Below are 57,671 nucleotides of genomic sequence, written 5' to 3'. Positions count from 1 at the left end.
CTGTGCGGCCCGCTGATCCACGCGATCGGTGAGGCCTTCATTCCGGACCTGGGCGGCTGCAAGATCGGCGACCGCCCGATTGACTACCACCTGAACGTCCTGCGTCAGTTCGGGGCCGTCGTCGAAAAGCGCCCGGGCGGCATCCACATTTCCGCGCCCAAGGGACTTCAGGGGGCCAAGATCTCCCTGCCGTACCCGTCGGTGGGAGCCACCGAACAGGTCCTTCTCAGCGCCACCCGTGCCGAAGGCATCACGGAGCTCTCCGGTGCCGCCACGGAGCCGGAAATCATCGACCTCATTGCCGTGCTGCAGAAGATGGGCGCCATCATCAGCGTCCAGACGGACCGCACCATCCGGATCGAAGGCGTGAAGGACCTGGGCGGCTACAACCACCGCGCCCTCTCGGACCGCAACGAGTCCGCATCCTGGGCTTCAGCTGCGCTTGTGACACGCGGAGACATTTTTGTCGAGGGTGCATCCCAGCGCGACATGATGACCTTCCTGAACACCTACCGCAAGGTCGGCGGCGGCATGGACATCGGCGAGGACGGCATCCGTTTCTACCACCGCGGCGGCAAGCTGAACCCCCTCGTCCTGGAAACGGACGTGCACCCGGGATTCATGACCGACTGGCAGCAGCCGCTCGTTGTAGCCCTGACCCAGGCCGAGGGTGTGTCAATCGTCCACGAAACCGTCTACGAGAACCGTTTCGGCTTCACTGACGCCCTCCTTCGGATGGGTGCCAACATCCAGGTGCACCGGGAATGCCTCGGCAGCGTGCCGTGCCGCTTCGGCCAGCGCAACTTCCTGCACTCGGCCGTCATCTCGGGCCCCACGCAGCTCAAGGGCACCGACATCGACGTCCCGGACCTCCGGGGCGGCTTCAGCCATCTCATCGCAGCACTGGCCGCCACCGGCACGTCCCGGGTGACCGGAATCGACATCATCAACCGCGGCTACGAGCGCTTCACCGAGAAGCTCGCCGGCCTGGGCGCCGATTTCGACATCACCTCAGCCAAGTAACGGGGTCCCAGTGAAGGAAACGGCCAAGAGCCGCATCACCTTTGTCATCGTCGCCGGGATCGTCAGGCCCGTGATGAACCTGCTCATGAACAAGAAGTGGGAAGGGCTGGAAAAGCTCCCGGCGGGCGGCTTCATCGCTGCCCCTAACCACTGCACCGAGATCGACCCGCTGGTCATCGGCCACATGCTCTATAACCAGAAGCGGATGCCGCACTTCCTCGCCAAGGGCGGTCTCTTCAAGGTGCCGGTCGTCGGGGCCGTGCTGCACGCCACCAAGCAGATCCCGGTGGAACGCTCGACGGCGGGGGCCAACCGTTCGTTGAACGTCGCCAAGGAAGTGGTGGCCGAAGGCGGGGCAATCATCATCTACCCCGAAGGCACCCTGACCCGGGACCCGGACCTCTGGCCGATGAAGGGCCACACAGGCGCCGCCCGGATGGCACTGGAAAGCGGAATTCCGGTTGTTCCCATGGCCCACTGGGGAGCCCACCAGGTCTTCCCCCGCTATGCCAAGCGCTTCCACGTGTTCCCCCGCCGGACGTCCCGCGTCATCGTGGGCGATCCCGTGGACCTCAGTGCTTTTGAGGGCCTTCCGCTGGACAAGGCCACGCTGACGGCGGCCACCGCCGTCATCATGGACGCCATCACCGGGCTGCTCGCTACGCTGCGTTCCGAGCAGCCGCCCGCCGTACGGTGGGACCCGGCCGCCCACAACCAGAGCAAACACGGACGCAACATCGAACGGGACGGCAAATGACCCAGGAACAGGCTGCAGCGGGCTCAGCGAAATCGGTCGCCGTCCTCGGAGCCGGCTCCTGGGGCACCACTTTTGCCAAGATCCTCGCGGACGCCGCCACGGCATCCGGCGTGCAGCGGAGCATCCGGCTCTGGGGCCGCCGCAGCGAAGTCGTGGAGCAGATCAACACCCGGCACCGCAACCCGCAGTACCTCAAGGAGATTGACCTCCCGCCCAGCATCACCGCATCGACCGACGTCGCGGACGTCCTTTCCGGCGCGGACCTTGTGGTCCTGGCCGTTCCCGCCCAGTCCCTGCGGCTGCAGCTTCGCGGGTGGCGGCACCTGATCTCGCCGGACGCCCTGGTGGTCTCCCTGATGAAGGGGCTGGAGCTGAGTTCAGACGCCCGCATGAGCGAAGTCATCTGTGAGGAACTGGGCATCAAGGCGGACCGCGTTGCCGTGGTTTCCGGGCCGAACCTGGCCATGGAAATTGCCAGGGAGGAGCCCACCGCGTCGGTCGTGGCCTGCTCGGACGCCCAGGTGGCGTCGTGGATCGCCCGCAGCTGCACCGCACCATACTTCCGCCCCTACACCACCTCCGACGTCGTCGGCGTTGAAATCGGCGGCATCGTCAAGAATGTCATCGCCTTGGCCGTAGGCATCTGCGAAGGCAAGCAAATGGGTGACAACACTAAGGCTTCGGTCATCACCCGCGGCCTTGCGGAGACGTCGAGGCTGGCGCTCGCTCTCGGCGGCGAGTCACAGACCATGGCCGGCCTCGCCGGCCTGGGGGATTTGGTGGCAACCTGCTCCTCGCCGCTGTCACGGAACCACACCGCCGGACGCCTCCTCGGCAAAGGCCTGACGCTGGAACAGGTGGCCGCGGAAATGACCCAAACGGCCGAAGGGATCAAATCGGGCCAGGCCGTGCATGAACTTGCCGGAAAACTCGGCGTCGAAATGCCCATCACTGCGGCAGTCGTTGCCGTCCTGGCCGGAAAATTGTCCGTTGACGAACTGGGACCGCTGTTGCTGGCCCGGGACCTTAAATCCGAAGGCGATTACTGACTGTGTCGGAAGAACAATTGAACAAGAACACCGGTGGCGGCCGCACCAAACCACGCGTTGCCGTTTTGTTTGGGGGCCGTTCGAGTGAGCACGCCGTCAGCTGTGTGACCGCTGCCGGCGTTCTCGGGGCCATCGACTACGACAAGTACGATGTCATCCCCATCGGCATTGCCAAGACCGGTCAGTGGGTCCTTGCTCCGGGGGATACCCGGCAGTGGTCCCTTTCGGCGTCCTCGCTCCCCGAAGTGGCGCCGTCGGCCCGGACGGTCACACTCGCCGAAATCGGCGGCGAACACCAGCTGATCGTCGCCTCCCCGAACGAAGTCCCGCAGGAACTCGGCTCCGTGGACGTGGTCTTCCCGCTACTCCATGGCCCGTTCGGCGAGGACGGCACCATCCAGGGATTGCTGGAGCTCTCGGACACCCGCTACGTGGGTGCAGGTGTCCTGGCCTCCGCGGTTGGTATGGACAAGCACTACATGAAGGTCGTCTTCGAAGCCGCCGGCCTGCAGGTGGGTCCGTACATTGCCGTGACGGACCGTCAGTGGGTCACGGACCCCGAATCCGTCCGCAAGCGCGTTGACCTGCTCGGTTACCCCGTGTTCGTCAAGCCTGCCAGGGCGGGATCCTCCATGGGCATCTCCAAGGTGGACTCCCTGGAGGGCCTGGATGCGGCCATCGAGGCTGCCCGTGAGCACGACCTCAAACTCGTGATCGAAGCCGGAATCGTGGGCCGCGAAATCGAGTGCGCCGTCCTCGAAGGGCGCGGCACCGAAGGCCCGCGGACGTCAATGCCGGGCGAGATCGCAGTGGCACCGGGTGAGCACGAGTTCTATGACTTCAATGCCAAATACGTGGAGGACGACGCCGCCTCGCTGAGCTGCCCGGCCGACATCCCCGACGAAGCAATCGCCCGTGTCCGCGAGCTGGCCGCCGCGGCGTTCGATGCTGTGGGGGCGGAAGGGCTGAGCAGGGTCGACTTCTTCTACACGCCCGACGGTGAGCTGATCATCAACGAGATCAACACCATGCCCGGCTTCACGCCCAAGAGCATGTACCCGCAGATGTGGGCTGCCTCGGGACTGAGCTATGCGGAGCTTATCGACGAACTCATCTACCTGGCCCTGAACCGGAAGACTGGGCTGCGCTAACCGCTGTTGCCGCTGGGCAACTGCCGCTCCGGCTACTGCCCGGTGGGCAGGTTCTGCAGCTCTTCCTGGCCCACGCAGTTCCGGTTGGCCTTGATCTTCCTGGCAGCGGCGGACAGTTCCGCCAGCACGGTCGCGGAACTGATCTGGTCCGGATCCATGAGGATCTCCGTGGCCGGTTCACGGCCGAACGTGGTCAGCGTCCACACGGGGTCGCCTTCCTTGATGACCCAGTCGATGCCGTTGACGCTGACGCAGCGGTCGGTGGTGGGGCCGGGCACGTTGACCCCGCAGCGCAGGATGACCTTGGATGGGTCGCCCCAGGCGGCGGTTGCCTGGCTATTGGTCTTCCGCAGCCCGGCATCACCCATGGTGTCCGGAAGGGCAACCATCATGGGGGCACAGGCCGGGTTGGCCGCGTCCTTGGCCGGTGACACGTCCACCGTCGGGGCGCACGCACTGAGGGCCAGCACCACGGCCGCCGCCGTTGCCGGGAGGCGAAGCGAACTGATGGTAACCGGGGTGCGGAGGGGGTGCATGATTTAAGCCTATCCCGCCCCGGCATGCCTGACGGACGCCGCCGGATGTCGGTCCCTGACTGTAGCGTAGAGCTGTGCCTGAAACTCACCTCACCGTCGCCGGACTCTCCGAGTCCGAACTCCTAGCCAAGATCTTCCCGCGCCTCAACAACGGGCCCGGGCAGGGCACCGCGCTCCTGCTTGGACCCGGGGATGACGCCGCCATTGTGGCCGCCCCGGACGGGCGGACGGTTGTCAGCATTGACACCCAGGTGCAGGACCAGGATTTCCGGCTGGAATGGCGCAACGGATACCGGACCACCGGCTTCGACGTCGGCTGGAAAGCCGCGGCCCAGAACCTCAGCGACATCAACGCCATGGGCGCACGGTCCACATCCATGGTGGTGAGCCTGACCCTGCCGCCGGAGACGGCGGTCGCCTGGGTGGAGGATTTCGCCGACGGTCTCTCGCACGCCATCCGGGACCTGGGCGCTGCCGGATGTTCCGTTGCCGGCGGGGACCTCGGCCGCGGGCGGGAACTCGCTGTCACCGTGGCCATCCTGGGGACGCTGGACGGCAAGGAAGCCGTCCTGCGCTCGGGCGCCCGCCCGGGTCACATCGTTGCGCTTGCCGGAACGGTGGGGCATGCGGCGGCCGGCCTTGCCCTGCTTGAGTCCGGGCCAAGCGTTGAGCTGCTGACGCCGGAGCAGCGGATCATCATGGACAGGCAATGCCGGCCTCTTCCGCCGCTCGCTGCCGGGCCGTCAGCGCTCGCCGCCGGAGCCTCGGCAATGATGGACATTTCGGACGGACTGATCCGCGACGGCAGCCGCCTGGCCGCCGCGAGCGGCGTCGTCCTGGACCTGGATCCGGCAGTGCTGAAGCTTCTCACAGGGCCTTTGTCCGCAGCCGCTGACGCGGTTGGCGGGGACCCCATGGCGTGGGTCCTTGGCGGCGGGGAAGATCATGGACTTCTCGCCGCATTCCCCGCGGACGTACAGCTGCCTCCGGGTTTCGCTGCGATAGGCTCAGTAGAAGCCCTTGCACCAATGGAAAGCACTGGCGTCAAGATAGCGGGCCGGCCCGCGGACACTGTGGGATGGGATCACTTTGCAGACTAAGATTGCCGCCAACGCGCAAGCGATGAAGCGGTGGTTGGGCAAGGCCGAAACAGCGCTCGGGAACCACAGCGACCGGCTCAACGCCATAAACATCTTTCCCGTGGCCGACGGCGATACCGGCACCAACCTCTACCTGACGGTCCGTGCCGCCGCGCAGGCCCTCAACGGCCCCGCAGCACCACATGACCCCGGGACCGCGAACCCGGCGGGGAGCCACGGCCAGCAGGACGTCGGGGCACTGCTAGCGCGGGCCGGAGAGGCCGCCATGGAACAGGCACGCGGTAACTCGGGCACCTTGTTCTCGGTGTTCCTGTGCGCTGCCGCCGAGCCTCTGGCCGGCCATACCCGCCTCAGCTCGCCATTGCTGGCCGCCGCGCTGAACCGGGCCCAGATCCGGGCCTGGTCCGCTCTGAGCGATCCCGTGCCGGGGACCATGCTCTCGGTGATGGAGGCGGCTGCACGGGCGGCGGCCGGCGTGGACGCCGACCAGAACGGGGACGACAGCAACCATGCCCTGGGGCTCGCCCTGGACGCCGCGGTTGAGGCGGCCCTGGAAGCGGTCGTCCGGACCGAGGACCAGTTGGCCGCCCTGCACGAAGCCCATGTCGTTGACGCTGGAGGGGTGGGGATGCTGCTGATCCTGGACTGCCTGCGCTCCGCTGTGCTGGGCGAAGAACTTCAAAGCGACATGCTGGACGGCCTGCACGGCTATGACGTCCAGGATCCCCACATCCATGCGGACCTGCCTGACGACGACGGCGTGGAAGTCATGTGCACCATCAGCCTCTCGCCCCTGGATGCGGCAACCCTCCGCCAGCGCCTGGACGAAATGGGTGATTCGGTGATCATGAGCCAGGTGGGCGGCGCCATGGACACCGGCGGAAAGTACCGCTGGCGCGTGCACGTCCACGTTTCCGCCCCCGAACCAGCCGTGGCACTGATCGGTTCCCTCGGGGAACCCACGGACATCTCGGTCAGCCAGCTCGCCTTGCCCCGGGACCCCAACGGACATGAACGCTGAGCTGGACCTCGGCCTGGAACGCCGCATCGGCAAACGGTCCGCGGCCGTCATCGAGAAACATCTGGGCATCACCACAGTGGGCGGCCTGCTCAACTACTTTCCGCGCCGCTACCTCAGCCGGGGTGAGCTGACCCCCATCAGCGAGGTGCCGCTGGATGAAGAGGTCACCCTCATCGCGCGCGTCGTCTCCAACAGCACCAGGGCCATGCGGGCCCGCCGCGGCACGCTCACGGACGTCGTCATTACGGACGATTCCGCAGCCAAACACAACAGCCAGGGCAGCGCCGGCAGGCTTCCTGGTGCCGGCGTGCCCGGCACACTGAAGGTGAGCTTCTTCAACGGCTACCGCGCCAAAGCGGAGCTGCTCCCGGGCCGGCGGGCCCTGTTCTCGGGCAAAGTCACCCGGTACGCCGGCAGCCTGAGCCTCACGAACCCTGACTTCCAGCTGCTGGACGAGGACCCTGACACCCCGGGCATGGACCCGGAGAAGCTCGCCGCCATGCCCATCCCGATCTATCCGGCAACGGCTAAACTCACCAGCTGGTCCATCCAGAAAGTGATCTCCACCCTCCTGGACACGGTCGACCTGGATGTCCTGGACGATCCGCTGCCGGCCGAGGTCTCGGCCCGGGAGAAGTTCATGCCGGCGGCGGAGGCCTACCGGCTGATCCATATCCCGCAGGTGCCTGGCGACTGGCAGCGGGCCAGGGACCGCTTCAGGTACCAGGAGGCCCTGGTCCTCCAGTCCGCGCTCGCGCGGCGCCGCGCCCAGCTGGCCGCCGAGGAGGCCACGGCCCGCCGGCCGGTTACGGACGGGATCCTGACGGCGTTCGACCGCCAGCTGCCCTTTACGCTCACCGCCGGCCAGTCCGCCGTCGGAAAAACACTCGCGGAGGAGCTGTCGCAGGACAGCCCAATGAACCGGCTCCTCCAGGGCGAGGTGGGGTCCGGCAAGACCATCGTCGCCCTGCGCGCCATGCTCCAGGTGGTTGACGCCGGGGGACAGGCCGCCCTGCTGGCGCCTACCGAGGTGCTGGCGGCACAGCACTTCGAATCCATCCGTCGGACGCTGGGGCCGCTGTCCCGCGACGGCCTGCTGGGCGGATCGGGCCCCGATTCAGTGCAGGTCACACTGCTTACCGGATCGATGCCCACTGCTGCCCGCAAACAGGCCATGCTGGACGCAGCCACAGGCACTGCCGGGATCGTGATCGGGACGCACGCGCTGCTCAGCGACAACGTCTCGTTCTACGACCTCGGCCTGATCGTTGTGGATGAGCAGCACCGCTTCGGAGTTGAGCAGCGCGACGCCCTGCGGGCGAAAGCCAGCAAGCCTCCCCACCTGCTGGTCATGACCGCCACCCCCATTCCCAGGACCGTGGCCATGACCGTGTTCGGCGATCTTGAAACATCGGTGCTGGACGAACTCCCCGCCGGCCGCGCCCCCATTTCCACGCACGTCGTTGGCCTCGCCGAAAATCCCGGCTGGGCGGGACGCATCTGGTCCCGGTCCCGGGAAGAGATCGACGCCGGCCACCAGGTTTACGTCGTGTGTCCCAAGATCGGCGAGGACGACGACGGCGACTTCAGTCCCGGGGAAGCGGAACCGTCCGCCGCCGAGCTGGAAGGTGACGGCCCGGCCCGCGAGCTCGCGTCCGTCACCGCCGTCGTCGAACACCTCGCCGATGAACCGGCGCTGACCGGCGTTTCGGTGGCGCCGCTGCACGGCAGGCAGGACCCTGTCCTGAAGTCCGCAACCATGGCGTCCTTCACCGCGAATGAAACCCAGCTGCTGGTGTCCACCACTGTGATCGAGGTTGGTGTTGACGTCCACAACGCCACGCTTATGGTGATCCTGGATGCGGACAGGTTCGGCATCTCCCAGCTGCACCAGCTTCGCGGACGGGTGGGCCGGGGCGGCCTGCCCGGCACCTGCCTCCTGGTCACCACGCTGGAACCCGGCCACCCCAGCCGCCGCCGGCTGGACGCCGTGGCGGCCACGACGGACGGTTTTGAGCTGTCGCAGGAGGACCTGAAGCTGCGGCGCGAAGGCGACATCCTGGGAGCATCACAGTCCGGTGGACGGTCCGCGCTCAAACTGCTGCGCGTGCTGGAGCACGAATCGGTCATCTCGAAGGCGCGCCAGGACGCCCAGCGGATCGTCGCCCGGGATCCCGGCCTGACGGAGCATTCCGCCCTGGCGGAGGCAATAGAAGAGTACTTGAACCCTGAAAAGGAGGCGTTCCTTGAGCGTGGCTAGGAGTTTGCGCATGGCTGCAACCAGCGGGCAGGTGCGGGCATGACCCGCATCATTGCCGGCACCGGGGGCGGAATGCCGCTGGTCAGCGTGCCGGGTTCCACGACCCGTCCCACCACGGACCGCGTCAAGGAAGCCCTCTTCTCCCGCCTGGAGGCGTTCAACGTCGTGGCGGGTGCCCGGGTTCTTGACCTCTACGCAGGCTCCGGTTCCCTGGGCGTGGAAAGTGCCAGCCGCGGGGCGGAAACCGTAGACCTGGTGGAGTTCGACGGCAAAGCCAGCGAGGTCTGCCAGCGCAACGCCGACCTCGTCAACGGGGCCATTGGCCGCAAAGCAGTGTCAGTGCACCGGTCGCGGGTGGAGTCCTTCCTGGAAAGGACAGTGCAAGGCACCCTGTGGGACCTCGTGTTCCTGGACCCGCCGTATCCGCTGGACGAGCCCGCCATGGGTGCTGTGCTGCAAGAGCTGTCACCGTACCTGGCGGAGGCCGCCGTCGTGGTCGTGGAGCGCTCCTCCCGCAGCCCGGAACCGGGTTGGCCGGCGTCGCTGGAACGGTTCGCCGAGAAAAAATACGGCGAGACCAAACTGTGGTTTGCCGAACCCGTGGGTGGCAGCAGCTGACAGGCCGGCAGCCGGGGTCCTGACCGTGCCTGCGGGCGCCGCAGCCTAGCCGGCGAGAGCGTCGAGGTCCACGCCGGCCAGCACCGTCGCGGGATGCGGGCCACGCGCCGTCAGCTCCGCGGTCCATCCGGCGGGCCAAGGACCCTGGGTGCCGATGAGAATGATATTGCCGGGGTGGCGGCCGGCGAACATTCCGGATTCGGCGAACGCTGATACTTCGGACATGGCCCGCCGCAGGGCAGCCACCTGGCTTCGGACCAGCGTCAGCCCCGGTTCGTCGCCCACGTTGACGATCAGCACGCCACGAGGCGTCAGCCTTGCCGCTGCTTCCTCGTAGAACCCGGTACAGGCGATATGCTCCGGCGCCTCCGGCCCGGAGAAGATGTCCAGGATCACGACGTCGAAACGCAGTTCCGCAGGCAGCTCCGCCAGCGCGTCGCGGGCGTCGCCGATCAGTGTGTGCAGCTCCGTTCCGTCAGGCATCGGCAGCTGCTGCAGCACAAAGTCCAGCAGCTCGCGCTCAAGCTCCACGGCGTACTGCAGGGACCCCGGCCGGGTCGCCTGGATGTAGCGGGCCAGCGTCAGCGCCCCGGCCCCAAGATGCAGCGCACTGACGGGTTCGCCGACAGGGGCGGCCAGATCCACCACGTGCCCGATCCGGCGGAGGTACTCATAGAAGATTTCGCCCGGCTCAGCGAGGTTCACATGCGACTGTTCCGCTCCGCCGATGCTGAGCACATAGGCTCCCTCGGTAAAGGCATCCGGTTCGATGGCTGCGTGCTGTCCGGTTGTCCGGAGGAAACGTGAAGCTGCCGCGGGCCGGGCCGCCATCGTCAGAGCCTGTCGCGAAGCGTCGCGAGCCTGGCGGCGGCTTCTTCGAGGACTTCGGTCTTCTTGCAGAAGGCAAAGCGGAGCAGGCTGCGGGTCCGTTCGGCGCCTTCGGGATGGCAGAAGACGGGTACCGGGATGGCGGCGACCCCCACCAGTTCCGGAAGCCTCCTTGCCAGGTCTACGGAGTCGGAGATCCCCAGCGGGGCCGTGTCCACATTCACGAAGTACGTTCCCTGCGGAGTGAAGACGTCCAGGCCGGCGGCCTTCAACCCGTCGCTGAGGATGTCGCGCTTGTGCCTGAGTGTCTCGGAAATCCCCGTGTAGAAAGCGTCCGGAAGGCCGAGCCCCACAGCGATGGCACCCTGGAACGGTGTGCCGGAGCTGTAGGTGAGGAACTGTTTCACTGTCCGGATGGCCGCCACGAGGTGTTCGGGTCCGCTCAGCCAGCCGATCTTCCATCCGGTGAAGGAGAACGTTTTGCCTGCGGAGGAAATGGTGACGGTCCTGCCGGCAGCGCCGGGCAGCGAGGCCACGGGGATGTGCCGGTCGCCGAACGTCAGGTGCTCGTAGACCTCGTCGGTGATGATCACGGCGTCGTGCCGGGCGGCAAGGTCGACGACGCACTGAAGCACGTCGCGGGGGAAAACAGCGCCGGTGGGGTTGTGCGGATTGTTGATCAGTACCACCTTGGTGCGGCTGCTGAAGGCCGCTTCCAGGGCCGCCATGTCCGGCATGAAGTCCGGAGCGAGCAGTGGAGCCGTCACGTGCGTGGCGCCCGCCAGTCCGATCATGGCGCCGTAGGAGTCGTAGAACGGTTCGAAGGTGAGTACTTCGTCGCCTGGTTCCACGAGCGCCAGCAACGAAGCCGCAATGGCTTCGGTTGCTCCGGTGGTGACGATGATCTCTGTCTCCGGGTCCGGCGTCAGGCCGTAGAAGCGCTCCTGGTGCGCCGCAATGGCCTCGCGCAAGGGGAGGATTCCCTTGCCCGGTGCGTATTGGTTGGCGCCGGCAGCGATGGCAGCCTGCGCGGCCGCCTTGATCTCCGCCGGACCGTCCTCGTCAGGGAAACCCTGTCCCAGGTTGATGGCACCGGTCCGGACCGCGAGGGAGGTCATCTCCTCGAAGATCGTGACGCCGAGGGTGCCGTCGGCTGCCAGCAGGTTGGCTCCTGATGCCGCCCGCTGCCAGGGTGCCGGAACTGATGTGGTCACTGTCTGCCTGCCTGTCGGTTGGTTGCGGCGTTCGCTGCCCGCCCGACAAGAATGACGCCCCACTGCAACGGTGCAGGGAATGTTCGACTCGGGCATCCAGTCATGTTATCCCGGCCCGCTGATGCGGTAGGTTCGGAGCATGAGACGTGCCGTATGCCCAGGCTCCTTCGACCCGATCCACAATGGCCATCTGGAAGTCATCGCGCGGGCCGCGGGCCTCTTTGACGAAGTCATCGTGGCGGTGTCCACCAACTACGCCAAGAAGTACCGCTTTTCGCTGGAAGAGCGGATCGACATGGCCCGCGAGACCCTGGCATCGCTGCAAGGCATCGTGGTGGAGCCGGTGGGGGAGGGCCTGCTGGCCGAATACTGCCGGCAGCGGGGTGTGTCCGCGATCGTGAAGGGCCTCCGTTCCTCCTCCGACTTCGACTATGAGCTCCCGATGGCAACCATGAACCGGCAGTTGAGCGGCGTTGAAACGGTGTTCCTTCCCACTGAAGGCCACTACCTCCACTTGTCGTCAACGCTCATTAAGGAAGTCTTCACGCTGGGCGGCAGTGTGTCCGATTATGTGCCGAGGTCGGTATTGAAACGGCTGCTTGCGGGCGGGTCGTCTTCGGATGAGCCCGGCAGAGGGTAGGCTTGATCGGTACGCAACGGCCCCTGCCGGTTTTGCGGCCCAATCCCTGCCTGTCACGTGGTGCTTCACTGTGTGGCGTGCGGCCGGTTTGAGTCCGCCCGGGAGATCAGGCTAAGATAGTACGTCGGTCATATGTTCAACAGGAGTTCTCATTAAACGAGATGCTAGTTCGCCCTTGGCGTTCGACGTCAAGGACCTCGGACGCAGTCCGGGGAGCATGCGGACGCTGACGGAACATGTACCTGCACCAAGTGATCTTGGTGTAGCGCTCATTGGCGTTCAGCAAGGCTCGGATATCGAGCTGGACCTGAGGCTTGAGGCCGTACACGAAGGAATTCTGGTATCAGGAACCGTTATCGTCGAAGTGACTGGCGAATGCGGCCGATGCCTGGATCCCCTTGCGTATGATCTCGAAGTCAATGTGCAAGAACTTTTCTTCTACGAGGGCGCCCAGTTCTCGGACGGAGAAGACGAAGAAGAGCAATATCGAATCGAGCACGATCTAATCGATCTTGAGCCGGTGTTGCGGGACGCAGTTGTAACCATGCTGCCGTTCCAGCCGGTGTGCCGGGAAGACTGCCAGGGCCTTTGCTCCGAATGCGGAGTACGCCTGGAAGACGAGCCGGGGCATCACCACGAGGTCGTAGATCCTCGCTGGGCTGCCCTAGCTGACTTGGCTAAGCCTGACCGGCAAAACTGATTTGTAAGTGTTTTTCTAGAGAGAAATGAGTTAGCCGTGGCTGTCCCGAAGCGGAAAATGTCTCGCTCGAATACCCGCGCCCGCCGCTCCCAGTGGAAGGCAACTGCCCCCCACCTGGTGAAGACTGTCGAGAACGGCCAGGTCACGTACAGCCTGCCGCACCAGGCAAAGGTCGTTACCGACTCGGCTGGCACCGCGCTGTTCCTTGAATACAAGGGCCGCAAGGTCGCAGACGTCTAATCGGCCCACTGGCTGAACATGACGTCTTCAACTGAAGAGCTTCTGAAGCGTCTCGGTGTCTCTATTGACGCCGGGACGCTTCGTCTTGCTCTGACACACCGTTCCTACGCCTACGAAAACGGCGGCATACCCACCAACGAGCGCCTCGAGTTCCTGGGCGATTCCATCCTGGGCTTCTCCGTGACGGATGCGTTGTACCGCGACAACCCTGCCTTGCCTGAAGGTGACCTCGCGAAGCGGCGGTCAGCCGTGGTGAGCACCCGGGCACTGGCCGGAATCGGCCGAAGCCTCGGCATCGGTGACTACATCTACCTCGGACAGGGCGAAAAGCTTACCGACGGCAAGAACAAGTCATCCATCCTGGCGGACACCATGGAGGCCCTCATTGGCGCCACCTACGTGTCCAACGACATCGAGACGGCCCGCCAACTGGTCATGCGGCTGATCGGCCCGCTGCTCCAGGACGCCGCTGCGCTTGGCGCCGGAACCGACTGGAAAACCAGCATCCAGGAGCTGGCGGCCAGCCGTCAGCTGGGCAGCATCTACTACGCCGTGGAGGGTTCAGGCCCGGACCATGCACGGACGTTTGAAGCCGTGCTCCGGATCGGCGGGACCGACTACGGGCAGGGCGCCGGACGCTCCAAAAAGGAAGCCGAACAGGAAGCTGCCGCCGATGCGTGGCGGAAGCTGTCGGCTGCCGGGACGCCAGGCCTCCCGGCGGAATCCGAAGCCGGCCGCTAGGTCTTCCGTGCCCGAACTGCCGGAAGTCGAAGTGGTCCGCCGCGGACTGGTGAGTTGGGTCCGCGGCAGGACCATCACCTCCGTTGACGTCCTGGATCCGCGCTCCATCCGCCGGCACGCCCTCGGCGCTCAGGATTTTGCCGGAAACCTCGAAGGCGCACGGGTCCTGGACGTGGTGCGGCGCGGAAAGTTCCTCTGGCTTCCGCTGGAGGAAGCCGGTGCAGTGCAGCCGGAGGGCGCCGTGGCGGGCGGAGAGCCCCCGCCTGCAGTGGCACTGATGGCGCATCTGGGCATGAGCGGCCAGCTGCTGATGCAGGATGCCGGCGTGCCGGACGAGAAACACCTGAAAGTCCGCCTGCGTCTGAGCCCGGCTGAGGGCATGCCCGAGCAGCTCAGATTCGTGGACCAGCGCATTTTCGGCGGACTGTTCGTGACGTCCCTGATCCCGACATCCGACGGCGGACCGGGCGGCCTGGGGGAGTTACCGGCGCCGGTCATTGCCGAGGAAGCCGCCCACATCGCCCGGGACCCGCTGGATCCGGATTTCTCCTTCGAGTCGTTCTACCGCCGGCTCCGGATCCGAAAGACGGGCCTCAAGCGTGCCCTGCTGGATCAGGGACTGGTGTCCGGCATCGGCAACATCTACGCGGACGAGGCACTGTGGCGGGCGCGGCTCCATTACGCGCGGCCTACCGACACACTCCGCCGCGCCGAAGCACTGAGGGTTCTCGAAGCTGCCCGTGAGGTGATGCTGGACGCGCTTGCCGCCGGCGGTACCAGCTTCGACTCCCTCTACGTCAACGTAAACGGCGCTTCCGGGTACTTCGACCGGTCCCTCAACGCCTACGGCAGGGAAAACCAGGAGTGCAGGCGCTGCGCCGCTGCGGGAATAGTGAGCTTCATGAAGCGCGAACAGTTCATGAACCGGTCTTCTTATACGTGCCCGGTGTGCCAGCCGCGTCCCCGTAACGGCCGGTGGTAGAGGTCCCAAAAAGCAGGTAGCGCCACTCTACCGAACTGTTCCTCACAGGTGACACACTGTGCCCAAGGCAGCCGCGGCTGCTGGAATCGCAGGCGCGTTGGTCTCCAACGCCTGAACGGGAGGCGGGGGCCCAATGATAGCCAAGAGGCTTGTCATCGTGGGGGTGAGTGTTGCAGCAGCGCTTGGCGGCGCCGCTGTTTTTCTTGATCAGATGGCAGGGGCCCCGGACCTAAGCGCCGCCGCCCCCTCAGGTTCCATTCCCGCGGCCCCGGCCGGCCCCGGCGGATCACCGTCGCCCGGAGGCTTGCCACCGGGAGACCCGCCCGGTGGAGACGGGACAGCCGCCGCACCGGAAGCGACGGCCGGCACCGGGAACGGGCCTGCGTCCGGATCCGGTGAATCAACGGGCAGCCCTGCCCCCGCGTCAGGAGCACGGGAAGTTCTTCCCCCGGTGGCGGCAGCCCCCACCGGTCTTCCGCTCCCATCCCAGCCGGCTGCACTGGTCAGCATGCCGCTGCCGGCCACGGCATCCGCCCAGGGGAAGATTGTAGAAGGCTTCCCTGCCGATGCCCTCCCCTTCCCGGAAGGAACCGTCGTCGTATCCACGGGCGTTTCTGCGGCGGACGCTGTCCTGCAGGTGACGGCGGATGCCATTTCGACGGCGGGCCAGGACTCGGTAGTGGGCCATTTCCAGCAGCGGCTCACAACCCTCAAGTTCTGGTCCGAGCCGGCCCCGGCCGCGGAGGGGCAGCGGTCCGTCCGTTTCGTCAGGGGCAGCGATTCGATAACCCTGACCACGTCAACAACGGGCACGGGCAGCACGCGTTTCATGTTGCTCGGCAACCTTCACACGACGGCGGGCTAGCGGCCATGTATATCTCGGTCTCGGATCGGAACGGCGGCAAGAAGGACGCACAGCCGGCGTCGAATGATCCCAAACTGCCGCAGCAGGCGTTCCGCTTGTCGCCTGTCATCCTGTGGCTGGGCATCGTCAGCATGTTCACCGACATATCCTCCGAATCGGTATCCGCTGTACTTCCCCTCTACATCACAGGATTTCTGGGCCTGTCCGCCATTGCCTTCGGGATTCTTGACGGAATCAACCAGGGGGCAAGCGCCATCGTCAGAATCGCCGCGGGGTGGGCAGCGGACCGGAGCGGGAATCCGAAACGAATTGCACTCGCAGGCTACGGCCTGTCCATGGCAGCCAGGGTTGGGTTCCTCTTCGCCGGCGGTTTCTGGGCGCTGACGGCGATCGTTACCGGTGACCGGATCGGCAAAGGTATCCGCACGGCACCGCGGGACGCCCTCATCACCGTCTCCGCCCAGCCCGAGTATCTGGCACGGCACTTCGGCGTGCACCGGATGCTGGACAATATCGGCGCCGCGACTGGCCCGTTGCTGGCGTTCTTCATCCTCATGCTGATCCCCAACGGCTACGGAACCCTCTTCGTGGTTTCCCTTGCCTTCGCGGTGATCGGAGTGGCCACGCTCGCCCTGCTGGTGCCCAACCTGAAAACGGGCAAGCCCGCTGGGACCGCGCCGGAACCGCGCCGCAGCCCTTCCTTCGTTTTCCGCTGGAGCCTGTTGCGGGAACCCGGACTGGGCCGGCTGCTCGTCGCCTCGGGGCTTCTCGGGCTGCTGACGGTCGGAGACGGATTCATCTACCTCGTCCTGCAGGATCGTGATTCCTTCGCCGTGCAGTGGTTCCCGCTGCTGTATGTGGGCACGAATGTGGTCTTCCTCATTCTTGCGATCCCGCTGGGCCGGTTGGCGGACCGTTGGGGGAAGGCAAAAGTCTTCGTGGGGGGTCATATTGCCCTCCTGCTGTGCTACGTCCTCGCTGCCGCACCGCTGGGCGGATTGGGCCCCACGCTGGGGTGCCTGGTTCTGCTCGGTGCCTTCTACGCCGCAACCGACGGTGTTCTCGCCGCCCTGGCCAGCCAGCTCACGCCGCCGGAGAAACTGGCCACCGGGATCGGCGCCGCCCAGACCGTCGTGGCACTGAGCCGTATGGCCGCTTCGGCCGGCTTTGGTGTCCTGTGGTTTTCGCTCGGTCCGTCCACGGCCATGATGGTGGTGGGTGGCTGTCTCGCCGTCGCCGTACCGGCCTCGCTGCTGATCCTCCGGGCGGGCGTTCGTCAGAGGCAGTCGGCGTGAACCCCGCCGGAGGCAGGAAGCGGTGGATCATCCTGTTGGCGATCACTGTACTGGTCCTCGCCGGCGCCGGTTCCTATGCCGCCGTAGCTTTCCAGCGCTTTCAGGACAGCCGTTCGGCTGCGTCCGCCGTCAGCGCGGCTTCGGGCGGCGCCCTGCCGGCCGCGTCGTTTGTGATGTTCCGCAATACGGCTCCGGGCCAGGGATACGGCATGGCCGGCACTGTTCCCCTCGCCGCACCTTCCGGCCAGCGGCTCCTGGCGGCTGAGGCCTGCGACAGGATTTACGGCACGGCACGGAACGTCATCTGCCTGAAGACAAACCGGGGGCTTGTCACCAACTTCGAAGCAGTGCTGCTGAACAGGGAATGGCAGCCGACCGGACGGTGGGCAGTGCCCGGTATCCCCAGCCGTACACGCATGAGTGCCGACGGCTCCCTGGTGTCCACTACCGTGTTCGTCTCCGGCCACTCGTACGGCGCTTCGGGCTTTTCGACCGAGACTTCCATCACCCGGACGGACGGGGGGCCCGGAACCGGGAACCTGGAAGACTTCGCCCTCCTTGTCAACGGATCACAGGTGACGGCAGCAGACCGCAATATCTGGGGCGTGACCTTCGTGCCCGGAGACGCTGACGCGTTCTATGCCACGGCGGCTTCGTCGGGGCGGATCTGGCTCGTCAAGGGAAGCATGTCCGCCAGGACGCTCACAGCTGTCCACGACGGCGTCGAATGCCCGTCGGTGTCTCCCGACGGAAGCCGTGTGGCGTACAAGAAGAACACCGGCACGGCGCTGGCTGCTCATTGGAAGGTCGCCATCCTGGACCTGGCCAGCGACAAGGAAACAGTCCTGGCGGAGCCGCGGAGCGTTGATGACCAGATCGAGTGGCTCGATGACGGGACACTGCTCTACGGCCTGGCCCGGGACGGCGCCGAGGGCGACAGCGACATCTGGCAGATCAAGGCGGATCCGTCCGCCGTTGCCTCCCTCTACATTGAGCACGCCTGGTCGCCTGCCGTGGTCCGCTAGCCTGCAGCCAACGGCCGGCACTCCGCGTCGGAACCGCAACATCCCCGCGTCGGCACCTCCACCCCGCGTCGGAACCGGTACACCCCCACATCGGGACCGCCAGACTCCCGCTGCCAGGGCGTCGCGGCCATGTCGGCCGGCACCATGTCCCGTCTGCCGGTGGACGCCCGGGCGGTGGGGCCCGGACCGGCGTTCTCCAGCCGGCATGCTTTCGCCGGTACGCCCACGCAAGAAAGGGCCCCTTGGCATGTTTGCCAAGGGGCCCCTGCACATCCTGCCCTTGCAGCGCCGGACTCAGGCCTACTTAGGAGCGAACACAACGTCTACGAAATAGTTCCTCGCATTGGTCGTCTGGTTCGGCACGGCAGTTCCTGAGCCAAGCCGGTAGAGCCCGTTGTTGTTTGCCCGGGCTGTCAGCGCACCGCTGTTCCAGGCCTTGGTGAAGAAGTTTTCCGTATAGGAGTAGCGGCCCAGGGGCGCGTTGTAGGACACGATGTAGTTGGTACCCACCGTCAACGCTATGGGGGTGGGCAGCGTTGCGGTCTGCCAGCCGCTTGCCGTTTCGTTCGTGAACGTCACCTTGGTCAGGCGGACACCGGACGTCGTCCAGAGGGAACCGGTGTGTGTACCGAGGTTGGTGGCGCCTTTGTAGAAACGGATGGCGGTGACAGACCCGGCAATGGATGACTTGAATGCCACGCCGAGCTCAATCGCCCGGATATCCGTCGCTGCGCCCACCTGCGGCAGCAGGGAGGCAAAGAGGGATTGCGTCGGAGGAGGCGGAGGCGGCGCAGGCGTCAGGGTCGTGAATTGCCACGAGGTCGGAGCAAGCGCCGCACCGGCAGTCGAGACGACGTTGGCGGCGCTCGCCGTGATGACCGTGCTGGCCGGCAGCTGTTGCGCCGGTGTGAACGTCAGCGTGCGGCCGTCTGCGGAAAGCGCCGAAGCCCCGGCGATTGACGTTCCCCCGGCCGTCAGCACGAGCGAGGAGCCCGGCTGCACGGCGGAGGAGAGCGTCAGGCTGGGCTGGGCATTGAGCGCCACTGCCGTGGCATTCGGTGCCGGTGATTGTGCGGTGACGGTCAGGGGCGCCGGCGGAGGCGGAGGGGCAACATCCGAGGTCTGGAAGACCAGGTCCACAAGATAGCTCGAACTGGAGGAAGAACCGGGGAAGTCTCCACTGTAGGAGAACCCGCCCGAGTCCTGTGCTGTCCGCAGCGGTCCGCTCGTGAAGCCTGTGTTGAATCCACCCGGAGTGACGGAATAAGTGCCCGTCGGTGACTTGTAAGCGGCCACATATTCAGTGTCGGCCGCTATGGCGACCGGCTGGCTGAACGTCGCAGTCTGCCAGCCGGCAGTGGACTCGGCCGTGAACGTCACCGTCGCCAGCTGCTGGCCGGTGATGCTGAAGAGGCTTCCCGTGTGGGTTCCGGTGTTGCCGGCCGACTTGTAGAAGCGGATTCCGGTGACCTGCCCGCTGGTGGAGCTGGCAAACCGTACGCCCAGGGCCAGCGGGACTCCGTCCTTGACTTCGAGAACGGACGGAGTCACGGTGTCCTGGTACAGCGTGCAAGGGCAGACCCCCTCGGTCCTCGGCGGCGGGGCAGTTGTGAACGTCCAGGTTCCGCCGGCGCTGAGTGGCTGGCCCGTCGTCGATGTAGCCGTCAGTGTGGCCGTGTAAGTGGTGCCGGCCGTCAGCTGCGCCGACGGCGTGAAGGTCACCTTTCCAGCCGCCGAGTCGTAGCTCATGGCGCCCGGAACATTCGTGCCGCCAGGTCCGGCCAGTGCGAACTGTACGCTGGACGCCACTGCCGGCTTGGAGAAGGTCGCGCTGACGGTGCTGGTCAGCGGGACGCTGGACGAACCGGCAACAGGTGCCTGTGCGACGGCGACGAATGTCGGTTCAGGGTACTGGACCACGACGTCCACCAAATAGCTCGCGGTGGAGCGGACGTTGGGGAAGTCGGCGGTGTAGGAGTAGGCGCCCGCATCCAGGTTCGCCCGCAGGTTGCCGACGCTCAGGCCCGGGCCGAAGCCGTTCGCCGTCGCGGAATAGGCTCCGGTGGTGGTCTTGTAGGCCATGATGTACTCGGTGTTCGCGGACATCCCCACCGGCTGGTTGAAGTAGGCGGTCTGCCAGCCTGCGGTGCTTTCGTTGGCGAAGGTCACCGTTGCCAGTTGCTGCCCTGCGGCCGTGAACAGTGTCCCGGTATGCGTGCCGGTGTTCCCGGCGGATTTGTAGAAGCGGATGCCCGTGACAGTGCCGTCGGCCGTGCTCGAGAAACGGATGCCGAGAGTCAGCGGTACGCCGTCCCTGATCTCCTGGATTCCGGGGAGGACGGAGTCATCGAAGAAACTGCACGGGCAGGTTCCGGGTGAGGGCGGTGAGACCACCGTGGTGAACGACCACGATCCTCCGCCTGTCAGTGTCCCGCCGCTGGCGGCAGTGGCGCTGAGGGTCGCGGTGAACGTCGTCGCCAGGGGGAGAGCGGCGGCCGGTGTGAAGGTGACTTTGCGGGTTGTTGAGTCGTAGCCAGTGGCGCCCGCGACGGTGGTGCCGTCGGCGGCCTTAAGCGTCAGTTGCACGCTCGACGCGGTGACCGGCTTCGAGAAGACCGCTCCGACTGTGGTGGCCTGCGGGACGCTGGAGGATCCGCCCAGGGGCCATTGCCCGGCGGCCGTCAGCGGGGTGTTGTCCACGGTGTCGAAGACGGCGTCAACGAAGTAGTTGCCATTGCCAAAGCTGGACTGCGGGAAGACATCAGGGCCACCGTAGACGCCGGCTGGCTCGCTGCCGAATCCTCCGGCCACCGTGAGCGGAGGTTCAGTGAATCCGAAGCTGGCCCACTGGTAGTCCTTGATGGCGTAGTGGCCCCTCGGAGTGGTGTAGGAAACGACATATTTTTGGCCCGCGGAAACTGTCACCGGCTGGCTGAACAGGACCTTCTGCCACCCTGAGGCTGATTCCGACGTGAACGTAGCGGTCGCCAGCCGTTGTCCGGCCGAATTCCAGAGGGAGCCGACGTGGGTGCCGGTGTTTCCGGTGCTCTTGTAGAACCGGACTCCGGTGATGAAGCCGTCGACGCTCGGCGTGATCTTCATACCGAGCTCGTAGGCACCGCCGTCCTGCGAATCGGGAACGGCCGGAACTTGCTGGCCGAAGACCGTGTAAGGGCCGCTGAGCTGCAGGTTCCGCGTGGCCGCGGCGCCGATATTGGCGCTGTCGTCCACTGCGCGCACCATGATGCTTGCCGTGTTGAGCCCCTTCTGGATGTACGTGTAGGTCCAGGTCTGCCTTCCCTGGGCCGGATGCCACGTGCCGCCGCCGTCGGTTGAGACTTCGACGCCGGCCACTATGCCGCCGGTATCGCTGGCCGTGCCGGAAACCGTCACGCTGCTGCCGTGGGCAATCGTGGCTCCTGCAGCGGGGGAGGAGATGGTGGTTGTTGGCCCGGCAGCATCGGTACTGGCAGTTGCCGCGGCCAAGGCAGGATCACGTGTTCCGGGCTGGGCGCCCATGTCCGCCAGCAGATTGAGCTGTGCCTGCTGCATCCTCGGGTCTGCGGCAGCACCGTCACCGTCGTGCTCCTGGTCGAGCCCCCAGGTCCATTGCACGGATCCGGCGGAAAAGACCAGCGCTCCGCTCGCCGCGCGGTACAGCGTGGTGTTGTGAGTCGTTGTTCCGGGCTTCACCGTGTTGCCGTAATCCTGGAGGTACTGCTCTGTGGCACCGGTGGTGGTGGAAAGCCTGATCAGCCCCGCGGGCCTGAACCCGTTGTCCAGGTCCTCGTTGGACTCGTAGCCGACAGTGTGGGGTGCCAGCTGCGCCGAACTGCCGGCGGCGAGCGAGGCCAGCGGTGTGTTGCGCCACAGGCGTGCCTTGCCTTCTGCAGCGCTGACCGTAACTGGCAGGTCCGTGAAGTTGGACATGTACAGGGTCCCCGTCAGTCCGTTCTCTGGCAGACCACCTCCATTGGCCTGCGAGGCGAACCTGGGGTCGCGCCAGGTTCCGGTCCACTCGGTACTGGGATCAACCTTGGCGTTGGACCACGTCTCTTTGTAGGAGGTGATGGTGCGGTACCCGGCCCCATCCACCTGGGATGGTTCGTAACGCGTGCGCCAGTACATCTCGTTGCCGGACAGGAACTGCAGGTTCACGCCGGCGTCGCGGGCGGCCTCGACGTTGGCGCGCTGGGCGCCGGACCAGTATTCGTCGTGGCCCACGGAGAGGAAGACCTTGTGGTTGAGGAGCTGCGCGCCGTTCCGGTGGGTGTCCACGCCGCTGATATAACTGACGTCGTAGCCGTTCTTCTCCAGGAAACGCACCAGCGGGTACTCGTTGCCGAAGTAGAAATCCCGGCCCGAGGATTCGCCCCTGGTGGCAAAAGGCCGGTTGTAGCTGATCTTGTACGCCCTGCCGTTGACGGCTCCTTGGTAGAAATCAGCCCCGCCGTAGGTGTTGTAGGCCTGCCACGTTGTGTCGGAGGTCTGGAAGACCACGTTGGAATGGCTGCCGTCGGACCGGACGATGAAGGTGATGTGGCTTTGGCCCCCGTTGTCCGGCCGGGTCAGCAGGGCGACGTAGACGCCGGAAACTGCTGTGGCCGGCACCTGCCACGTTGCCGAGACAGCCCATGTTCCACAGTCGTAGAGTTCGGTTGCCACGTCAGAGCGGCATTGGGGCTGAGATTGCCTGAAGGCCAGCGGAGTGACGTTGGCGATCTTGCGGGCACCGAGGCCTTGGTACCAGCCGGTCCGGTAGATGGCGATGGTGTAGTTGGACGCGTTGGTGTCGACCTTGAAGTTAATCGGCTGGCCGGCATTGACGCTGATCTCTGTCGCGAATCCCTGGATGTCGGAATCGCCGGCGCCGTCGATGTCCCATTCCGAAGGCGGGCTCCCCGGCTTGGAGTTTTCACACGCAATTGCGTTCACGAGCGGGGCACAGGGGTCCGCCGCGAAGGCGAACGGTAAGAGTGCAGAGGGGGCCGCAACCGGCAGGAGGGCTGCCACCATGGCAATGGCCAGCAGGAAGATGACCCGCTTGAAGGCTTTCAGCGTGCGATCGGCTGAGGATACGGACATGTGAACTCCTGGAGTGAGTGCGCAGTTGCGGAATCGGGCGGTGCGCAATGCACTGCCCTGCATGCCGCCCCCCGGCGCAGCCAAACCAAGATATTCAGTTATCCTTCAAAGCCGGGTTGCGCTGTTAAACGCCCCTCACTGCATCATGGCCAACCCAGCTCCGCTGGATCCTGCCAAGTCGAACCGATGTGAGACCACCGGCTCGAGCAGCGTCAAGCAACCCTTAGCCGCGAGTCTAAGCGCAGGCGGCCAAGGGTGGCAAGGGTTTGGCAGCTGCAAAATGCCCAAATCCGGGTTTTGTCGTTGCCACGCAGTAGATTTAGGGCAGGAACAAGCCGCTTCAGCCACTCAGGAGATCCGAAACACCTTGCACCTCAAGAGCCTGACCGTCCGCGGATTCAAGTCGTTCGCGTCAGCCACGACGTTCGACTTTGAGCCGGGCGTCACTGCAGTGGTCGGCCCGAACGGCTCCGGGAAATCAAATGTCGTGGATGCGCTGGCCTGGGTCATGGGCGAACAGGGTGCCAAGACGCTGCGCGGCGGCAAGATGGAGGACGTCATCTTCGCGGGCACGTCCGGCCGTCCGCCGCTGGGCCGGGCGCACGTGTCCCTGACCATCGACAACACTGACGGCGCGCTGCCGATTGAATACAGCGAAGTGACCATCTCCCGGACGCTTTTCCGCACCGGCGGATCCGAATACGCCATCAACGGTGCCGGCTGCCGCCTCCTGGACATCCAGGAGCTCCTGTCCGATTCCGGCCTGGGCCGGGAAATGCACGTCATCGTGGGGCAGGGTCAGCTGGACAAGGTCCTGCACGCCACGCCGGAGGACCGGCGCGGCTTCATTGAAGAGGCAGCAGGCATCCTCAAGCACCGCCGGCGCAAGGAAAAGACGGTCCGGAAGCTGGAAGCGATGCAGGCAAACCTGCAGCGGCTGAGCGACCTCACCAGCGAAATCCGCCGTCAGCTGACCCCGCTCGGCAAACAGGCCGAAGTGGCGCGCCGGGCCCAAAGCGTCCAGTTCGACGTACGCGACGCCCGGGCGCGGCTCCTCGCGGACGACCTCGTGCAGTTACAGTCCACCCTGGCCCAGGACGTGGCCGATGAATCTGCCCTGAAGGCGCGCAGGGCCGTTGTCGGGCAAGGCTTGGAAACCGGGCGCCAGCGGCAGGCAGCCCTGGAACAGCTTGCGGCCGAAGCCACACCAAAGCTCAACGCTGCCCGGGACACGTGGTACCAGCTCTCGGCGGGGCGGGAGAGGCTGCGCTCCCTCGGGTCTCTTGCCGAAGAGCGGCGCCGGTTGCTTGGTGCCGCGGACGAGGTCCCGGACTCCGGCCGGGACCCGGAGCAGCTCGAACGGAACGCGGCGCGGGTCCGCGAAGAACAGCGGGCGCTGGAAGACGGCATCCTGGAAAAACGCACTGCACTGGAGGCCGCGACGGCAGCCAAGCAGGATGCCGAAAGTGCCGCCAGCGCCGAGGACAAAAGACTGGCCGCGGTCCTCCGCGCCGCAGCGGACCGCCGCGAAGGGCTGGCAAAACTGGCAGGCCAGGTGGGCGCCGCCCGCTCGCGTGTTGAGTCCGCGCAGGCAGAACTTGGCAGGCTCCGGGAATCCCAGGCTGCGGGCGACGAGCGCCGCCGCCGCGCCCAGAGCGAGTTCACCGCACTGGAATCGCAAGTGGCAGGCGTCGAGGACGGCGAGGAAACACTTGACGCCGATTACGAGGACGCCAGCGCTGTCCTGGACTCAATCCTGGCGGACATCGATGAGCTGAAATCCGCCGAGCGTGAGGGCGAACGCGAACGGGACGCCCTCGTGGCCCGGCGGGATGCGCTGCAGCTGGGACTCAGCCGTAAGGATGGTTCGGGCCGCGTCGCCGATTCGGGATTGCCCGGCATCGTGGGGCCCCTTGCGTCGATGGTCGCCGTCGAGGCCGGCTTTGAAGCGGCAATCGCCGCTGCCCTGGGAAATTCCTCTGACGCCGTCGTCGTCCGGGACGCCGGCACCGCCGTCGACGCCCTGCAGCTGCTCAAGGACGACGACGCCGGCCTTGCCTCGCTGCTGCTGGCAGCCCCTGACGGATGCGCCGCAGAACTGTCTGCAGGGATATCCGCGCCTGGTCCGCAGCCCCTTCCCGGCGGTGCCCGTTGGGCCGCGGACCTGGTCACGGCCTCGGAACCGCTGCTGGGAAGCCTCGTGCGCACGCTGCTGGCCGGAACAGCTGTTGTTGAGGACCTCGAATCTGCCTCGGAGCTTATCCAGGCGCAACCAGGGCTGACTGTGGTGACTCGTGCGGGCGACGCCTTCACTGCCCTTACCGTCCGGGGCGGTTCGGCGGATGCGCCGTCGCTGCTGGAAGTGCAGGCCGCCGTCGACGACGCTGAAGCAAGGCTCGCCAGTGTCAGCGCGGACCTCGAACGCAACCGGTTTGCGTTGGCCTCCGCCCAGGCACGCCGGGCAGAAGCCCAGGAGCGCGCGGACGCCGCCTTGGACCGGCTCCACGAATCGGATGCCAGGCTGGCTGCCGTGGCCGAACGGCTGGGCCACTTGAACTCAGTGCTGCGGAGCGCAGTGGGCGAGAGCGAACGGCTGGGCACATCGCTGGCCAAGGCCGAGGCAAACATCGTTGCCGAGCAGGAGGCTCTGCAGGCCGCGGCCGCGCGCCTGGACGCAGCCCGGGAGGCCCCTGAGGATGAGGAGCCCTCGCCGGAACTCCGCGACGAACTGGCGGTGGCGGCGTCGGCGGCGAGGTCGGCCGAGATGGAGGCCAGGCTTTCCCTGCGGAGTGCCGAGGAACAGCTGACGGCCACCCGCAACCGGGTCCTGTCCCTTGAACGGGCAGCGGTGGCCGAGCGCCGCGCACGTGAAGAGGCCGCTCAGCGCGCCCGCCGCCGCCGGCTCCAGGCGGGCAGGGCCGCGGCTGTTTCGGCCGCCGTGGAGCAGGTTATCGCTTTCATGGACGTCTCCGTGGATCTTGCCCTGCGCGCGCGGGATCTCGCAGAGGAAGAACGGGAGCACAGGGACCGCGAACTCGTGGAGGTCCGGTCGCAGAACGACGCCCTCAGCCGGGAGCTGGCGGAACTGACTGACTCGGTGCACCGCGATGAGCTTGCCCGCACTCAGCAGCGGCTGCGGATCGAGGCCCTCGAACTGCGCTCGATCGAGGAACTCGGCCTGTCGCCGGACCAGTTGGTGGCGGACTACGGACCTGACCAGCCGGTGCCCGTGCCCGCGGGGGAAACCGGTGACAAGTGGGCGGCACTCCGCGCACCTGTGGATGACGACGGTAAGCCGGTCCGGGAAGGCAAACCGTTCGTCCGCGAAGAGCAGGAAAAACGGCTCCGGAAAGCAGAACGGGACCTGTCCTCCCTGGGGCGGGTCAATCCGCTGGCGCTCGAGGAATTCGCTGCACTGGAGGAACGGCACCAATTCCTCAGCACCCAGCTCGAAGACCTTAAATCCAGCCGCAAGGACCTGCTGGACATCATCAAAGAAGTGGATGATCGGGTGCAGAAGGTGTTCGCCGAAGCGTTCGCTGACACCTCGGCGCAGTTTGTCCGCGTTTTCGCCCGGCTCTTTCCCGGCGGCGAAGGCAGGCTCGTCCTGACCGACCCCTCCGACATGCTGACCACCGGAATTGAGGTGGAGGCACGGCCGGCCGGCAAGAAGATCAAGCGCCTCTCCCTGCTGTCCGGCGGCGAGCGTTCGCTGACGGCAGTTGCCCTGCTCGTTGCCATCTTCAAGGCGCGGCCATCGCCGTTCTACGTGATGGACGAGGTCGAGGCCGCCCTGGACGACACCAACCTGGGCCGGCTCATCACCATTTTCGAGGAACTCCGCGAGTCCAGCCAGCTGATTGTCATCACGCACCAGAAGCGGACCATGGAGGTTGCTGATGCGCTCTACGGGGTCACCATGCGGGGCGACGGTGTCTCAACGGTCATCAGCCAGCGCCTCGGAGCCGAAGTCTAACCGCATTCGGCCCGGCCCTGACGTCCGGCTGAGGCTCCGGCAGCGTCCGCTGCGATTGTGAGAAGCTAGGGGAGTGAATGACATCCTCCCCATTATTCTTGCCATCCTCGCTGCCCTGGTGGTCATTGGCGGGCTGATCCCGGTCTTCATTAAGACCCGCCGGAACATCACCAAGTACCCGGGGGCCCGCGACGCCAACGATCCCGTCGAACCCGTGCACAGCGCGGGCGGAACGCTGGTTGAGGACCGCCCGGCGGTGACGGCTGAACGCAAGGCGCCTGACGCCGTCGACCTCGAAGACCTGGAAACGGCCGAGGTCCCCGACGACGCGGCAGGACTTGAAGTCATTGCGGTGGAGACGCCGCTACCGGTGGCGGGACGCCTCACCCGGCTCCGCGAACGCCTGGTCAAGTCCAACAACATCCTCGGCAAGGGCCTGCTGGCCCTCCTGTCCAGCGACAAGATTGATGAAGACGTCTGGGACGAAGTCGAGGAAACCCTCCTGCTCGCCGATCTTGGCACCGAACCGACCATGCAGTTGGTCGATGCCCTCCGGGAGCGCGTCAAGGTGCTGGGAACACGGACCCCCGAGCACGTCAAAGCCCTGCTTCGCGAAGAGCTGATCAAGCTTGTGGACCCGACCATGGACCGCAGCCTCCGCACGGAGCGCCACGCCGACACTCCCTCCGTCATGATGGTGGTGGGCGTGAACGGTGTCGGCAAGACCACGACCGTAGGCAAGCTCGCCCGCGTCCTTGTGGCCGAGGACAAGGACGTCCTGCTGGGCGCGGCGGACACCTTCCGTGCGGCCGCCGCCGAACAGCTCGCCACATGGGGCCAGCGGGTGGGCGTGCCCACCGTCAAGTCCGACGTCGACGGCGCCGATCCCGCCTCCGTTGCCTATGAAGCGGTCAAGGCAGGCATCGACCAGGAAGTCGATGTTGTCATGATCGACACCGCCGGCCGGCTCCAGAACAAAGTGGGCCTCATGGACGAACTCAGCAAGGTCAAGCGTGTCATCGAGAAGCTGGCCGAGGTGGACGAGGTCCTGCTGGTGCTTGACGCCACTACCGGACAAAACGGCCTGAACCAGGCCCGGGTGTTCTCTGAGGTGGTCAACATCACCGGCATCGTCCTCACAAAGCTGGATGGCACGGCCAAGGGTGGCATCGTGGTGGCCATCCAGAAGTCGCTCGGCGTCCCGGTCAAACTGATCGGTCTGGGTGAAGGCGCGGACGACCTTGCCCCGTTCGAAGTCGAGAGCTTTGTGGACGCGCTGCTGAACTAGTTCGTTGACGCGTCGCTCAGGGCGGTTCGCCGGAACGTCTCACGGGCGAACAGCCAGCCGGCGGCAGCGATGATCAGCACTCCGCCGGTGACGCCGAACGCCCAGCCGTAGCCGAGCCGGTCGGCGAGGAGCCCGGCGAGAACCGGGCCGATGATGGCGCCGGCGTCGGACATCATCTGGAAAACGGCCAGCACCCGGCCGCCGGAACGGCCATTGCCGATCACATCGGCAATGGCCGCCTGCTGGGCAGGTCCCAGCAGCCCCGAACCAATTCCCGCGACGGCGGAGGCCGCCAGGAACCAGGGCATGTCGTGGGTCAGCCCGATGCCCGCTGTAGCCACTCCGGTGAGGACCAGCCCGGCAATCATCATGGGCTTCCGGCCGAGGCTGTCCGCGAGTTTCCCCGAGACCGTGAGCGCTGCGGCGTTGCCCCCGGCAAAGACGGCCAGGGCCCACCCCGCCGCCGCGGGTCCGGCACCCAGAGCCGCAACGGCGAACAGCGGAACAGTTGCCATGCGCACACCGAAGGTTGCCCAGCCGTTGGCGAAGCTGGAGAAAAGGCCTGCCCGGTAGGCGCTGTCATGCAGAGCCTCACCCAGGCTCATCGCCTGCTCCAGTCCGCCGTCCTTGCGTGATTTACCGGGGACGTGGCTGAGCTGGGTCTGCACCACCAGCGCCGCCAGGACCAGCGCGGCCGCATACGCCAGGAACGGAATGCGAAGACCGAAGCCGGCAAGGAGGCCGCCCACAATGGGTCCGCAGACATTGCCGATCAGGAAAGCGGATGCATACGCGCCGGAAACCCGGCCGCGGCTCTCCGCCGGCGCAAGCCGCACCACCAGGGCCATCGAAGCCACCGTGAACATCACCGAACCCGCGCCGCCGAGGCCCCGGAAGATGAGCAGCTGCCAATAGTCCTGGGCGAACGCGCACGCCGCGGTTGAGGCCGCCACTATCAGCAGTCCGGCCACATAGACGGGCCGTTCGCCCAGCCTCACGATCAGGGCACCGCCGGCTGGTGCGAACAGCAGCCGCATGAACGCAAAAATACTCACAATCACGGCGGCGGCAGTGGCCCCGACGTCGAACGTGGTGGCGAACTGGGGCAACACCGGCGCCACGAGTCCGAAACCGAGCGCAATCAGGAACGCCGCGGCGAGCATCACCTTGATGTCACGCGGGAGCCGGGTGCCGCCGGGCTGTCCTGCCCCGTCCGGACGGCCGGTTTGACCGCCATCCGGGTGGGGCACTGCCTTGCCAGGGCGGAAACGATCGATCATGGTGCAGGTGTCCTTGCGGGGTGCTGTGGGAGTGCGGTTTGTGACTGCTGAAACATAACCGTAACAAGGAAGAGATACACCATTTACTTCCGGGAGATTCTTGTAACAACCCGGACATCTAATTCCCTCGCCGGCGAAACACAGCCCGACGAAACTCTAATGAGAACGCAAACGGCGTTGGGACAGGCGGACAAGTCCGCACAATAAAGCAAGAGAGGACGTAGACCATGGAACTCACCGCAGGTCTCGTTTGGCTCCTGGTCGCTTCAGCACTCGTGTTGTTCATGACCCCGGGCCTGGCATTCTTCTACGGCGGCATGACTCGCGCCAAATCGGCTCTGAACATGATGATGATGAGCTTCGTCGCCATTGGAACCGTCGGCATCATGTGGGTCCTGTGGGGCGCCTCCATGGCTACGAGCAACGAAGACAATTTCTACCAGATCTTCGCAAACCCATTCAGCCACTTCGGGCTGCACAACTTCACCGACCCCGCGGATCTGCTCAAGGTAGGCTATGCCGCCACCTTCGCCATCATCACCGTGGCCCTGATCTCCGGGGCGGTCGCCGACCGCGCAAAGTTCTCGGCCTGGGTTATCTTCACCCCCATCTGGGCCACACTCGTTTACGCGCCGATGGCCTTCATGGTCTGGGGCGGCGGGCTCTTCTCCAAGGACGGCTGGTTCGGCCAGACGTTCGCTCCGGTGATCGACTTCGCCGGCGGCACCGTGGTGCACATCAACGCCGGCGTGGCCGGCCTGATCCTGGTACTGATCATTGGCAATCGCAAGGGCTTCGGCAAGGACCCGAACCACCGCCCGCACAACATCCCGTTCGTTATGCTGGGCGCCGCAATCCTCTGGTTCGGCTGGTTCGGCTTCAACGCCGGTGCCGCTGCCACCGTTGAGCAGGCCGGTCTGATCTGGATCAACACCCTCGCCGCCCCCGCGGCCGCAATGCTCGGTTGGCTGGCCGTGGAGCGCTTCCGCGACGGTCACCCGACGTCACTCGGTGCCGCGTCGGGTGTCGTGGCAGGCCTGGTGGCCATCACCCCGGCCTGTGCCAATGTCTCCCCGATCGGTGCCATCGCCCTCGGCGTAGTCGCAGGTGTTGCTTCCGCACTGGCAGTCGGGCTGAAGTTCAAGCTCGGCTACGATGACTCCCTCGACGTCGTCGGCGTCCACCTGGTCTCCGGCGTCGTCGGCACCGTAGCCATCGGCTTCCTCGCAACCCCGACCCAGGGCCAGGCAGGTCTCTTCTACGGCGGAGGAACCAGCCAGCTCGTTGCCCAGGCTCTGGCGGCACTTATGTCCATCATCTTCACCGCGGTCATGACCGCCATCATCGCCTTCCCGATCCACAAGACCATGGGCTTCCGGGTTTCCCAGGAGCAGGAAGTTGTGGGCGTGGACCTGAGCCTGCACGCAGAAACCGCCTACGAATTCGGCGTCGGCGGCCACGGCGGGAGCTTCCAGCCGCTGCATGAACTGATCACCGGCAGGCAGGGCGACGAGCCGGCTCCGGTCTCGGAAGACGGCAAGAAGACTGACGCAGCATCAGGCAAGGAAAGTGTGGGGGCATGAAACTGATCACAGCAATCGTTCGGCCGGAAAAGCTCGACTCCATCCGGGAGGGGCTCGAATCCTATGGTGTGCAGGGCCTTACGGTCAGCGCCGCCAGCGGATACGGCAGGCAGCGCGGATACACGGAGGTGTACCGCGGGGCTGAGTACAACGTGGACCTGCTTCCTAAGATCCGCGTCGAGGTACTGGCCACGGACGAACAGGCGGACGACATCCTGGATGTCATCATCGCCAGCTCCAACACAGGCCGTGCCGGAGACGGCAAGGTCTGGACGGTGGATGTTTTTGAAGCTGTAAGGGTACGCACGGGAGAACGCGGCTCGGCCGCCATCTAGCACACGGCCAGCCCAAGCCTTTCGGCAAAGAGCGGGCCCGGCACCTGAAAAGGCGCCGGGCCCGCTCTTGTTGCGGAAGGCCCCCGTTTGCGTTGCGGAAGGCCTAGACAGGCCAGTTTTCCGGTCCCGAGGTTCCGGCGGGGTATTCCTCCAGCGGAACACTGCCGCGGCTCCATGCCTTGAGCACCGGCTCAACGATCCGCCAGCAGTCCTCGGCGGTGTCCGCCCGCACCGACAGCAGCGGATCGCCGGTGAGGACACCCTCGAGCACCTCACCGTAGGGGAGCAGCTCGGAAGCGCTGAGTTCGGCGTTGAGTGTGGTCCGGTCAAGGCTGAGGACGTTGCCGGGGCCGTTCACGTCGACGTCGAACTGCAGGGTGTCCGGTCCGAACCCGATCCTGAGCTGATTGGGCGAGTCAACGCCGGTGAAACCCCTGGGCAGATGGGGCACCGGCTTGAAGGTGACCACGGCTTCCTTGCGTTTTGCCCCGAGCGCCTTGCCGGAACGGAGGATGAAGGGGACGCCCTGCCAGCGCCAGTTGTCGATGTCCACCTGCACCTCGGCCAGCGTCTCGGTGTTCCTGGACGCGTCCACGCCTTCCTCCCTGGCGTAGTCCGGCACTTGCCGCCCGTCAATGGATCCTGCCGTGTACCGGGCGCGGCGGGTGCTTGAGCGGTAGGGCGCCTTGATGCTGCTGGCGCGCAGGAGGGTGGCCACCGCATCCCGGAGATCGCGCTCGCCAACGGAAGCGGGCGGCTCAATGGCCATCAGGGCCATGATCTGGAGCAGGTGGCTCTGGATCATGTCCCGGAGCGCCCCGGCGGCGTCGTAGTAGCGGGCGCGCCCTTCCAAGGCCAGGTCCTCATCAAAGATGACCTCCACCTTTTCGATGTAGTCCCGGTTCCAGACCGGTTCCAGGAATGTGTTCGCGAAGCGGAGGCCCAGGATGTTGAGCACCGTCGCTTTGCCCAGGAAGTGGTCCACCCGGTGGATGTGGTCCTCCGGGACCAGCGCCGCCAGGGTCTCATTGAGATGGCGGGCTGAATCCTCACTGGACCCGAACGGCTTTTCCATCACGAGCCGCGTGCCTGCCGGAACATCCCCGGGGGCGAGCACTTCGCACGCCTTCTGGCTGACGTGGGGCGGAAGCGCGAAGTAGACGGCCACCGGAGCCTCAAGGCCGGACATCAGGGCGGCGAGTTCCCCGCCCGCCGTCACGTCAAGTTGGTGGTAAGCGGTTGTTCCGGCGATCCGCTTGAGCTCCCGCTTGCCCGCAGCGTCTGCCTGCGAGTTCGAATCGGCGAAGGACGACTCCACACGCTCAAGCCACTGTTCCGGCGTCCACGGATCCGAGCCGGCCCCCACGAGCGCGAGCCCGGCTGCCCGCCCTTTGGCGGCCAGCCGGGCCAGTCCCGGCAGCAGCAGCCTGCCGGTGAGGTCCCCGGACGCACCCAGGATGAGCAGGGTTTTTACAGTTGTTTGGCTGGCCATCCTGCCAGCATGCCATCTTGAAGGGCTGTCTTGGTACCCTAGATAGTCGAGTCCCGTTGTCGAGGCAGTTGGTCCAGGCCAACAACAGTCACGACTCTGGCGAGCCGCACCGGCCGCCAGCTGTAGATCCACTGAAAGAAGTGCACGGCGCGTGTTCAATTCACTCTCTGACCGGTTGACAGCAACCTTCAAGAATCTCCGTGGCAAGGGCCGCCTCACCGAGGCGGACGTTGATGCCACCGTCCGCGAGATCCGGCGGGCCCTGCTGGACGCTGACGTTGCCGTGTCCGTGGTGCGGGAATTTACGGGACGCGTGCGTGAACGTGCCCTCGGCGCCGAGGTTTCCGGTGCATTGAACCCCAGCCAGCAGATCGTCAAGATCGTCAACGAGGAACTGGTTGAGATCCTGGGCGGCGAAACCCGGCGCATCCGCCTGGCCAAGACCGGCCCCACCGTCATCATGCTTGCCGGCCTCCAGGGCGCCGGCAAGACCACCCTTGCCGGCAAGCTCTCCAAATGGCTGAAGTCCCAGGGCCACAGCCCCATCCTGGTTGCCTGCGACCTTCAGCGGCCGAACGCCGTCACCCAGCTCCAGGTGGTGGGCAAGCGCGCCGGGGTTCCGGTTTTCGCACCCCACCCGGGCGCCACCTCCACCGAGCTGGATCACCCGGCCGGCGACCCCGTCGCGGTCGCCCGCGCCGGCGTTGAAGAAGCGCGCCAGAAGCTGCACGACGTCGTCATCGTGGACACTGCGGGACGGCTCGGCGTGGACGCCGAAATGATGGAGCAGGCACGCCAGATCCGCCGGGCCATCGTCCCGAACGAAGTGCTCTTCGTCATCGACTCCATGATCGGCCAGGACGCGGTCAACACGGCGCTCGCCTTCGATGAGGGTGTCAACTTCACCGGCATCGTGCTTTCCAAGCTTGACGGCGACGCCCGCGGCGGTGCCGCCCTGTCCGTCGCGTCGGTCACCGGCAAACCCGTCATGTTCGCCTCGACCGGTGAAGGCGTGGACGACTTTGAGCTGTTCCACCCGGACCGCATGGCGTCCCGCATCCTCGACATGGGTGACGTCCTCACCCTGATCGAACAGGCCGAAAAGTCCTGGGACAAGGACGAAGCCGCCCGGATGGCGAAGAAATTCGCCGACCAGGAGGACTTCACGCTCGACGACTTCCTGGCCCAGATGCAGCAGATCCGCAACATGGGCTCCATGAAGAAAATGCTCATGATGATGCCGGGTGCGCAGAACATCCGCCAGCAGCTTGAGCAGTTCGACGAACGCGAAATCGACCGGGTGGAAGCGATTGTCCGTTCGATGACCCCGCACGAACGCGTTGCCCCCAAGATCATCAACGGTTCACGCCGGGCGCGCATCGCCAAGGGCTCGGGCATGCATGTCTCGGACGTCAACGGCCTGCTGGAGCGGTTTGCCCAGGCGCAGAAGATGATGAAGAAGATGGCAGCCGGCGGCGGGATGCCCGGGATGCCCGGAATGCCTGGCATGGGCGGCGGCGGAGGTGCCCGCAAGGGTGTCAAGAGCGCGCCCAAGAAGAAGGCCAAGTCCGGGAACCCGGCCAAGGCGGCCCAGGAACTCCGCGACGCCGAGGCCCGGCGCGCGAATGCCGGGAAGGCACTTCCCAGCGGCGCCGCGTTCGGCCAGCAGGGAGCGGACTTTGATCCGTCACAGCTCAACCTGCCCAAGGGCTTCGACAAGTTCCTCGGCGGGAGCAAGTAGTTCCTGGCGGCGAAGTCACCCGCACGGGCAACTCCGGTGTCTGCTGGCCGGAATGTCCGGCGATTGCCATAGGGTTGGTCCATGTTTAAGCAGCGCGTAGTGTTCGTCCACGGTTCGGGGGCCTTCGGGTCCGCCGCGTGGCCCAAGCAGCACGGCATGGCCTTGGCCTACGACGCTCTGTTCCTTCGCCGCCATGGCTTTGACGCTGCCGCGGAACCCCTCGAATCGGACTTCCAGGCCGACGCCGACATTGTTCTGGGTGCTTTGGCGGACGAGGGCCGGGGCGCTGCCGGCGGGCATGTTGTGGCGCATTCCCAGGGTGCCATTGCGGCCATGATGGCGGCCGTTGAACAACCGGCCCTGGTGCATTCACTCACCCTCGTGGAGCCCGCCTGCCTGTCCCTGACCGCCGAACTGCCGGCGACCTCCGCACACCGCGCCCTGATGCAGCCGCTGTTTGATGTGCGGCACCAGCTTGGAGACGATGACTTCCAGCGGGAGTTCGTCCGGCGGGCGTTTTCCGTGCACAGCGACAACCCGGCGACGCCGGAGGCGCGGAGTGCCGCCCGCCGGCTCCGGCTGCAGGCACCTCCGTGGGAGGCTCCGCTTCAGATCGTGCCGGGAGTTCCCACCCTGGTCCTCACCGGAGGCTGGGAACCGCTTTATGAGGAAATCGCCGGCTACCTGCGCGAAACCGGTGCCCTGCACCGCGTTGCCGCGGGCGGACACCGGCCCCAGGATTCGGTGGAGGGCGACCGGTTCATCCGGTCGTTCATCGCAGAGGTCAGCCGGCGTCAGCACTCACAGGCGTCTTAGCGGATCCCTCACCTGCGGCCCCGGGCGGGCCCGGCCGGCCGGCCCCCAATGGCCGGCCGGACGGGGATTTTGGACGTTAGCGGCCCGGAACCGGAACGCTCAGCTCCGGCAGGTAGACCTTGCCGCCCGCGGCCAGGAATTCGTTGCTCTTCTCCCGCATGCCGGCAGCCATCTCGGCGAGGGCCGTCTGGGCCTCGGCCGAACCGTATTCGTCCCTGATGTCCTGGCTGATGCGCATCGAGCAGAACTTGGGGCCGCACATCGAACAGAAATGGGCAGTCTTCGCCGGTTCGGCAGGCAGCGTCTCGTCATGGAACGCTTCCGCGGTGACCGGGTCCAGCGACAGGGCAAACTGGTCCCGCCAGCGGAATTCGAACCGGGCCTTGGACAGCGCGTCGTCACGTTCATGCGCGCCGGGGTGGCCCTTGGCGAGGTCGGCGGCATGGGCGGCGATCTTGTAGGTGATCACACCGGTTTTGACATCGTCCTTGTTCGGCAGGCCGAGGTGCTCCTTGGGCGTTACATAGCAGAGCATGGCCGTGCCGTAGCGGGCGATTTCCGTGGCGCCGATGGCCGAGGTGATGTGGTCGTAGCCCGGGGCTATGTCCGTAACCAGGGGCCCGAGGGTATAGAACGGGGCGCCCTTGCACAGTTCCTGCTGGCGCTCCACGTTCTCGCGGACCAGGTGGAACGGCACGTGGCCGGGGCCCTCCACCATCACCTGCACGTCGAACTCCCAGGCGCGCTGCGTCAGCTCGGCCAGGGTGTCCAGCTCGGCGAACTGGGCGGCGTCGTTCGCGTCCGCCGTCGCACCCGGCCGCAGTCCGTCGCCCAGCGAGAACGCGACGTCGTACTTGGCGAAAATTTCGCACAGCTCGTCGAAGTGGGTGTACAGGAAGTTTTCCTGGTGATGCGCCAGGCACCACCCGGCCATGATGGCGCCGCCCCGGGACACGATTCCGGTGACCCGCTTGACCGTGAGCGGAACATAGCGGAGCAGCACCCCGGCGTGGATGGTCATGTAGTCCACGCCCTGTTCGCACTGCTCGATCACGGTGTCCCGGAAGATCTCCCAGGTGAGGGCGTTGGCCTCGCCGTTGACCTTCTCCAGGGCCTGGTAGATCGGTACCGTGCCGATCGGGACCGGGGAGTTGCGGATGAGCCATTCCCGGGTGGTGTGGATGTCGTCGCCGGTGGACAGGTCCATCACCGTGTCGGCGCCCCACTGGGTGGCCCACTGCAGTTTGTCCACTTCCTCGGCAATGGAGCTGGTAACCGCCGAGTTGCCGATGTTGGCATTGATCTTGACAAGGAAGGCCTTGCCGATGATCATCGGTTCGGATTCCGGGTGGTTGATGTTGTTGGGGATGATGGCGCGTCCGGCAGCCACTTCGCTGCGGACCAGCTCCACGTCGCAGTTCTCGCGGAGGGCAACGAACTGCATCTCGGGCGTCACTACACCCTGCCGTGCGTAATGCATCTGTGTGACAGTCTTGCCCTCGACGGCGCGGCGGGGCACGGGCTGCGCGCCCTTCCACTCCGCGGAGGCGGCGCCGCGGCGCACTGCCGACTTGCCGTCGTCGAGCAGGTTCCGTTCCCGGCCGCTGTAGGGCTCGGTGTCGGCCCGCGATTCGATCCACCGGGTCCTGAACGGTTCCAGGCCCACCACGGGATCGCTTCCGGGTCCCGCTGTCCGGTACACCAGGAACGGGGGGTTGGCAGCGCCGCCCGGAGAGTCCTCCAGGGCAATTTCGGTCACCGGCACCTTGATCCCGGTGGCCTCGTCGGCGATGAACGCCAACGAATGGGACTTCAGCGACTGCGTTTCAATCGTGCCCGGCTTGTCGGAGTCGGTGTTGTTTTGGGCAGGGATCAGCTGTGTTTCTTGTGTATTCACGGAATACTCACTTCCTTCGCCGGCATTACCCGGACAGGTTCAACGGTCGCAGGCCGCGTCAGCCCGATCTCAGCCCCTGCAAGGGCACCCGTGTGGTCGTAAACGAAGTTACCACAGGGCAGGGGCCGTGCCCTTGTCACATGGCGTTCAAGTCCGGCGGCGGCAGCCCGCCGGACTAGGCTTGAACCATGGCTGGCATCATCGAATTCAGCGGGACCGTGCTCACCGCCCCGAACCAGGAACAGCACGGCCTTTGGGCTGTCGACGGCAGGCTGACGTTCAAGCAGCCGGCCGTTCCCGCCGATGTTGTGCTGGACGGCTGGGTCCTGCCGGGCCTGGTGGATGCGCACTGCCACATCGGACTCGGACCCGCCGGGGACGTTACCGAGTCCCTGGCCGAAGAGCAGGCCATGACGGACCGGAACGCCGGTACCCTGCTGGTCCGCGACGCCGGCGCCGTGCACGACACGCGCTGGCTCCAGCACCGCCGCGAGCTGCCCAGGATCATCCGGGCCGGCCGGCATGTTGCCAGGACGAGCCGCTACCTGCGGGGATTCGCCGTCGAGGTTGAGCCGGACGGCCTGGTCGAGGCAGTGCGGAAGCAGGCACTCGCGGGCGACGGCTGGGTCAAGCTGGTGGGGGACTGGATCGACCGGGGCGCCGGCGACCTCGCGCCGTCGTTTCCCGCCGCCGTGGTGCGGGACGCTGTCCGCGCCGCCCACGATGAAGGGGCCAGGGTGACCGCGCACTGTTTCGCCGAGGACACGCTGGATGACATGCTCGACGCCGGCATCGACTGCATCGAACACGGAACCGGCCTTCTCCCGCGGCACCTGCCCCGGTTCGTGGAACAGCGCGTCCCGATTGTTCCCACGCTCATCAATATTGCGACCTTTCCGGAGATCGCTGACCGGGCCGAAGCGAAGTTTCCGCGCTACGCGGCGCACATGCGGTCGCTGTGGCAGCGGCGGAACGAGCGGATCCTGGAAGCCTACGAAGCGGGCGTGCCGATCTACGCCGGGACCGATGCGGGCAGCGTCATCGGCCACGGACGGATCGTGGACGAGATCCACGCGCTGCACGCCGCCGGCCTGCCGGCAGAAGCGGCGCTGGACGCGGCGTCCTGGGCAGCGCGGGAATGGCTGGGGGCTGACGGCATTGCGGAAGGTGCCAGTGCCGACGTCGTGCTGTGCGCACAGGACCCCCGGACGAGTCCGGCGACGCTGCGGGATCTCAAACACATCGTGCTTCGGGGCACTCAGCTCCGCTAGGAATAAATTGAAGCTTCAAGTAATTCAACTCTATGTAATCGTCGCCGGACGCCGGTGGCTGAGTTTCGCGAGTTTGGAGTTGCCATGACCACAGAATCCAGCAGCAAGGACCTGCTGCCCGCAGATCTCGCCATGGGCACGGTGATGCTCAAGGTGGGGAACATGAAGCTGATGACGGACTATTACCAGCGGGCGCTCGGGCTGGAGCCGGTGGCCGAGCAGGATGGCGGCGTGTACCTTGGCCGGAGCGGAAGGCCCTTGGTCCACCTGGCGTCGGCCCCCGGACTGAACCTTCCCGCCCGGGGTGAGGCCGGACTGTTCCATACGGCGCTGTTGTTCGAGGACCGGGCGTCGCTCGCGGCCACGGTGGCCTCCGCAGCCCGGTATGAACCGGGGCTGTTCACGGGCAGCGCGGACCACCTTGTCAGCGAGGCCTTCTACTTCAGCGACCCGGAGGGCAACGGCATCGAGCTCTACTGGGACCGCCCGCGTGAGGCCTGGGCCTGGGAGGGCAGCAACGTGGTCATGGATAGCCTTGCCCTGCCGCCGCAGAGGTTCCTGCAGGAACACCTGACCGAGGAGGCGGTGAGCGGTCAGCGGGAGACGCGGGCCGGCGTCGGGCACGTCCACCTCCAAGTCGGCGATGTGCAATCAGCGCACGACTTCTATGTGGGCACGCTTGGTTTCGAGAAAACCGCAGGATGGCACGGGCAGGCCCTCTTCGTCTCGGCCGGCGGCTACCACCACCACATGGCCATGAACGTCTGGAACAGCAGGGGCGCAGGGCCGCGGCAGGACACGCTGGGCCTGGGTGAAGTCCTGATCGAAGTTCCCGAGGGGGACGACGTCGGTGCGCTCGCTGACCGTTTGCGGGTGGCCGGCGTCCAGTCCCACCACACGGGGGCGGAGTTGCGGTTCGAGGATCCGTGGCGCAACCGGATCCGCGTCGCGGTCCGCTAAGGGTGCGCTGACCAGCACGTCCATCTGGGTTAGGCTGAACCCGGAAGGCCCCGGGCAGCCGCAAAGCTGCCCGTCAGGACCATCACACCGCCGACGGAATGAGGATGATTTCCATGGGTTTCACCGAAATCTTTGTTTCCACCCACGATGAGGCCCTCAAGCGCGCGGGGGTACTCGACGGCGGGGGACCTGCGGCTCCGGAGGCGCTCCGGATTCCGGACATCAGCGATTTTGAAATTGAACAGCTCGGCGACCTGGCCGGCACAGCTGTGCACGCGGCGGGCGCGGACTACGAACTTGCCATGGTGGATGTGGCCAGCGATTCACTGCTGGGCGTGCCGGCGGCCATGGTCCGCGCACTCGCGGAACTCCTCAGCTATGAGACCGAGGGCGAGGGCAACATTCTGGAGGATGTGGCGGCCAGGTGGGCGGCGGAGGAGGACATGCCCTTCGGGTCCGAGGAGGCCCGCGGCTATGTCCAGAGGCTGGCCCAGCTCGCCGGCAGTGTGGACCCCAATGCCCGAACCGGGCTGTACGTCTGGTCGTCCTGACCGGGCCGCTGGGTGTCAAGTCGAAATCCCGGCGTTGATCTGGCACAATGAACAGGTACTCGATCTGCGTGGCCCCTCTCTCCGCGTCCGGATCCTGTCCTTTTAGAACCCCCTAGTACGGCCCGCCCCACGGGTGCAGAACGCCGGGCTCGACCCCGTTTCAGAAACAGGAGTGACCACAAAAGTGGCCGTAAAGATTCGCCTTAAGCGCTTCGGTAAGATGCGCGCACCGTACTACCGCATCGTCGTCATGGACGCACGCTCCAAGCGTGATGGCCGTGCCATCGAAGAAATCGGCAAGTACCACCCGACCGAAGAGCCCTCGTACATCGAGGTCGACACGGACCGTGCCCAGTACTGGCTCGGCGTCGGCGCACAGCCGTCCGAGCAGGTCGCCGCGATCCTCAAGATCACCGGTGACTGGCAGAAGTTCAAGGGTCTCCCCGGCCAGGAGGGCACCTTGAAGACCAAGGCCCCCAAGGCTGCCTTCGTTACGCCGGAAAAGGGTTCCGTGATCATCCCGGAAGCCATCACCAAGAAGGCCAAGAAGGACGACGCCGCCGAGGCCCCCGCCGACGCAGCAGCAGAGACCACCGAGGCTGAGTAAATTGCTGGCAGAAGCGCTCGAACACCTAGTCCGCGGGATCGTTGACAGTCCTGAGGACGTCAAGGTCAGTGCGAAGAACAACCGCCGCGGGGACACCCTCGAGGTGCGCGTTCACCAGGACGACCTCGGACGGGTGATCGGTCGTCAGGGCCGCACGGCACGCGCATTGCGCACCGTCGTGGCGGCGCTGGCCGGCGGCGAACAGGTCAGGGTCGACGTCGTCGACACAGACCGCCGCCGGTAATCGCCTCGCAATATTTGTCTCAAGTCCGGCCCCTTCACCAGATCATGGTGGAGGGGCCGGACTGTTTTCAGCAAGACCCGGCGCCGCAGTAGGCGCGCCCAGCAGAACCCGAACAGAACGACTCCCGGAACAGAGGAACAGATGCAGCTTCAGGTGGCACGAATCGGCAAACCGCACGGCATCCGCGGCGAAGTGACCGTCCAGGTCCTGACCGACGCGCCGGAGGACCGCTTCGTTCCAGGCACGGAATTCGTGGTTGAGCCCGCGTCGGTGGGAACGCTGACCGTGGACAGTGCCCGCTGGAACAAGGACATTCTGCTGCTGGGTTTTGAAGGCATCGAGACCCGCAACCAGGCCGAAGCCCTGCGCGGCGCGAAACTGTTCATCGAGACGGAAGAGCTTGACGAAGACGACGACGAGGGCTGGTACGAGCACGAGCTCGTCGGCCTCGAGGTCCGGGTGGGCGACGCCGTTGTGGGCAAGGTTTCCGGGCTGCACACGCTTCCGGTCCAGGACCTCATCGTCGTGGAAGCAACCGACGGGAAAGAGATCCTGATTCCTTTCGTGGAAGAGATCGTGCCCGAGGTCAACGTCGGCGAAAAGTACATCCTGGTCACCCCGCCGCCCGGGCTCTTCGACATCAACGCTGATGAGTCCGGCGAAACGACGGAGGCCGGCGACACCGGATCGGGCAAGGCTGAGGCCGGAGACAACGCATAAATGAGGATCGACGTCGTCAGCATCTTCCCCGAGTACCTCGCGCCCCTGGAACTTTCCCTGATCGGGAAGGCGCGCCAGGACGGCCTGCTGGACCTTAACGTCCACGACCTCCGGGAGTTCACCACGGACAAGCACCGGACGGTGGACGACACCCCGTACGGCGGCGGCGCCGGCATGGTGATGAAGGCTGAACCGTGGGCACAGGCGCTGACCTCGGTGGCTGCGGCCGGGGACCACGACCCCTCCCGTAAGCCGGTGCTGATCGTCCCGTCACCCGCGGGCGAACGGTTCACCCAGGCGCTGGCACACGAGCTCGCGGAGGAAGAACAGCTGGTTTTCGCCTGCGGCCGGTACGAGGGCATCGACGAGCGGGTCATCGAGTGGGCGGATGAGCACTTCACTGTCCGGCCCCTGAGCCTGGGGGACTACGTCCTTAACGGCGGCGAAGTGGCGGTCCTGGCCATGACCGAGGCCATCGTGCGGCTCCTTCCCGGCGTTGTCGGCAATCCGGAGTCCCTGGTCGAGGAATCCCACTCTGACGGTCTCCTGGAATACCCGGTGTACACCAAGCCCTCCAGCTGGCGGGACCGCGACGTTCCGCCCGTGTTGCTGAGCGGCAACCACGGCAAAATTGCCCAGTGGAGGCGCCACGAGCAGTACCGGCGCACCGCCGAAAGGCGGCCGGACCTGCTCGAGGTGTTCGACGCCGGAAAGCTGCCGCGCGCGGACCGCACCGCGCTCGGGGACCTCGGGTACGACGTCGTCGACGGCCGCCTGCGGCTCCGCCCGGAGGCAGGCGGAGAGGGCACGGCCGCCCAAGGCTGACGTCCGCCGGAGCAACCGCCGCCACAAGGCGGTTCCTGATTCGCCGGAATCCTCCGAATGTGGCAAAATTAGTCCTTGTGCCTGCTGGGTGCGCACCTGCCACAGGGGGAGCGTCACCAACAGCCCGGCACCCCGGTCCCGTCAATCAGTGATGGAGCCGGATCAGAAAACTTTCGGCAGTGATTTCCGGGTCTTTCCCGGGCTTGGCAGCCGTGACCCAAAGTGGATGACCTGTGGCGTTCACCAGGAGTGGATCAATGCATATCCTCGATACCGTAGATGCAGCCTCGCTGCGCACCGATGTTCCCCAGTTCCGCGCGGGTGACACCCTCAAGGTTCACGTGAACATCATCGAAGGCAAGAACTCCCGTGTCCAGGTCTTCCAGGGCTTCGTCCTGGGCCGCCAGGGCGACGGCATCCGCGAAACCTTCACGGTCCGCAAGGTCTCCTTCGGTGTCGGCGTGGAGCGTACCTTCCCGGTGCACTCCCCGATCATCGACAAGATCGAGGTCGTCACCAAGGGTGACGTCCGCCGCGCCAAGCTTTACTACATGCGTGCACTGCGCGGTAAGGCTGCGAAGATCAAGGAAAAGCGCGACTTCAGCACCGCCAAGTAAGTCTTCCGGACTTCCACGGCGGGTCCAGAACCCGGATCCGGCCCGCGCCGGAGCCTTCCGCAACAGCGCCACAGGATACGGATCATGGACCAGTCAGAACGCCAGCCCAGGAAACTGGGCTGGCGTTTTGCGTTGCTGGCCCTTGCGCTGGCGCTGCTCATCAGCGGACTTGTCCGAGCCCTCTGGCTGGATGTGTACTACATACCGTCTGCCTCCATGGAACCGCTCTTCGGCGCGGGGGACAGGATCCTGGTTTCCCGTACCGATTTCCAGTCGGGACCGGTCCGGCACGGTGACGTCGTGGTCTTCGACGGCCGCGGGTCGTTCGCTCCGCTCAACAGCGGCAACGGACCGGTGCAGGATGCCGCCGCCGCGGCCGGACACTGGCTTGGCATTACAGGCAGTGATACAACCTACATAAAGCGGGTTATCGGGTTGCCCGGCGATCATGTCATCTGCTGCGATGACCAGCAGCGGCTCACAGTGAACGGTCAGGCGCTTGAGGAACCATACCTCTATGGTGAAGACGTGGCGAGCAAGCAGAAGTTCAGTGTGATCGTTCCGGCGGGACGGCTATGGTTGCTTGGAGACCACCGGTCCATGTCCGCTGATTCCCGAAGCCTGCTGGGCGCACCGGGTGGCGGTATGGTGCCCCTGGACCGGGTGATCGGCCGGCCGGTCCAGATCATCTGGCCACTCGACAGATTTGCGGCCGTGCCCCGGCCCGCAGAAACCAGCACGACGACGAAGGACGGACAGTAGATGCCCGAGACCGATCCCCGGACTCCTGATCCGCTCAAGCGCGACGCCGCCGCTGGCGCCCACTCTTCAGGCGCCCACACAGGACGCGACTCCGCCGGACGCGACTACTCGGCAACTGCCACGGACGGGGATGCCGTGTCTCCGTCCGAAGCTCCGTCCGTAGCCCCGCCGGCAGTTCCCTCGGCCGGTCCGTCGGCTGCGTCGGAGCAGCCCGCTTTCCGGCCAGCTGGCCGGGCTTCTGGTTCGAAGGGCGCCCATTCCAAGGCCGGCCCGTCAAAGCCGGCGAAGGAGAGCAAAGCCCACAGCCCGCTGTACCTTTGGATCAAGGAAGTGGCCACGGTGGTGGCCATCGCGGTGGTGCTGTCCTTCCTGATCAAGACGTTCCTGTTCAGGGCGTTCTATATCCCGTCCGAATCCATGGTCAGCACGCTCGACGTCAACGACCGCATCTTCGTCAACCTGCTCGTGCCCGAGCCTTTTGCCCTCGAGCACGGTGATGTGGTGGTTTTCAAGGACACCAAGGGATGGCTGGTACCAACTCCGGACAAGGCGGACGGTCCGTTCACCTGGGTCCAGGACGGCCTGACATTCGTCGGCCTGCTGCCGGACAATTCGGAGCAGCACCTCGTCAAGCGCGTCATCGGCCTCCCCGGCGACCACGTCGTGTGCTGCGACGCCGGCGGCAAACTCACCATCAACGGCAAGGAAGTGGATGAGACGTACGTCAACCCCGCCGAGGTGCCCGATATCCGCAACTTCGACGTCGTTGTCCCGGACGGCAAGATATGGGTGATGGGAGACAACCGGAACCACTCCGCGGATTCCCGCGCCCACCAGGACAGCAACGGCGGCTTCATCGACATGCCCGACATCGAGGGCAAGGCAGCCGTCATTGCCTGGCCACTCAACAGGCTCACCGGGCTGGGAAACTACCCCGACGTGTTCCGGAACGTTCCCGCACCGACTGGAAAATAGATGTCCGTTGCACCAACCCTCGATTATGAGCACCGTTTCCTAGGTTCCGGTGCCAGGCTCCTGGCCGGCATCGACGAAGTCGGCCGGGGAGCCATTGCGGGACCCGTGACCGTCGGAATCGCCGTCGTCGACCTCAGCCGCCCGGTGCTTCTCGACGACGTCCGCGACAGCAAGCTGCTAAAGGAATCTGACCGGGAGCGGCTGGAACCCCTCGTGCGCAGCTGGAGCGTCGCATCGGCGGTGGGGCACGCCTCGGCCAGCGAGATCGACGCCATGGGCATCATCGCGGCGCTGCGGACCGCAGGAACAAGGGCCTGGCTGCAAATCCTGGCTGCCGGCGTCACTCCCGATGTGGTGCTGCTCGACGGCAGCCACAACTGGCTCTCACCTGAGACACAAGCGTCCCTCTTTGACGACGCCCCGGCCGGGCCCGGGTGTGACGCTCCGGTCCACACCCTCGTCAAGGCGGACATGCAGTGCTTGAGCGTGGCCGCCGCCAGCATCCTCGCCAAAGTGGAGCGGGACCGGCTCATGCGAACGCTGCACACGGAGTTCCCGGCCTTCGCCTGGAATGAAAACAAAGGCTACGGAACGGCGTCACACAAGGAGGCCCTCAGGGCCGCGGGACCCACGCCCTATCACCGCGTGAGCTGGCAGATTCTCTGAACGGGGCCGCCGTGGAGTGGGGTCGGGGGCCGGTAACGGGCAGCAGGGCTGGCGCCATGGCCCACGCGGTGCGCTGAATAGTGCAAGATGGAACCATGAGTGCCGAGGATCTTGAGAACTATGAAACCGACATGGAGCTGCAGCTCTACCGCGAATACCGTGACGTCGTCGGGCTATTCAGCTACGTAGTCGAGACCGAACGGCGTTTCTATCTTGCCAACCACGTGGACCTGCAGGCGCGCAGTGCAGACGGCGAAGTCTATTTCGACCTCACCCTGCAGGATGCCTGGGTTTGGGACGTCTATAGGTCGGCGCGGTTCGTCAAGAGCGTCCGGGTGATTACGTTCAAGGACGTCAACGTCGAAGAGCTGCCCCGGAACGAGGAACTGGCCCTGCCCAAGGACGTGGACCTGGGCAACTGATCCGGGCAAGTGATCGACCGTATCGGCGGTTGCACTACCTGTTTTTTGCCCAGGGTCTGGCATCCCTGCCGTCCTTGGCGCGAGACTACTGTATGGGATTGATTCGTAGTTCTGTTCCGACGGCTTTACCGCATTGCGGACGAGTCTCGCGTCCTGCAGACACATCCTGACGGTGCTTGATGTCGAGCGCCGCAGGGCTCGTACTGGCACCGCCTACCCGGCTGACATCAGAGAAGATCTCACCATGAAAATACTCTGCTGGTTCCTAGGGCACATCTGGAGCAGCCATGCCGGCTTCTACGATGAGCGGCCGCACCAGTCTGCCCATTGCATGAGATGCGGAACCCGCGCCTAGCGGTTCCTGCCTGGCGGTTGCGTCCTCCGGGCCTCCGCCCACCGCTCCTCCACAGCACCTCTTTGCCGGGGTTTCCCACATAGCGCCCCAGGCAGGTATGCCTGGCTCCGCCGCTCCCGCAGGCTGGTGGCGGAGGTAAGAATGAGAGCCAAAGACTTGCTTGGCCGGCGCGGGGAAGAACTGGCTGCCGGGTATTTGGAATCACAGGGCATGCTGATCGTGGACCGCAACTGGCGCTGTCCCGAGGGTGAAATCGATATTGTGGCGCTTGACGGCGATTCGCTGGTCATCGCCGAAGTCAAAACTCGAAAATCCCTGGCCTACGGGCATCCCTTTGAAGCCGTCGGTGTTGCCAAACTGGCGCGCCTTCACCGGCTGGCATCGGCCTGGTGCCGGGACCACGAACTCCGGATGCCCTTCCGCCGTGTCGACGTGGTTGCCGTCCTTGACGACGGCGCCGGCCAGCCGCGCGTGGAGCATCTCAAAGGGGTGGGTTAGGTGGGCCTCGGCAGGACATACTCCGTGGCCCTCGTTGGCCTCAACGGCTACATCGTTGAAGTCGAAGCGGACATCGGCCAGACCCTCCCGGCCTTCATCATCCTGGGACTGCCGGATGCATCGCTGAACGAAGCCAAGGAACGGATCCGCTCGGCGGCCCAGAACTCCGGCATCCCGCTGAGCCGGCGCAAGATCACGGCCAACCTCATCCCGGCATCGTTGCCAAAACGTGGTTCCGGTTTCGACCTGGCCATCACCATGGCCGTCCTGCGCGCAGCAAACGACATCAAATCGACTGAGCGGACTGTCTTCATCGCCGAGCTGGGCCTTGACGGCAGGCTCAGGCCCGTCCGTGGCATCCTCCCTGCCGTGATGGCCTCCGTGCAGGCAGGCTACCCGGACGTTGTGGTGGCGCAGGCGAATGAGGCGGAGGCAGGGCTCGTGCCGGGTGCCAGGGTGCGCGGCTACCGGACCCTTGCTCGCCTCGCGTGTGACTTTGGGGCGGATCCGCAGGAACTTGCCTTGGACTTTGAACCGGATGACGAGGACACGTCCGGCGATGGTCCGTGCGTGGCGGAACCGGCCCCGGACATGTGTGATGTCGCCGGCCAGGCCGACGCCCGGAAAGCGCTGGAAGTCGCCGCCGCCGGGGCCCACCACCTGCTCCTGTCGGGCCCTCCGGGGGCTGGCAAGACCATGCTCGCCGAACGGCTCCCTGGCCTGCTGCCGGACCTGGCTGACGGCGAGGCCATGGAGGTCACCGCGATCCACTCCCTGTGCGCACTGTCGTCCGCTGCAGTGCAGCTCCTGCGCCGGCCGCCGTTCGAGAATCCCCACCATACGGCCACCGCAGCTGCCATCATCGGCGGCGGCTCCGGGCTGCCACGGCCGGGTGCAGCGTCCCGGGCGCACCGTGGTGTGCTCTTCCTGGATGAGGCTCCAGAGTATGAACGGCGGGTTCTCGACGCGCTCAGGCAACCATTGGAGAGCGGCGAGCTGGTCATTCACCGGTCCGCCGGCACCGCCGCCTACCCGGCACGGTTCCAACTCGTACTGGCCGCCAACCCCTGCCCGTGCGGAAAGGCTTCGGGGAAAGGGCTCGACTGCACCTGTACGCCCATGATGAGGCGCCGGTACCTTGCGCGGATGTCCGGGCCGCTGCTGGACCGGGTGGACATCCAATTGCAGGTGGAGCGGGTTTCGCTTGCTGATTTCGGCCAGACGGGTGCGGAAGAAGACACCGCGACCGTTGCCGCCAGGGTTCGTGCTGCCAGGATCCGCCAGCTGGAGAGGCTGCGTCCCCTGGGCCTGGAAACCAACTCGCAGGTGCCGGGCCGCGTACTTCGCGGTGCCCTGCGCCTGGCATCACCCACCACCCGGATCCTCGACCGGTCGCTGGAACGCGGTGTGCTCACCGCCCGCGGTTATGACAGGGTCCTCCGGCTGGCCTGGACGCTGGCGGACCTGGCTTGCCGTGACGCCCCGGACGACAACGACATTGGACAGGCGCTGGGACTCCGGCAAGCCGCCTCGGCCACGGCCTGAAGGGAACACGATGACTGAACAGGAAAACCCAGCCAGGGCTGCCCTGTCGCGGCTGATGGAGCCGCAGGACGCTGCCGGCCTTGCCCTGGTGATGGTCGCCGGCGCAACCGACGCGCTGCGTATCGCCACGGGCCGGCTGCGGGCCGGGCCGCAGCTCGAACGGGATATCACGTCGGTGCTCGCGGATAATGGCACGGGCAGCTGGCCGGGAATGCAAGCTTCACTCCAGCGCTGGGCGCCGAGGATCCCGGACCTGGCACCGGAGCGGGATCTCGCCACCATGCACCGCCTGGGCGGGCGGATGATCATTCCGTCCGACGCACTATGGCCCCGGCAACTGGCTGACCTGGGCCTTCATGAACCTATCTGCCTCTGGTGGCGCGGAATGGAGCAGCCGTTGCCTGCGGCGGCGAAGACCATTGCCCTTGTCGGATCCCGCGACAGCACAAGCTACGGTGCTGCCGTCACCGGCGATCTCGCCTATTCGCTGGCACAACGGGGTTTCACGATCGTCTCGGGCGGGGCCTACGGGATCGATGCGCACGCCCACCGGTCTGCCCTGGCCGGCGCCGGCGATGCCATGCCCACCATCGCCGTTATGGCCGGGGGAGTGGACCGCTTCTATCCGTCCGGCAATGAAGACCTGCTCAGGACGGTAGCCAACCAGGGTGCGGTCCTGGCTGAGGTGCCGCCTGGCTCCGCTCCCACGCGATACCGGTTCCTGCAGCGGAACCGCCTCATCGCCGCGCTGGCGTCGGTCACGGTCGTAGTGGAGGCCCGCTGGCGCTCGGGCGCACTGAACACGGCCCACCACGCTGAATCGCTGGGCAGGGCCGTCGGTGCCGTCCCCGGTTCCGTGCACAGCGCCAATTCCGCAGGCTGCCACCGGCTGATTCGCGAAGGGGGAGCCGTCTGCGTCACGGACGCAGGTGAAATCGCCGAGCTTGCCGCTCCCAGCGGCGAATCGTTGGCGGACCTGGCCCCGGAGCAGCGCGCTGACCATGACGGCCTCACCCTGGAGGACCTCATTCTGCTTGATGCGTTGCCGCTGCGGTCCACCAGCTCAGTCGAGAAGCTGACGTCCGTTGCAGGGCTGAGCGCCGATTCCGTCAGGGCGGGCCTGGGCAGGCTCGGACTTCTGGGGCTTGCCGAGTCCGAGCGCGGCGGGTGGAAACGGTCCCGGAAGGCCTGCTGAGTGCCTGTGGCCCGCCCCCGCCGCCCTACCGGCGGGCTTCCGGAATTGTGCCGTCTTGAGTGCGTGGTTCCTTGATTGGCGGCCGAATGATGGGAAAGTTGGAGCGTGGACACCCCTGATCTCCCGGCAGCCCTGGCTGGCGCCGCCGATGCCTTCGGCCGCTACCTCGACGGTGAGCGTGCCAGGTCGGCCCATACTGTCCGCGCTTACCTGTCGGACGTCCACAGCCTGCTGTCGGCTGCCGCCGCGGACGGCATCACCGATCTCGACGGGATTGAACTCTCCACGCTGCGGCGGTGGCTCGGAGCGCAGAGCGAAGCGGGCATGTCCCGTTCCACGCTGGCGCGGCGCGCTGCCACTGCCCGGTCCTTCACCGCCTGGGCCGTGCGGGAGGAATTCCTGGAGGCCGATCCCGCCCTGCGCCTGAAGGCACCGAAGCGCGAAAAGTCACTGCCCGGCGTCCTGCACCAGCAACAGGTTGTGCGCGTCCTGGACGGTCTCGGGACGGCGGCGGACGAAGGCGCACCGCTCGCGATTCGGAACCGCGCCATGGTGGAGCTGCTCTATGCAACCGGGGTCCGGGTGGGGGAGCTGGCTGGCATGGACGTCGACGATCTCGACCAGGACCGCCGCACGCTCCGGGTCATCGGCAAGGGAAACAAGGAGCGGACAGTGCCTTACGGGGTGCCGGCGGCCGTCGCGGTCGACGACTGGCTCCGCCGTGGAAGGCCGGTGCTGGCCGCGGACGCGAGCGGTCCGGCACTGTTCCTCGGAGCGAGGGGCCGCCGGGTGGACCAGCGGCAGGTCCGTGCCGTGGTGAAGGACCTGCTGGACGCGCTGGGCGACACGGCTGCCACCGGTCCGCACGCGCTCCGGCACTCCGCCGCCACTCATTTGCTGGATGGCGGAGCTGACCTCAGGGCGGTGCAGGAAATCCTTGGCCACAGCAGCCTGGCAACAACACAGATCTACACCCACGTCTCGGTGGACCGGCTGCGGCGAAGCTACCAGCAGGCGCATCCCCGCGCGTGAGCCGTGGCCTGCGGCCGTGGGGTTACGGCGCTGGGCGCCGCCCGGCTGCGGTGCGGGAAATATTGAACACCCCCGGCGCGCCGAATTGCACTGGCGTAATTATGCGGGGTACGGCACAATAAGAGTCATGCCCGGCAACTCTCAAGTCTGACTTGAACCTCGCCCTCCGGCGGGTAACGCAGTTCCGGGCACTAATTTCATAGTCTTGCAGAGATCACCGGCAGCATGCGGGAACCCTGCGCGGCAGACATACATACAGGCAGAGGTCGTTGGGGAAGACGTACCTACAGCTATGGAGGATGGAATGTCTGTTGCAATGACCCGCGGTGTCTTGTTCGTTCACTCGGCCCCGACCGCCCTGTGCCCTCACGTTGAGTGGGCCATTGGGTCGGTCGTGGACAAGCGCACGGACCTCGAGTGGACTGCTCAGCCTGCTGCGCCCGGAATGTTCCGTTCGGAACTGTCCTGGACCGGCAGCCCGGGTACAGGCGCCCTCTTGGCGTCTGCCCTGCGTGGCTGGGCGCACCTGCGCTATGAAGTCACAGAGGAGCCAAGCCCGGGCGTTGACGGCGGGAGATGGTCGCACACGCCGGAGTTGGGAATCTTCCACGCCGTCACCGATGTGCACGGAAACATCATGGTCTCTGAAGATCGTATCCGCTATGCCTATGAGTCCGGTGCGGGCGACCCGTCCGCGGTCTATCACGAGCTCTCCCTTGCCCTTGGTGAAGCCTGGGACGAGGAGCTCGAGCCGTTCAGGCACGCCGCAGAGGGTGCCCCCGTGCGCTGGCTGCACCAGGTGGGTTGACCGGGCCGCGCTGCAATAACCTCCATAACGCAAGAGGCCCCTGCCGGACGGCAGGGGCCTCTTGCTGTTGCGACCGTGGAGGCTAGATGCTCCGGACGGCGATGACGGCGTTGTGGCCGCCGAAGCCGAACGAGTTGCTCAGCGCCACGATGCTGCCCGAAGGCAGGTCACGTGCGGTCTTGGTGACGACGTCGAGCGGGATCTCAGGATCCTGGTTTTCCAGGTTGATGGTTACCGGAGCCTTGCGCTCGTAAACAGCCAGCACGGTCAGCACGGCCTCGACGGCACCGGAGGCGCCCAGCAGGTGGCCCATCTGGGACTTCGTAGCGGAGACCGCCACATCGTCCACATGGGCGCCCAGTGCGGCCCGCAGAGCCGTGTACTCGGGCTTGTCGCCGACGGGGGTCGAAGTCGCGTGTGCGTTGACGTGGACCACGTCCTCGGCCTGGATGCGGCCGTCGAACATCGCTGCCTTCAGCGCGCGCGTGGCGCCCAGGCCTTCGGGGTCGGGAGCGGTGATGTGGTAGGCGTCAGCCGTCACCGATGTTCCGGCCAGCTCGGCGTAGATCCGAGCTCCGCGGGCAAGTGCATGTTCCTCGGCCTCGATGACCAGGGCGCCGGCGCCTTCACCCATGACAAAACCATCGCGGTCCGTGTCGTAGGGGCGCGATGCAGCGGCGGGATCATCATTGCGGCGTGACAGGGCCTGCATCGAGGCGAACGCGGCAATGGGCATGGGGTGGATCGCTGCTTCGGCGCCGCCGCAAACAACGACGTCAGCCTTACCGGAGCGGATCAGGTCCAGCCCCAGGTGCAGGGCCTCGGTGCCGGAGGCGCAGGCGGACACGGGAGTGTGGGCACCGGCACGGGCGCCAAGGTCCAGGCTCACCGCAGCGGCCACACCGTTGGGCATCAGCATGGGCACCGTCATGGGCAGGACCCGTCGCGGGCCCTTTTCGCGCAGGGTGTCCCACGCGTCCAGCAGCGTCCAGACGCCGCCGATGCCCGTGGCGAAGGCCACCGCAAGGCGGTCGTGGTCGACTTCCGTAATGCCGGAGTCTGCCCATGCTTCGCGTGCGGCAACGACGCCGAACTGCGTGGACGGGTCCATGCGCTTTGCTTCTACGCGGCTCAGGACTTCCAGTGCAGGGGTTGAGGCGCGGGCTGCGAAGTGAACGGGCAGTTCATACTTGGCTACCCAGTCGTCCTCGAGCGTGTGCGCGCCGGAGACGCCCTTCAGCGCGTTCTTCCACATTGTGGGGACATCGCCGCCAATGGGTGTGGTGGCACCCAGACCGGTAATGACTACTTTGCGTGCCATGGGATCACTCTCTATCGGTGCGCATGCCGTGTCCGGGAAATACCTGGCCGGGGGGCTGCGTGGGGAAACTTGAGGTCATTCAGCGGTGGTCGGTCCGGGGCGCTGATTTCAGCGCCCCGGACCGGCTACCGGGTGCGGCCGTTGCCGGCAGAAGCCAGGACTAGGCCTGGGCGTTTGCGATGAAGCTGACTGCGTCACCGACGGTCTTGAGGTTCTTGACCTCTTCGTCCGGGATGCGCACGCCGAACTTTTCCTCAGCGTTGACCACAATGGTCATCATGGAGATGGAGTCGATGTCCAGGTCCTCCGTGAAGGACTTGTCCAGCTCGACAGCTTCGGTGGCGAGGCCGGTTTCTTCGTTGACGATTTCAGCCAGGCCGGCCAGGATCTCTTCGTTGCTAGCCATTGATGGCTCCTTTTCTTGTTGTTGCCGGCAGATGCTGCCGGAAATGATTCAAGCCGAGATTACGGCTTGGTTCGCGAATCCGTGCTGTGCAGAACGTATTCAGTTGTGGGTAAAAGGGGGCGGTCTACGGGAGCACGATTACCTGTGCGCCGAAGACCAGGCCTGCGCCAAACCCGATCTGCAGGGCGAGTCCGCCGCTGAGTTCGGGGTTTTCCTGCAGCAGCCGGTGCGTGGCCAGCGGAATGGAAGCCGCCGAAGTGTTACCGGCCTCGGCGATGTCCCGGGCTACCTTGACGGTTTCGGGAAGCTTGAGCTTCTTGACCATCTCGTCGATGATGCGCATGTTCGCCTGGTGCGGGATGAAGGCCACGAGGTCCTCGGCGGCGATGCCGGCTACGTCGAGGGCCTGCTGGGCTACCTTGGCCATCTCCCAGACCGCCCAGCGGAAGACGGTCTGGCCGTCCTGGCGCAGGGTGGGCCAGATGGCGGCGTCGGTTGCGTCGGACTCCCCGGCGCTCAGCGAGCCTGCCTTGTTCGCGGCCAGGGCAAGTTCGCGGACATCCAGCAGAGAATGTGTCATGCCGATGGCATCCCACTTGCTGCCGTCCGAACCCCAAACCGACGGACCGATCCCCGCAGTCTCAGAGGGGCCGATCACAACCGCGCCGGCGCCGTCGCCGAGCAGGAACGAAATGGTGCGTTCGGTGTTGTCGATGACGTCCGAAAGCTTCTCGGCACCGACCACCAGCACGTATTCCGCCGCGCCGGAGCGGACCAGGGCGTCACCCTGGGCAATGCCGTAGCAGTAGCCGGCACACGCGGCGGAGATGTCGAACGCGGGAGCAGGCGTGGCGCCGAGGCGGTCCGCCAGGCTGGCAGCCGCGGACGGCGTCGCGTAGGGATGCGTAACGGTGGAGACGATGACCGCGCCCAACTGGCTGGCTTCGATTCCCGCCTTTGCCAGGGCTTCACGGGCCGCGCCCTCGGCCATGTCAATGACGCTGACATCCGCGGGTGCGCGGTGCCGGGTCACAATGCCGGTGCGCTGCCGGATCCATTCGTCCGAGGAATCGATCCACTGGCAGACATCCTCGTTGGTGACGATGACGTCGGGCCGGTAGGCGCCGAGTCCCAGGATGCGGGTGTGTTCCCGCAGTGGTGCCTGCTTGAGTGCGGGAGCGCTCATGCCTGTCCCTCCAGTTCTGCGAATAGTGCAAGGGCGGCAGTGAGGTCCTCGGGAGTCTTGACGGCTACCGTCTTGACCCCGGGCATGCCCCTCTTGGCGAGTCCGGCCAGGGTACCGGCCGGTGCAAGTTCAATAAAGCCCGTGACGCCGCGCTGTACCAGCGTTTCCATGCACAGGTCCCAGCGGACCGGCCGGGAGACCTGGGCGATGAGGCTGTTGACTGCCGCGCCGCCGTCGGTCACTTCCTTGCCGTCAAAGTTGGACAAAAGGGGCACCTGCGGGTTCTGCGGCTGAAGCGTCGGCTTCAGCGCTTCCAACGCCGCAACGGCGGGGGACATGTGTGAGGTGTGGAAGGCCCCTGCCACCTTTAGCGGGATCACGCGGGCCTTGGCCGGGGGATTGTCCGCGAGGACCTTGAGCTGCTTGAACGTGCCGGCGGCAACGGTCTGGCCTGCGCCGTTCACGTTGGCCGGCGTGGCGCCGGAGGCCTCAATGGCCGCCAGGACCTCAGCCGGGTCCCCGCCGACTACAGCGCTCATGCCCGTGGGCGTGACGGCGGCAGCAGCGGCCATGCTGTTGGCACGCTCCCGTACGAAGGTCATGGCCTCGGTCTCGGTGAGGACACCGGCAAGCGCCGACGCCGTGATCTCGCCGACCGAATGGCCGGCGAGGACAACGGGGAGGGTGCTGAGTTCGACGTCGAACAGCGACTTGGCGGCGATCAGTCCGGCCGCAACGATCAGCGGCTGCGCTACCGCCGTGTCCTTGATGGTTTCCTCATCCGACGTGGTGCCGTGTGCCGTGAGGTCTATGCCTGCTATTTCACTGAGGGAGGCCAAATGGCCTGCGACGGAAGGAAGTTCCAGCCAAGGGGCCAGAAAACCAGGGGTCTGGGAGCCCTGTCCAGGGCAGACGATTGCAAGCACGTATCCAGCTTTCCAAATTACTGCGTGATTCTCGGTGTATTCATGCACCAAGCTCACTGGGTCAGTTTGTAGGAAGTCTACAACGGTTCAGTTGCCGTTCCGGGACGGCTGGCGTTCAGTGGGCGCCTTGGGCGGCACGGAAAGTCGTCCCACCACGAGTGCCGCCTGGAGCACAAACGCCTCCCGGGGGAGCAGCGGATCCCAGCCGGTGACGTCACAAACCCGCTTGAGCCGGTAGCGGACCGTGTTGGCGTGCACGAAGAGTTCCCGCGCCGTTGCCTCCAGCGAGTGGCCCAGTTCGAGGTAGGTTCCCAGGGTCTCCACCAGCCCGTTGGACGCGGCGAGCAGGGGGCGGTAGATGTTCTTGATGAGGGACCGGCGGGCTGCATCGTCCCCGGAAATAACCCGTTCGGGCAGCAAGTCGTCAGCAGCCACCGGGCGCGGCGCCGAGGGCCAGGCCCGCGCCGCCGTCAGCCCGGCGAAGGCCGACTGCGCCGAACTGCTGGCTTCCAGCAGGGAGCCGGCTTCAGGGCCGTAGACAACCGGGCCGGGGGCGAACAGTTCGCTGAGCTTCAGGTAGGCACTCTCCCGGTCCTGGACGCCGCCGAGGATCAGGATGAGGCGGTCCCCCTGGATTCCCACGAGGGCGTCCTCTGCGAACCGTCCGGCCGTCCGGCGCAGCTCGCTGACGTAGCTGGCGCTCGGTTCCGACGGCGAATTGCCCACCATTACGGTAAACCGCTCCTGCGCTTTCCAGCCGAGGGCGGCGATACGGGACCGCAGGGCGTCCGTGTTTTCGCCGCGCAGGATCGCATCGACGATCAGTGCTTCCAGCCGGGTGTCCCAGGAGCCCCTCGACTCGGCGGCCCGGGCATACACATCGGCGGCGGCAAAGGCCACTTCGCGTGAATAGCGGAGGACGGCTTCACGGAGGGCGGGCTGGTCCGCCTCCGGAGCGATCACGGGAACCTGGTCCTCCACCACCTCAACGACGATCCTGATGAGCTGGAGGGCCTTCTGAAGGCTGATGGAGCGGGTCAGCTCGGTGGGGGCGGTCCCGAAGACGTCGGTGAGGATCCACGACGGCGAGCTGGGGCGCTCGTACCACGTCACAAAAGCGGCGATCCCGTTCTGGGCCACCATGCCGAGGGCGGACCGCTCGTCGGAGCTCAGCCGGCTGTACCAGGGAAGCGATTTTTCCAGCTGGCGCATGGTGGTGGTGGACAGTTGCCCCACACTGGCCCGGAGTTTCTTCAACGTCTGGGCTTTTTCCGGCGTCAGGGCGCGCGATGCCGGCTTGCGCTTTGCGGGAGTGGGGTTTGGCTCTGCCATGCATCGAGCATACGGTGCGCGCAGGCCAACCTCCATTTGTGCAAAGGCTACAACTCGATTTGTGCTGCGTCACAGGACCGCCGGCTTCGCGGAACGCAGGGCACATAACGACGACGGCGGCCTCCACCGTCAGGTGGAAGCCGCCGTCGCAATTTACTGCTTACGGGTTAGGACTCTCCGCCGGCGTTCCCGGTGGATCCCGCGTTCACATTGTGGAGCCGGTACTTCTCAATTGCCTGGACGGGAGCCTGTGCGTCCACTTCGCTGCGGCGTGCGAGCATCTCCAGCGAACGGACCACGATGGAGTGGATGTCGTTCTTGAAGAAGCGTCGTGCCGCGGCCCGGGTGTCGGAGAAGCCGAAGCCGTCCGCCCCGAGTGAGGCGAACTCGTTCGGGAGGAACTGGCGGATCTGGTCCGGGACGGCCTTCATGTAGTCCGAGACTGCCACGATGGGACCAGTTGCCCCTTCCAGCTGTGCCGTGACGAACGGCACCCGCGCCGGCTGGCCCGGGTTGAGGAACGCGTCCTCCTCAGCTGCCATGGCGTCGCGCCGCAGTTCGTTCCAGGACGTGACGGACCAGACGTCGGCGGAGACGCCCCAGTCCTCGGCCAGGAGCCGCTGGGCTTCCAGCGCCCACGGCACGGACACGCCCGAGGCCAGGATCTGCGTGCGGGGGCCGTCAATCTTGGCCGGTGCCAGCAGGTAGATGCCCTTGAGCACGCCTTCAACGTCCAGCTCCTCCGGCTCAGCCGGCTGGGTGATGGGTTCGTTGTAGACGGTGATGTAGTACATCAGGTTCCGGTCCGTGGAGTCCGGTCCGTACATGCGCTCGATGCCGTCGCGCATGATGTGGCCCATTTCGTAGCCGTAGGCGGGGTCGTAGGTGACCACTGCCGGGTTGGTGGCG

Annotated in this window: 51 protein-coding genes, 1 pseudogene and 1 riboswitch (1 of these 53 running past the window's edge); of the genes and pseudogenes, 39 read left to right on the top strand and 13 right to left on the bottom strand. The window is 65.9% G+C overall.

Annotation, left to right across the window (positions count from 1 at the left end):
* The 4 genes in view from murA to AB0N24_RS08805 are tightly spaced (at most 10 nt apart) and all read left to right on the top strand, a layout consistent with a single transcriptional unit that may run on beyond the window.
* A protein-coding gene (gene murA, locus AB0N24_RS08820; RefSeq protein WP_364122949.1) for a UDP-N-acetylglucosamine 1-carboxyvinyltransferase crosses the window boundary here: on the top strand, positions 1–1,023 show its 3' portion. Its footprint begins 303 nt before the window's first position; the window shows 1,023 of its 1,326 coding nt (coding positions 304–1,326); its start codon lies beyond the left edge, outside the window; the stop codon is at positions 1,021–1,023.
* A 10-nt stretch (positions 1,024–1,033) separates the two neighbouring features.
* Positions 1,034–1,780, top strand: coding sequence for a lysophospholipid acyltransferase family protein (locus AB0N24_RS08815; RefSeq protein WP_364122947.1), 747 nt, complete (start codon positions 1,034–1,036; stop codon positions 1,778–1,780).
* The gene (locus tag AB0N24_RS08810; protein ID WP_364122946.1) at positions 1,777–2,829 is read left to right on the top strand and encodes an NAD(P)H-dependent glycerol-3-phosphate dehydrogenase; all 1,053 of its coding nucleotides are present in this window, start codon (positions 1,777–1,779) and stop codon (positions 2,827–2,829) included. Before AB0N24_RS08815 ends, AB0N24_RS08810 begins: the two co-directional genes overlap by 4 nt.
* Before the next feature lie 2 nt (positions 2,830–2,831).
* A complete protein-coding gene (locus AB0N24_RS08805; RefSeq protein ID WP_364122944.1) occupies positions 2,832–3,980 on the top strand; it encodes a D-alanine--D-alanine ligase family protein in 1,149 nt (382 codons plus the stop codon).
* 32 nt (positions 3,981–4,012) lie between these two features.
* On the opposite strand, the gene AB0N24_RS08800 is transcribed toward AB0N24_RS08805, so the two are convergent.
* Positions 4,013–4,516 (bottom strand): DUF3515 domain-containing protein, encoded by a 504-nt coding sequence (locus AB0N24_RS08800; RefSeq protein WP_364122942.1) that lies wholly within the window; start codon positions 4,514–4,516, stop codon positions 4,013–4,015.
* 74 nt (positions 4,517–4,590) lie between these two features.
* Between AB0N24_RS08800 and thiL the strand changes: the two genes are divergently transcribed.
* The 4 genes from thiL to rsmD are packed head-to-tail and all read left to right on the top strand — an operon-like array spanning position 4,591 to position 9,515.
* The gene (gene thiL, locus AB0N24_RS08795) at positions 4,591–5,616 is read left to right on the top strand and encodes a thiamine-phosphate kinase (RefSeq protein ID WP_364122940.1); all 1,026 of its coding nucleotides are present in this window, start codon (positions 4,591–4,593) and stop codon (positions 5,614–5,616) included.
* Between the two features lie 22 nt (positions 5,617–5,638).
* Positions 5,639–6,637: a DAK2 domain-containing protein gene (locus AB0N24_RS08790; RefSeq protein ID WP_364123220.1), complete on the top strand. Its 999-nt coding sequence runs from the start codon at positions 5,639–5,641 to the stop codon at positions 6,635–6,637.
* On the top strand, positions 6,627–8,897 hold the full coding sequence (locus tag AB0N24_RS08785; RefSeq protein ID WP_364122938.1) for an ATP-dependent DNA helicase RecG: 2,271 nt from the start codon (positions 6,627–6,629) through the stop codon (positions 8,895–8,897). Before AB0N24_RS08790 ends, AB0N24_RS08785 begins: the two co-directional genes overlap by 11 nt.
* A gap of 39 nt (positions 8,898–8,936) precedes the next feature.
* Positions 8,937–9,515: a 16S rRNA (guanine(966)-N(2))-methyltransferase RsmD gene (rsmD, locus tag AB0N24_RS08780; RefSeq protein WP_364122936.1), complete on the top strand. Its 579-nt coding sequence runs from the start codon at positions 8,937–8,939 to the stop codon at positions 9,513–9,515.
* A gap of 45 nt (positions 9,516–9,560) precedes the next feature.
* Here the strand turns inward: rsmD and AB0N24_RS08775 are convergent, their stop codons facing one another.
* Together AB0N24_RS08775 and AB0N24_RS08770 are read right to left on the bottom strand one after the other, a co-directional pair.
* Positions 9,561–10,346, bottom strand: coding sequence for a fused MFS/spermidine synthase (locus AB0N24_RS08775; RefSeq protein WP_364122934.1), 786 nt, complete (start codon positions 10,344–10,346; stop codon positions 9,561–9,563).
* A 2-nt stretch (positions 10,347–10,348) separates the two neighbouring features.
* On the bottom strand, positions 10,349–11,557 hold the full coding sequence (locus AB0N24_RS08770) for an aminotransferase class I/II-fold pyridoxal phosphate-dependent enzyme (RefSeq protein WP_364122932.1): 1,209 nt from the start codon (positions 11,555–11,557) through the stop codon (positions 10,349–10,351).
* Between the two features lie 139 nt (positions 11,558–11,696).
* On the opposite strand from AB0N24_RS08770, the gene coaD reads away from it, so the two are divergent.
* The 8 genes from coaD (at position 11,697) to AB0N24_RS08730 (ending at position 18,045) form a co-directional block, all read left to right on the top strand.
* Positions 11,697–12,197, top strand: coding sequence for a pantetheine-phosphate adenylyltransferase (gene coaD / locus AB0N24_RS08765; RefSeq protein WP_364122930.1), 501 nt, complete (start codon positions 11,697–11,699; stop codon positions 12,195–12,197).
* Positions 12,198–12,372: 175 nt separating this feature from the next.
* On the top strand, positions 12,373–12,897 hold the full coding sequence (locus tag AB0N24_RS08760) for a DUF177 domain-containing protein (RefSeq protein WP_364122928.1): 525 nt from the start codon (positions 12,373–12,375) through the stop codon (positions 12,895–12,897).
* A gap of 36 nt (positions 12,898–12,933) precedes the next feature.
* Positions 12,934–13,137: a 50S ribosomal protein L32 gene (gene rpmF / locus AB0N24_RS08755; RefSeq protein WP_009356569.1), complete on the top strand. Its 204-nt coding sequence runs from the start codon at positions 12,934–12,936 to the stop codon at positions 13,135–13,137.
* A gap of 18 nt (positions 13,138–13,155) precedes the next feature.
* A complete protein-coding gene (gene rnc, locus AB0N24_RS08750) occupies positions 13,156–13,878 on the top strand; it encodes a ribonuclease III (RefSeq protein ID WP_364122926.1) in 723 nt (240 codons plus the stop codon).
* Between the two features lie 7 nt (positions 13,879–13,885).
* Positions 13,886–14,860, top strand: a complete 975-nt coding sequence (gene mutM / locus AB0N24_RS08745; protein ID WP_364122924.1) for a bifunctional DNA-formamidopyrimidine glycosylase/DNA-(apurinic or apyrimidinic site) lyase — start codon at positions 13,886–13,888, stop codon at positions 14,858–14,860.
* A 133-nt stretch (positions 14,861–14,993) separates the two neighbouring features.
* Entirely contained in the window at positions 14,994–15,725 is a 732-nt protein-coding gene (locus AB0N24_RS08740) for a hypothetical protein (protein WP_364122922.1), read from the top strand.
* Between the two features lie 5 nt (positions 15,726–15,730).
* Positions 15,731–17,020: an MFS transporter gene (locus AB0N24_RS08735; protein ID WP_364122920.1), complete on the top strand. Its 1,290-nt coding sequence runs from the start codon at positions 15,731–15,733 to the stop codon at positions 17,018–17,020.
* On the top strand, positions 17,017–18,045 hold the full coding sequence (locus AB0N24_RS08730) for a hypothetical protein (protein WP_364122918.1): 1,029 nt from the start codon (positions 17,017–17,019) through the stop codon (positions 18,043–18,045). The genes AB0N24_RS08735 and AB0N24_RS08730 overlap by 4 nt, the downstream gene beginning before the upstream one ends.
* Before the next feature lie 300 nt (positions 18,046–18,345).
* Here the strand turns inward: AB0N24_RS08730 and AB0N24_RS08725 are convergent, their stop codons facing one another.
* Positions 18,346–23,130, bottom strand: a complete 4,785-nt coding sequence (locus AB0N24_RS08725) for a DUF4082 domain-containing protein (RefSeq protein ID WP_364122916.1) — start codon at positions 23,128–23,130, stop codon at positions 18,346–18,348.
* A gap of 367 nt (positions 23,131–23,497) precedes the next feature.
* On the opposite strand from AB0N24_RS08725, the gene smc reads away from it, so the two are divergent.
* Positions 23,498–27,106, top strand: a complete 3,609-nt coding sequence (gene smc / locus AB0N24_RS08720; RefSeq protein ID WP_364122914.1) for a chromosome segregation protein SMC — start codon at positions 23,498–23,500, stop codon at positions 27,104–27,106.
* Between the two features lie 73 nt (positions 27,107–27,179).
* Positions 27,180–28,394: a signal recognition particle-docking protein FtsY gene (gene ftsY / locus AB0N24_RS08715; protein WP_364122912.1), complete on the top strand. Its 1,215-nt coding sequence runs from the start codon at positions 27,180–27,182 to the stop codon at positions 28,392–28,394.
* Here ftsY and AB0N24_RS08710 read toward each other — a convergent pair.
* Entirely contained in the window at positions 28,391–29,557 is a 1,167-nt protein-coding gene (locus tag AB0N24_RS08710; RefSeq protein WP_364123218.1) for an MFS transporter, read from the bottom strand. The two genes, ftsY and AB0N24_RS08710, sit on opposite strands and share 4 nt — an antisense overlap.
* 344 nt (positions 29,558–29,901) lie before the next feature.
* Here AB0N24_RS08710 and AB0N24_RS08705 point away from each other — a divergent pair, with 344 nt between their 5' ends.
* Both AB0N24_RS08705 and AB0N24_RS08700 read left to right on the top strand, forming a co-directional pair.
* Positions 29,902–31,257, top strand: a complete 1,356-nt coding sequence (locus AB0N24_RS08705; protein ID WP_364122910.1) for an ammonium transporter — start codon at positions 29,902–29,904, stop codon at positions 31,255–31,257.
* Positions 31,254–31,592 (top strand): P-II family nitrogen regulator, encoded by a 339-nt coding sequence (locus AB0N24_RS08700; protein ID WP_011692333.1) that lies wholly within the window; start codon positions 31,254–31,256, stop codon positions 31,590–31,592. Before AB0N24_RS08705 ends, AB0N24_RS08700 begins: the two co-directional genes overlap by 4 nt.
* Before the next feature lie 103 nt (positions 31,593–31,695).
* Here AB0N24_RS08700 and AB0N24_RS08695 read toward each other — a convergent pair whose 3' ends face one another.
* The gene (locus AB0N24_RS08695) at positions 31,696–33,084 is read right to left on the bottom strand and encodes a glucose-6-phosphate dehydrogenase (protein WP_364122908.1); all 1,389 of its coding nucleotides are present in this window, start codon (positions 33,082–33,084) and stop codon (positions 31,696–31,698) included.
* 151 nt (positions 33,085–33,235) lie between these two features.
* On the opposite strand from AB0N24_RS08695, the gene ffh reads away from it, so the two are divergent.
* Together ffh and AB0N24_RS08685 are read left to right on the top strand one after the other, a co-directional pair.
* Positions 33,236–34,825, top strand: a complete 1,590-nt coding sequence (ffh, locus tag AB0N24_RS08690; RefSeq protein WP_364122906.1) for a signal recognition particle protein — start codon at positions 33,236–33,238, stop codon at positions 34,823–34,825.
* Between the two features lie 81 nt (positions 34,826–34,906).
* Positions 34,907–35,641 carry an alpha/beta fold hydrolase gene (locus tag AB0N24_RS08685; RefSeq protein WP_364122904.1) on the top strand — a complete coding sequence of 245 codons (735 nt, stop codon included), beginning with the start codon at positions 34,907–34,909 and terminating at the stop codon, positions 35,639–35,641.
* A gap of 76 nt (positions 35,642–35,717) precedes the next feature.
* Here the strand turns inward: AB0N24_RS08685 and thiC are convergent, their stop codons facing one another.
* Positions 35,718–37,538, bottom strand: a complete 1,821-nt coding sequence (gene thiC / locus AB0N24_RS08680; RefSeq protein ID WP_364122902.1) for a phosphomethylpyrimidine synthase ThiC — start codon at positions 37,536–37,538, stop codon at positions 35,718–35,720.
* A riboswitch (TPP riboswitch) is annotated at positions 37,533–37,640 on the bottom strand. Its footprint overlaps the gene before it by 6 nt.
* Before the next feature lie 86 nt (positions 37,641–37,726).
* On the opposite strand from thiC, the gene AB0N24_RS08675 reads away from it, so the two are divergent.
* The 17 genes from AB0N24_RS08675 (at position 37,727) to AB0N24_RS08595 (ending at position 51,591) form a co-directional block, all read left to right on the top strand.
* A complete protein-coding gene (locus AB0N24_RS08675; RefSeq protein WP_364122900.1) occupies positions 37,727–38,809 on the top strand; it encodes an amidohydrolase family protein in 1,083 nt (360 codons plus the stop codon).
* An 84-nt stretch (positions 38,810–38,893) separates the two neighbouring features.
* The gene (locus tag AB0N24_RS08670; RefSeq protein WP_364122898.1) at positions 38,894–39,769 is read left to right on the top strand and encodes a VOC family protein; all 876 of its coding nucleotides are present in this window, start codon (positions 38,894–38,896) and stop codon (positions 39,767–39,769) included.
* Between the two features lie 113 nt (positions 39,770–39,882).
* Entirely contained in the window at positions 39,883–40,320 is a 438-nt protein-coding gene (locus AB0N24_RS08665) for a hypothetical protein (protein ID WP_181038954.1), read from the top strand.
* Between the two features lie 184 nt (positions 40,321–40,504).
* Entirely contained in the window at positions 40,505–40,927 is a 423-nt protein-coding gene (rpsP, locus tag AB0N24_RS08660) for a 30S ribosomal protein S16 (RefSeq protein WP_104175432.1), read from the top strand.
* A gap of 1 nt (position 40,928) precedes the next feature.
* Positions 40,929–41,171, top strand: coding sequence for an RNA-binding protein (locus AB0N24_RS08655; protein ID WP_011692324.1), 243 nt, complete (start codon positions 40,929–40,931; stop codon positions 41,169–41,171).
* Between the two features lie 141 nt (positions 41,172–41,312).
* Positions 41,313–41,891 (top strand): ribosome maturation factor RimM, encoded by a 579-nt coding sequence (gene rimM, locus AB0N24_RS08650; protein ID WP_364122895.1) that lies wholly within the window; start codon positions 41,313–41,315, stop codon positions 41,889–41,891.
* Positions 41,892–42,716, top strand: a complete 825-nt coding sequence (gene trmD / locus AB0N24_RS08645) for a tRNA (guanosine(37)-N1)-methyltransferase TrmD (protein WP_364122893.1) — start codon at positions 41,892–41,894, stop codon at positions 42,714–42,716.
* A 257-nt stretch (positions 42,717–42,973) separates the two neighbouring features.
* The gene (gene rplS, locus AB0N24_RS08640; RefSeq protein WP_011692321.1) at positions 42,974–43,333 is read left to right on the top strand and encodes a 50S ribosomal protein L19; all 360 of its coding nucleotides are present in this window, start codon (positions 42,974–42,976) and stop codon (positions 43,331–43,333) included.
* 84 nt (positions 43,334–43,417) lie between these two features.
* Positions 43,418–44,095 (top strand): signal peptidase I, encoded by a 678-nt coding sequence (gene lepB, locus AB0N24_RS08635; RefSeq protein WP_364122891.1) that lies wholly within the window; start codon positions 43,418–43,420, stop codon positions 44,093–44,095.
* On the top strand, positions 44,096–45,070 hold the full coding sequence (gene lepB, locus AB0N24_RS08630) for a signal peptidase I (protein ID WP_364122889.1): 975 nt from the start codon (positions 44,096–44,098) through the stop codon (positions 45,068–45,070).
* Positions 45,071–45,736 (top strand): ribonuclease HII, encoded by a 666-nt coding sequence (locus AB0N24_RS08625; protein WP_364122887.1) that lies wholly within the window; start codon positions 45,071–45,073, stop codon positions 45,734–45,736.
* A gap of 95 nt (positions 45,737–45,831) precedes the next feature.
* Positions 45,832–46,158 (top strand): DUF2469 domain-containing protein, encoded by a 327-nt coding sequence (locus tag AB0N24_RS08620; RefSeq protein WP_003806068.1) that lies wholly within the window; start codon positions 45,832–45,834, stop codon positions 46,156–46,158.
* 496 nt (positions 46,159–46,654) lie between these two features.
* Positions 46,655–47,011, top strand: coding sequence for a YraN family protein (locus AB0N24_RS08615; protein WP_104175417.1), 357 nt, complete (start codon positions 46,655–46,657; stop codon positions 47,009–47,011).
* A complete protein-coding gene (locus AB0N24_RS08610; protein WP_364122884.1) occupies positions 47,012–48,556 on the top strand; it encodes a YifB family Mg chelatase-like AAA ATPase in 1,545 nt (514 codons plus the stop codon). It begins immediately after the preceding gene.
* Between the two features lie 10 nt (positions 48,557–48,566).
* Positions 48,567–49,751 carry a DNA-processing protein DprA gene (gene dprA / locus AB0N24_RS08605; RefSeq protein WP_364122882.1) on the top strand — a complete coding sequence of 395 codons (1,185 nt, stop codon included), beginning with the start codon at positions 48,567–48,569 and terminating at the stop codon, positions 49,749–49,751.
* A 105-nt stretch (positions 49,752–49,856) separates the two neighbouring features.
* A complete protein-coding gene (locus AB0N24_RS08600; protein ID WP_364122880.1) occupies positions 49,857–50,783 on the top strand; it encodes a tyrosine recombinase XerC in 927 nt (308 codons plus the stop codon).
* 304 nt (positions 50,784–51,087) lie between these two features.
* Positions 51,088–51,591 carry a DUF3145 domain-containing protein gene (locus AB0N24_RS08595; protein ID WP_364122878.1) on the top strand — a complete coding sequence of 168 codons (504 nt, stop codon included), beginning with the start codon at positions 51,088–51,090 and terminating at the stop codon, positions 51,589–51,591.
* A gap of 82 nt (positions 51,592–51,673) precedes the next feature.
* Here AB0N24_RS08595 and fabF read toward each other — a convergent pair whose 3' ends face one another.
* The 6 genes and pseudogenes from fabF to AB0N24_RS08565 all read right to left on the bottom strand — a co-directional run.
* Entirely contained in the window at positions 51,674–52,912 is a 1,239-nt protein-coding gene (fabF, locus tag AB0N24_RS08590; protein WP_364122877.1) for a beta-ketoacyl-ACP synthase II, read from the bottom strand.
* Between the two features lie 160 nt (positions 52,913–53,072).
* Positions 53,073–53,318, bottom strand: a complete 246-nt coding sequence (locus AB0N24_RS08585; RefSeq protein ID WP_011692310.1) for an acyl carrier protein — start codon at positions 53,316–53,318, stop codon at positions 53,073–53,075.
* Between the two features lie 124 nt (positions 53,319–53,442).
* Positions 53,443–54,504, bottom strand: coding sequence for a beta-ketoacyl-ACP synthase III (locus AB0N24_RS08580; RefSeq protein ID WP_364122875.1), 1,062 nt, complete (start codon positions 54,502–54,504; stop codon positions 53,443–53,445).
* The gene (locus AB0N24_RS08575; RefSeq protein WP_364122873.1) at positions 54,501–55,430 is read right to left on the bottom strand and encodes an ACP S-malonyltransferase; all 930 of its coding nucleotides are present in this window, start codon (positions 55,428–55,430) and stop codon (positions 54,501–54,503) included. The genes AB0N24_RS08580 and AB0N24_RS08575 overlap by 4 nt, the downstream gene beginning before the upstream one ends.
* An 87-nt stretch (positions 55,431–55,517) precedes the next feature.
* The gene (locus tag AB0N24_RS08570; RefSeq protein ID WP_214952738.1) at positions 55,518–56,762 is read right to left on the bottom strand and encodes a helix-turn-helix domain-containing protein; all 1,245 of its coding nucleotides are present in this window, start codon (positions 56,760–56,762) and stop codon (positions 55,518–55,520) included.
* 167 nt (positions 56,763–56,929) lie between these two features.
* Positions 56,930–57,671: pseudogene (locus tag AB0N24_RS08565) on the bottom strand (pyruvate dehydrogenase (acetyl-transferring), homodimeric type); the annotation flags it as partial.

It is taken from the genome of Arthrobacter sp. NPDC093128 (assembly GCF_040683875.1).
GTDB lineage: Bacteria > Actinomycetota > Actinomycetes > Actinomycetales > Micrococcaceae > Arthrobacter.
Note: the sequence above shows the minus strand (reverse complement) of the source record. Positions and strands in the feature narration are given on the sequence as shown.

Excerpts from the sequence above, each read along its gene's own strand:
- lepB (WP_364122891.1), top strand. The coding sequence starts at position 43,418 with ATGGACCAGTCAGAACGCCAGCCCAGGAAACTGGGCTGGCGTTTTGCG.
- AB0N24_RS08775 (WP_364122934.1), bottom strand. The coding sequence starts at position 10,346 with ATGGCGGCCCGGCCCGCGGCAGCTTCACGTTTCCTCCGGACAACCGGA.
- fabF (WP_364122877.1), bottom strand. The coding sequence starts at position 52,912 with ATGGCACGCAAAGTAGTCATTACCGGTCTGGGTGCCACCACACCCATT.
- AB0N24_RS08790 (WP_364123220.1), top strand. The coding sequence starts at position 5,639 with ATGAAGCGGTGGTTGGGCAAGGCCGAAACAGCGCTCGGGAACCACAGC.
- AB0N24_RS08735 (WP_364122920.1), top strand. The coding sequence starts at position 15,731 with ATGTATATCTCGGTCTCGGATCGGAACGGCGGCAAGAAGGACGCACAG.
- AB0N24_RS08710 (WP_364123218.1), bottom strand. The coding sequence starts at position 29,557 with ATGCTCGCCGCGGCGTTCCTGATTGCGCTCGGTTTCGGACTCGTGGCG.
- lepB (WP_364122889.1), top strand. The coding sequence starts at position 44,096 with ATGCCCGAGACCGATCCCCGGACTCCTGATCCGCTCAAGCGCGACGCC.
- AB0N24_RS08670 (WP_364122898.1), top strand. The coding sequence starts at position 38,894 with ATGACCACAGAATCCAGCAGCAAGGACCTGCTGCCCGCAGATCTCGCC.
- dprA (WP_364122882.1), top strand. The coding sequence starts at position 48,567 with ATGACTGAACAGGAAAACCCAGCCAGGGCTGCCCTGTCGCGGCTGATG.
- AB0N24_RS08615 (WP_104175417.1), top strand. The coding sequence starts at position 46,655 with ATGAGAGCCAAAGACTTGCTTGGCCGGCGCGGGGAAGAACTGGCTGCC.
- trmD (WP_364122893.1), top strand. The coding sequence starts at position 41,892 with ATGAGGATCGACGTCGTCAGCATCTTCCCCGAGTACCTCGCGCCCCTG.
- AB0N24_RS08705 (WP_364122910.1), top strand. The coding sequence starts at position 29,902 with ATGGAACTCACCGCAGGTCTCGTTTGGCTCCTGGTCGCTTCAGCACTC.
- AB0N24_RS08740 (WP_364122922.1), top strand. The coding sequence starts at position 14,994 with ATGATAGCCAAGAGGCTTGTCATCGTGGGGGTGAGTGTTGCAGCAGCG.
- AB0N24_RS08625 (WP_364122887.1), top strand. The coding sequence starts at position 45,071 with ATGTCCGTTGCACCAACCCTCGATTATGAGCACCGTTTCCTAGGTTCC.
- AB0N24_RS08665 (WP_181038954.1), top strand. The coding sequence starts at position 39,883 with ATGGGTTTCACCGAAATCTTTGTTTCCACCCACGATGAGGCCCTCAAG.
- AB0N24_RS08595 (WP_364122878.1), top strand. The coding sequence starts at position 51,088 with ATGTCTGTTGCAATGACCCGCGGTGTCTTGTTCGTTCACTCGGCCCCG.
- rimM (WP_364122895.1), top strand. The coding sequence starts at position 41,313 with ATGCAGCTTCAGGTGGCACGAATCGGCAAACCGCACGGCATCCGCGGC.
- AB0N24_RS08580 (WP_364122875.1), bottom strand. The coding sequence starts at position 54,504 with ATGAGCGCTCCCGCACTCAAGCAGGCACCACTGCGGGAACACACCCGC.
- coaD (WP_364122930.1), top strand. The coding sequence starts at position 11,697 with ATGAGACGTGCCGTATGCCCAGGCTCCTTCGACCCGATCCACAATGGC.
- AB0N24_RS08785 (WP_364122938.1), top strand. The coding sequence starts at position 6,627 with ATGAACGCTGAGCTGGACCTCGGCCTGGAACGCCGCATCGGCAAACGG.
- AB0N24_RS08800 (WP_364122942.1), bottom strand. The coding sequence starts at position 4,516 with ATGCACCCCCTCCGCACCCCGGTTACCATCAGTTCGCTTCGCCTCCCG.
- rnc (WP_364122926.1), top strand. The coding sequence starts at position 13,156 with ATGACGTCTTCAACTGAAGAGCTTCTGAAGCGTCTCGGTGTCTCTATT.
- AB0N24_RS08695 (WP_364122908.1), bottom strand. The coding sequence starts at position 33,084 with ATGGCCAGCCAAACAACTGTAAAAACCCTGCTCATCCTGGGTGCGTCC.
- AB0N24_RS08685 (WP_364122904.1), top strand. The coding sequence starts at position 34,907 with ATGTTTAAGCAGCGCGTAGTGTTCGTCCACGGTTCGGGGGCCTTCGGG.
- AB0N24_RS08700 (WP_011692333.1), top strand. The coding sequence starts at position 31,254 with ATGAAACTGATCACAGCAATCGTTCGGCCGGAAAAGCTCGACTCCATC.
- AB0N24_RS08810 (WP_364122946.1), top strand. The coding sequence starts at position 1,777 with ATGACCCAGGAACAGGCTGCAGCGGGCTCAGCGAAATCGGTCGCCGTC.
- AB0N24_RS08675 (WP_364122900.1), top strand. The coding sequence starts at position 37,727 with ATGGCTGGCATCATCGAATTCAGCGGGACCGTGCTCACCGCCCCGAAC.
- rplS (WP_011692321.1), top strand. The coding sequence starts at position 42,974 with ATGCATATCCTCGATACCGTAGATGCAGCCTCGCTGCGCACCGATGTT.
- rsmD (WP_364122936.1), top strand. The coding sequence starts at position 8,937 with ATGACCCGCATCATTGCCGGCACCGGGGGCGGAATGCCGCTGGTCAGC.
- AB0N24_RS08620 (WP_003806068.1), top strand. The coding sequence starts at position 45,832 with ATGAGTGCCGAGGATCTTGAGAACTATGAAACCGACATGGAGCTGCAG.
- AB0N24_RS08585 (WP_011692310.1), bottom strand. The coding sequence starts at position 53,318 with ATGGCTAGCAACGAAGAGATCCTGGCCGGCCTGGCTGAAATCGTCAAC.
- AB0N24_RS08570 (WP_214952738.1), bottom strand. The coding sequence starts at position 56,762 with ATGGCAGAGCCAAACCCCACTCCCGCAAAGCGCAAGCCGGCATCGCGC.
- AB0N24_RS08725 (WP_364122916.1), bottom strand. The coding sequence starts at position 23,130 with ATGTCCGTATCCTCAGCCGATCGCACGCTGAAAGCCTTCAAGCGGGTC.